Origin of the sequence: Maricaulis sp., from assembly GCF_039978735.1 — a bacterium.
In the GTDB taxonomy this organism is placed as follows: domain Bacteria; phylum Pseudomonadota; class Alphaproteobacteria; order Caulobacterales; family Maricaulaceae; genus Maricaulis.
Genome location: NZ_JBDWAS010000005.1, coordinates 56,559 through 111,219, shown reverse-complemented (window position 1 = coordinate 111,219; position 54,661 = coordinate 56,559). Strand labels below are relative to the sequence as shown.

The following is a 54,661-nucleotide window of genomic DNA, read 5'->3' as shown; positions in this document are numbered from 1 at the left end:
ACAGCCGGTCTGCGGCCGCACTTTGCGCCTTGATCGCGGTCTTGGCGGCGACGGCACTCTGGATGAGCATCTTGTAGTCGGGCATCTTCCCCATCCCTGTTCGGTAGTCATATCGAAAGCCCGGCGGGACACTTCGCCCCGCCGGGCAGGCGCGCTAGCCGTAGCCGGAGCCGTCGCCGTAGCCGTCGCCGTAGCCGTAGCCGGAGCCGTCGCCGTAGCCGTAGCCGTAGCCGTCGCCGTAGCCGTAGCCGTAGCCGTAGCCGGAGCCGTAGCCGTAGCCGGAGCCGTCGCCGTAGCCGTAGCCGTAGCCGTAGCCGTAGCCGGAGCCGTCGCCGGAGCCGTCGCCGTAGCCGTAGCCGGAGCCGTCGCCGTAGCCGTCGCCGTAGCCGTAGCCGGAGCCGTAGCCGTAGCCGTAGCCGGAGCCGGAGCCGGAGCCGGAGCCGTCGCCGTAGCCGGAGCCGGAGCCGTCGCCGTAGCCGTCCAGCTTTGCAGCGGCGCGCACGTAGCGGCGTTCGCCTGGATCGACCAGGCGAAGCACCGCTGATGCGGGCATGGCCGCGGCCAGCTGGCCGGCATAGCGCTGCACGGCCTCGGCGACACCGCTGGCGCAAGCGCCCCCGCGGACGACATCGTCAGCCGTGATGATGGTGTCGCGTGCCGAAATCACGCGGCTTGCCACTTCTTCCAGGCGTCGTCGGAGATCCCGAAGACCGCCGTGATGTCATGCAGCATGGGAATGTCGGCCGGAGAAGAGATCTTCGACTTGGAGGTCGGCCCCTCTTCGCACAGCTGCATCAGGCCCTTCGTTGTGCCCCAGTAGATCGCCATCTTGGCGCCCTTCAGGGGCATCGCCTTGGCGGTCAGATCCTGATCGTCCGGGATCAGACCGGCAAACACCCCGCGATGTTGGGTGGTGACCAGGACAGGTTTCATGGTGGTGTCGCTCATTTGGGTTCTCCCTGTGCTAGAGCGTGGTGGAAATCTGGCGAGCCTCCCGGCCCGCCGCCGCGTGCGCCTTGTCAAACACCTCTCGGGGTTCAAAGGATAAGCTGGGGCGACCACACGCGGCAGGCGGGCCTTCGGCTGACGGAAAATCGGACCAGGAAACGGGACGGCCGGCGAGCACGGTCAAAAAGCGCTCGATCGCGATCATGCGCGCGGCCGGGGCGGCGGCGGGATCGTATCCCGGCACGGTGACACAGGCGCCCTCGACGCGCGCGGCCGCGAAGATCTGCCGCGGCAGATCCTTCTGCGCGCCGACCGCGACCAGGACCGCACCCGGCCGCGGCGCGGCCGAGCGATGAAAGACAATGGCGCCGGTGTCGAGGAGGATGTAGGCGGCGAGGGTCATGATGCGCGCGCCTCCAGCTCCACATCGTCAAAGCTGACTTCGACGCTGCGGATGCGCCCTTCGCCGTTGCGGGTGTATTCGCCCAGCCAGCCACGAACGCGGAAGCGGCGTGCCTTGGGGAAGATCTTGACGATCTCCATGTCTTCGAACGAGCCATGCGTCAGCCTGGCGGTAACAGTGTCGCCCACATCGAATGTTTCGGGCGGATAGTCTTCCGCGAAAACCTCACGATCCTGGGCGGTGGGCTTGATAGGCGGAGTGTCGGGTTCGAAGGGTTCGTATCTCATGCCCGTCCTTCCTTCTTTGCTGCCGCTTCGAAGGCAGCGGCTTCGGTCCAGCCGGGCAGGGTTTCCAGCCGCAGGAGGGCGGTGCCGATAAACTGGCTGTCGCCATGGACGGCGGCGGAAATCGTGGTGTCGCGGCCGTCGCCGGCGCGCGCACCGCACACGACCAGGCCGAACAGGCCATAGCGCTTGAGCACGGCAATGCAGCCGTCCTGCGCCTTCTTCAGCGCCTCGGCGGCCTTGGTGTCGTCGGTGTAGACGGCGCAGCTGGCGCCCTCGTCGGCACCGGCGACACACACCGTGCCGCCGGGCGTCTCGATCATGGCAGGGCGCGGCGTCATTGGACGGTGCTCCCGTCCGCGTTCGGGGCGTTCGTCACCGCCGCCCCGAGTTCGGCGAGCTTTCGGCGGTTTGCGTTGCGCGCGGCCTGGCGGATGCTGTCTTTCGACATCATCAGATCGTCGATCATCTCGCCGACCATCTGGGCCGTGCAATCCATCCCTCTTTCCATCTGGATGCCGGCGGGCGTGCGGGAGAATGCGCCAATCACCCAGGAGATTTTCGGGTAGCGAGCCGCCAGCTGAAGAAAATCGTCCTTGAAGGCCTGGAGGTAGAGCTGGGCCTCCTCAAGGCTTTCGAACACCTGGCGATTGGCGTGCACCTCGCCACAATCGGGACAGGCATCCCCGGCGTGCGCGGCCGGCCGGGTGGCTTGCGGCTCGGGGGTGTTCTCCGCCTGGTCGAAATCTTCGGCGGGCGGATTGGTCCAGGCGGACCGGCGGGCATCGTTCATGGTGGGCTCCCTGTGATTGCGCATTTTCCGGAGAAGTTGACGCATTAATATGCGCAAAATACCCGATTTGCGCATTTCGTCAATTCACGCGTTTGCGCGTTGATTTGCGAGCCACAACGTGAATAATTTTCGGGGACCACTAAAAATTGTGGAAAAGTGCAATGCTCAGGTTGCTTAGGACAATATTGCGCGCGCTCTTCCCTCGCCCCTGCCCCAATTGCAAGGACGGGGAGGTCTGCAGCGAATGCGTGGAAGATTGGTGGATGCACAAGTGAGCGGCGCGCCTGGGCGCGCCGCTTGGTGTGCTAGCTGCGACCAACCACGGCGTGCAGCGCCCTGATGTCCTGCAGCGAGTACCGGCATTCCTGATCCGGATTGAGCTGCCGGCAGAACACGAAGCCGTCGCGCATGGCGACATAGGTCTTCAGATAGGCGTCGCCGGACTTGAGCTCGACGATAACGTCTCGCCCCGGCCCGGGCTGCCGGTTTCGCACGCAGTAAACCCGCTCGGCCGCGTAATAACGCGGCTCCATGCTGTCGCCGAACACTTCCAGCGCAAACACATCATCCCGCGTGCCCTGGGCGGGGATCCGCTCGATCATGTCGACGACACTGTCGTGGTCGAGATGAACGCCCCCGTTGGGGCCTGCGGCCGCCAGGCCGTAAAGCGGGATCCGGCGCGCTGCCGGCATAATTGGAAAATCGAGCACTCGTCCCTCGTTGTCCCCCCGGCCACTGGTTTCCACCCCAGCCCGACGTTCAACGATTTCCAACCATTGTTCGAACGCCAGACGCTCTTCCAGCGTCACGCGTTTACGTTCGCCGTTGACGAACCGACTAACCTTAGTTTGTGACCAGTCAAGGGCTTGCTGGGCGTCGGTCTGGTTCACACCGGCGCGCGCCATCCGCTCTTTATAGGAGCGGTCCTGCGGATCGAGCGTATCTGCATTCATGGGCACATGAATGTCGAATTTGCCGAAACTTGGATATTGACGATTGGCGCAAATCATATGCGCCTATGTATGCGAAAGTCGCATATCTGTCGAATTCAATTTTCGAGACTGTCCATGAGCACTGCGAATTCCGCCCTTCCCGTGCCGCCCGAACGGCGGGGCTACTACCCCATCCCGGACCGCCTGGAGGATGCGCGCACGCCGATCGAGCGCTGCTGCGCGCTGGTTGGCGGCGTGGAGAACTTCGCCCATTTGCTGAACCGGGACACGAAAACCCTCTATGCCTGGCGCAGCCGGTATAACGGGTATTTCCCGAACTATATGCGCGAGCCGATCCTGCGCGCCCTGGAGGAGGCCGGATACGTCCTGCCGCCGGACTTTCTCGATGTGTCCGAAGCCCGGTTCCGGCCGTCCGACGATGGCCGCGTAACCCCGCTCCCGGTGTCCCAATGACCCCCCGCCCGGCCGACTCCCCGCGTGCTGTTGCCGCGATGGCGGTGCTGACCTGGCGCCTTCTGCCCGCGCTCGCCGTGGTGAGCGGAATGCTGCTGTTCACTCAAGGAGGATCGTGATGAGCGATGACAAGATCCCGGCACTGACCGGCGCGCGCATCATCCACAAATGGAAGGGCCATGACGGCGGCGTGCACGAGCTGGTGCGCCTGGAAACCGGCGCGCTGGCCTGCCTGCTGCGCGACAATGCCGGGGCCGTGAAGGACGCCGACAGTCTGCGCCCGGGCGGCGACATGGTGGCCATGGCGCAGCGTATCCTGGCCGAGCCCGCCCCCGATCCAACCATTGCCGAGATCAAAGCCCTCGCGATGACCGTGATTGCGGCGGAATGCGAGAGGGAGGGCTGAGGCGATGGCGCGCATTTATCTCGCGTCGAGTTGGCGCAATCCCTTTCAGCCTGCAATGGTCAAGGTGCTGCGCAACTGGGGCCACGAGGTCTACGATTTTCGAAATCCCCCGAGCGGGGTGCCCGGCTTCGCCTGGGACGAAATCGACCCGGACTGGCGATACTGGACGGCGGATGAATACCGCCACCACATCACGACCAGCCCGATTGCCGCGCGGGGATACATCACCGATTTGCGCGGAATGGAATGGGCGGACACTTGTGTGCTGCTGCTGCCGTGCGGTCGTAGCGCTCACTTGGAGGCCGGCTGGTTCTGCGGTCGCGGCAAGCGCTGCATCATCATGACGAGAGATGGCGAAGAGCCCGAGCTGATGGCGCTCTTGGCCACCGATATCTGCACATCGGCATATGGGGTTTTGGAGGCGTTGGGAACACCTGCCAGCCCTGGGGCAATCGAGCAACGCCTGAGTGTGCTGCGCGAAAAATGGGAGGGCTGACCATGACCGCCCGCACCCCCATTGCCTGCCTTGTCGCCGCCGCCGATCGCGTTGTCCTGTCGGACCGGCCGACGCCGGAGCAAATCGCCCATCTGCGCGATCGGACCGACGATGCGGTCCACTGTCTATACGACGAGGCGGAGCGGCGCGCCCTGCCCGGCTGGGCCCACTATCAGGCCATGGCCCTGATCCACGCGGCGCAGGCCGTTGTGGAGGCGCCCCAATCGGCCCGCGATCGCGAGGCCCTGTCCTATATCGCGCGGGCGGCGCACCGGGTGGACGACATTCTGGCGAAGGAGCCGGCATGACCAGCCCGTGGCGCGAGATCCTGCCGGTGCCCAAACCCGCCCCCGGGCGCGGCGACATGATGGTGCAGGTGGCATACGGCGATTACGGCGCCGAGATCCCGCGGCACGTGGCCGCGCGCATCTGTGACCTGCGCTTCGAGGATGACGGCACGGTGCGGGGCCTGCGCTGCCGGGATGATGAATGGGTGGAGCTGACCGCGCACGGCGCAAAAATGCTGCCGCCCGCGCAAATGATGCCTTTGGACGGGTGAGAGGATGAGCGCGCACCTGCTGCCGTTTACTGCCGGGATCGTGGCCCCCGCCATGGGCGCCACGCCGCACAGTGTTTTCGACATATCGCCGCGCAGCCGGCGCACCCGGGCCGAGGCCGTGGCGCGCACCGGCACGATCTATCTGGCGCACACGGTGGCGGGCCTGTCGCTGCGCCAGCTGGAAGGCCTGATGTGGATCGAGCGGCGCGAGCTGCGCCGGTCGGTGCGGCTGATCGAGGAGGCGCGCGAGGACGCGGCCTTCGACGCGGTGATGGCGCGGCTGGAAGACGCCGTTCGTGAAGGGGCCTTCGGATGAGCAAGATGGATATTTTCAATCTGCCGGTTCACCCGGTGGCGGATCTGTTTCCCTGGCTGCCCGACAAGGACGCCGAGGCCCTGGCGGCGGACATTGCAGAAAACGGCCTGATGGATCCGCTGGTGATCTTCGAGGGCGAGTTGCTGGACGGGCGGAACCGCCGCGAAGCGTGCCGCAAGCTGGGCATCACGCCGCACTGGGTGGCGTTTACCGGCAAGGATCCGATTGCCTTTATCCTGTCGAAGAATTTGCACCGCCGGCACCTGTCGCCGGCGCAATGCGCCATGCTGGCCGCGGAAGTGGGGCGCCTGCCTTCGCACCGGCCCGCACGGCCCGAGCCGGATGCAGAAGCGCGGCTGCCCCTGGGCGATGAGGACCGGGCGGAAGAAAAGGCGGACCGCGGGCCGGGTTCCGCAGAAAAGGCGGCACGCGTGCCGCCTTTAAGATCAAACGCCCAGCTGGCCAAGGATTTCGACGTATCCGAACGGTCTATCAGGCGCGCCCGGGCAGTGCAGGAGCATGGCAGCCCCGCCCTTGTGGAGGCCGTGAAGGCCGGCACGGTGCCGGTGAAGGCAGCCGAAAGGGTGGCCCGCAACCTGACCCGCGAAGAGCAGGACGCCGCCCTGGCCGAAGGCGTGGAGGCGCTGGAAGCGCGGGCGCGCAAGCTGGCCAGTGCGGCGACGCGGATTGCCGGAGCGGTGGAGGCAGAGAACGCCGCGAAGGCGGCAGCGCCAGACCGGTTCTTCGACCCGCTGGAGATCCTGGTGGGGCTGGTCGCTCATGCCGGCGGACGCCTGGATGTGCCTGTCGCCGAGTGCCGGGCGTTTCGACCGTCAGACCTGGGCATCACGTTGCGGGCCGACAAGGGCGAATTCTACGTGCTGACATTGCCCACGGCGGACGCGAAGGCCCCGAGCAAAGCCGATCTGTGGCGGCGGTTGGTCAGTCTGGAAGCCATGGTCCTCGGCGAGGATGTTGACCGACTGTCCAGTGTATCGGTGCGAGGTGTGAGCGCGCGTGACAGCGTGAAGAAGATCAAAAGCATGATCGCCAACATTGAGGGCGAGATGCGCGACAAGGGGGATTTTCTCCTTGACTGACGCCCCGCCCCCGACCGTGACCTTTGCCGAGATCAAGAGCCTGATGCAGGGCGATATCGTCGCCCTGGTGAACGAATGGGCGCCGCACGGCCGGCGGGACGGCATCTATTGGGTGGGCCCGAACCCGGCGCGCGGAGAGACGAAGGGCACCAGTTTCAAGATCTGGATGACGGGGTCCGGCGCGGGCGCGTTCAAGGAGTTCGACGCCGGCGAGACGGAGAAGGGCGATATCATCGACCTGCCCGTCTATCTGGGCGTTCTGAAGGACCGGGCGGCCGTGCGCGAATGGGCGATGCGGCGCTATGGCCTGACCGGCGGGGATCCGAAAAAGCTGGAGAAGGTGCGGCGCGATGCGCGCGAGAAGATCGCGCGGGACGAGGCCGCCGAGGCGCGCGATCGGGCGCGCAAGATCCGCACCGCACAAGGCATCTGGCAGTCGGCAGGGCCGCTGGTGCCCGGCACCACGGCCTGGCGGTATCTCACTGAGGTGCGCTGCATCCGACTGGACCGGCTTCCGGCCGCGATCACCGAGCTGCGCGCCAGCGAGGCGCTGGACTGGATCGGCCCTGACCGACAGCGTGCGCGCATCCCGGCCATGATTGCCGCAATGCGGCGCGCTGATGGCACCATTACGGCGGTGCATCGCACCTATCTGGACGCGCAAACCGGCGGGAAGGTGAAAGAGGGCCCGGCAAAGAAAATGCTGGGCGTGACGCGCGGCACGGCGATCCGTGTCTGGCCAGGCACCGATCCGCGCGTGCCGCTGGGCCTGGTAAGCTCCGAGGGCATCGAGGACGCCGCGACCATTGCCGTGGCCGATCCCTCGCGCGCCAGCTGGGCACTGGGCAGTCTGAACGGGCTGGCCACGTTCGAGCTGCCGACAGGGCCAGCCTCGCCCGCGATCACACATCACACCGTCTTTGCCGACAATGACTGGGCCGGCGGGCCTGCCGCGAAGGGTTTCGCCCAGGCGATCCGCCGGGTGGCCACGCTGGGCGTGCCGGTGAGCGTGGCGCGGGCGCACCGCGGCAAGGACGCCAATGAGCTTTTGATGGGAGAGAAGAAATGAGCCGAAGGCTTAATGAAGAAACAAGCGACCGGGCAGCTGTGGCGTTCGTCGCCGTGATGGCTTACGAGGCCGTGAGTCACGATGCTATGGCTTGGGTTGACCGCGATCCGGATTTGCCCTGGTCATCCGAGAATATGGAAGCGGCGCGGCGGCTGCTGGATTTCGGGCGGCGACACAGTTTTCCGCCGGCTGAGACCTTTGCGCGGCAGGCGCCCGATCTGGGCGGCCCGGCCTTTTCAGCTGAACGCTGGCGATGTGATGTTTTGTACCGCGCCAGTTGGGAGGCATTCCGTGGCGTGCTGGTCGCGCTGTCTCCCCTGAAGCTGGGTTTTGACCCAGTACCGGAGCCGCCGACGCGGCCGCGCCTGCCGCGGGACCCCGATGATGACGGGTTCGAGCAGGACGCCGCCGGTGCGTTTGAGCGGGAAACATTCCGCGGGCCGAGGGCGAAGTGCTCCATCCCGACGAACATCAAGCCCCAAAGGAAAGGCGCCGGAACCCCGCTTAGCCAGGTGAAGGGGATCGGCGACGCGATCGAGAAACGGCTGATGGCGGCGGGCGTAGGCAACGCCGAGCAGCTGGCGATGATGAATGACGTGGACCTGGACGCCCTGGCCGACCGGGATCCGGGATTGCCCGACCTGTTGCGCAAGCGCCCGTTCGGCGGGCTGCGGGCGTCTCCGATCGAGGCGGCGCGCCAGCTGGTGAATGACGCCTCACCCGGCTGAGCAGCGCCCTCGTAGCCGGCGGGCGGTCTTCCCCAGGGCCACCCGCCGGCGAACCCTTTGAGTTGTTCCGAATACTGAGAGCTTGTTGCCGATGGACGATCCAGCGGAAAGTGAAGTGCGCGCTGCGTTGGCGGATGCGGAAGATTTTTCCGGCGCTGGTCTGGCCGTGGATGTGGCCAAGGGCCAGCCGCGCACCCTGGGCGGGCAGACCGTGCCGCCGGGCATGGCACGAGCCTTCGGGGTGCTGGATCAATACGGCCTGCCGGTCGACTGCCCGGTTATTCCGCTGGGCATGGATGCGGGCCGGTTTTTCTTCCTGAACACGCTGGGTCAGGTGGTCTCGCTTACCGAGCTGAAGGCCGAAAAGATCAAGGGCATGTTCGCCGGCCGGATCGATTATCTGTACTGGTGGGCGCCGCGGCGAAAGGCGCCGCCAAAGGAGGTCGCCGAACAGGGCGAGGAGGCAATCAAGGCCTTCTTTGCGGATCCCGACAATGTGAACGGCTGGGACGCGAACGTGGTGGGCGATGCCCTGTACAACGCCTGCGCCATGAAGGGCGTCTGGCGCGATTTCGAGCTGGTGCGCGGGCGGGGTGCCTGGCGCGAGTATGACGGCTCGCTGACGGTGCATTGCGGCAACGCGCTGTATTCCCTCGACCGCAAGAGCAAGATGATCGTGCGGCCGCCCGGCGATTACGGCGATGCCGTGTATCCGGCCGGGCCGCGGCGCCCGGCGCCCTGGGCCGAGCCCGTGAGTGTGAAGCCCGGGCGGGATCTGAATGCGCTCCTGCGCACCTGGAATTGGCGGCGCGACATCGATGCCGACTTGCTGCAGGGCTGGATCGGCGCCGGGATGCTGGGCGGTGCGCTGCACTGGCGCCCCTCTTTCTTCCTGACCGGCCCGCGCGGCACCGGCAAATCATCGGTGACGCGGCGCGTGCTGCGCGAGCTGTTCGGCGAAGGGGCGATCTATGCCACCAACGCCACGGCCGCGGGCCTGTATCAGCACATCATGCATGACGCCTGTCCCGTGATCCTCGACCAGTTCGAGGCCGACGCGAACAGTGCCAAGAGCAAGGCCGTTATCGAGCTGGCGCGGGACAGTTGTTCCGATGGCGTGGTGATGCGCGGCGGTGCCGAGCACAAGGGCGTGGAGTTCAAGGCGCGCAACTGTTTCGGCTTCGCGGCGATCCGCCGCCCGGCCATGCGGCCGGAAGACCGCTCGCGCATGGTGTTCCTGCAGCTGGATCCATTCGAGCCGGGCGCGATCGCCCCGGCCCTGGACCGCCAGGAGCTGCAGATCCTCGGCCGCAAGCTGTTGCGGCGCCTGATGGACCGGTGGGCCGATTATGACGCCGTGCTGACCAGCTATCACCGGGCACTGATGGCCGTGGGGCATGACAGCCGGGGTGCCGACCAGTTCGGCGTGCTCCTGGCGTGCGCCGACATGCTGACGCAGGACGAGATGCCGGACGCCGACAGCGTGGCCGAGAAGGCCGCAATGCTGGCGCCGGAAGGCATGGCCGAGTTCATCGGCCAGGTGGAGGAATGGGAACGCTGCCTGATCCAGATGATGAGCGCCCCGGTCCCGGCGTGGAAGTCGGGTTCCCAGCCCTCGGTGGGCGCCGTGCTAGCGGCCTTCATGAGCGAGGACCAGCAGGTGCGCATCGAGGCGTTCGGGGATCTGACGCGGGCGGGCGAGCTGAAGAAGGCGAACACGCTTCTGGCGTCGGCCGGACTGAAGATCGAGACCGGCAAGCGGGAATACCCCGGCGTGGCGTTCTGGCTTTCCGTGCCCTCGGCTGACGACAAGCTGCGATCCCTGTTCGAGGACAGCGATTTCGGCGGCGAGAGCGGTGTGGAGGGCGCCTGGGCGGGCGCCCTGCAGCAGGCGGCGCGCTATGACCCCGAGACCCGTCAGGGGATGTGGGTGTCCGAGCGCTCGACCCTCGACGGGCGGCGGCGATGGTGCACCTGGCTGCGCATGGACGAGATCGTCGGCACGGATGACGGGGATGAGGACGCGGATCCCGGCGGCACGGATCCGCCATTCTGACCACTTAGCCCCCCGTCGCCCCCGGCCCCGTCAGGGTCGATGCATGTCCGCGAGCTGGTGACGCGAATTTTCGGGATGCCACATCAGCCTCGCATCCGCGCCGCATCCCGAACTCAACCCGTTGATTGAACAGGAGAAAACATGCGTCCGGGATGTCGGGATGCCGGGATAGAGGTTTTTCACGCGCGCGCGCGCACACGTGGGAATACATCACATCCTCACATCCCGACATCCCAGAGGGGTATTTTCTCTAAGTATATCAGCGGTTTAGCTTCGGGATGCGGCCGGGATGCCTCTCGTCCCCGCATCCCGAACCGCGATTTTCCTATTAAATATCGGGTGTTTAATGCCTGACGAGCGAAAAGAGGGCATCGCAGCCGCGATCGACGCGACCGGCCCGGGCGAACTGCCCGTTCTGGGCGAGCTGGTCGGTGAGCTGTTCGATCTGGACCCGGTGATGCGGTCGCCCAGGCGCAAGGCGGATGCGGCCAGCGGTGATAAGCGCGGCCCCGGCCGGCCGAAAGGGTCCAAGAACAAGCGATCACAGGACTGGGTCGCCTATCTCGGCGCCCAGTACACGCTCCCGCTGGAAGGCCTGGTCGCGCTCGGCGATATGGCACCAGAGGAGCTGCTGCGAGATCTCGCTGACCAGGCCGAACGGCTGACCGGCCGCAAGGTCGACTTCACCAAGATGAAGGATGACGAGATCCTCGGCCGGCTGGAGCGCTGCCTGGCGATCATCAACGATGCCAGGAAGTCCGCCTCGCCCTACATGCACGAGCGCCGCGGGATGGTTGTGGCGGATGACCAGGGCAATGATGTGCCTGTCCTCGGGATCTTCGCGGCCGGCGGCACGCCAGCGATCGGCCAGGCGCGCGAGGTCCTGGGCTTCGATACCCGGCCTCGGGACGTGCGCGAGGAAAATCAAGCACTTATCGAGGGCAATGCGGGAAAGTCGTCAGACGGAAAGTCGTCACCTGACGCTAAGTCATTGAATAACAATGACGAAACACCCGAATAGCCGCTAATCGAATATCAGCGGGCAATCGCCCGACCCCTCCCCCTGGTCGCCTTAGCCCCCGCCCCCGGCCGGCGCTTTGAAAATCCGGCTCGACCTCCAATCGACCCGACCACCTCTAGCCTGACCGGATTTTCAACCATGACGCGAACCGACGCCGCCCCCGCGGGGGATTTGCAGCATTACGGGGACGGGGGACGCGTCAATCAGAAATACCCTGGTCAACAGGAGCGCGAAGACTGGGGCGGTTTGTCGCCGGAGGATTACGACCGGGTCCTGAAAGCGGCGGGCGGGGACGGGGGCTGGCAAATGCCCGGCCCGGTCTCGGCGCGCTTCCTGGCCAGCGATGCGCGCGCGCGCGGCATCATGGGGCCCTACGGCTCCGGCAAGACCGTTACGTGCTTCATGGACGGGCTGTTCAAGCTGCGCCAGCAACCCCGGGCGAAAGACGGGGTGCGGTACATGGACAGCGTTGTCGTGGCCGACACCTATGGCTCGATGTACCGCAACACGGTGCGCACCTGGCATGACTGGTTCCCCAAGGATTGGGGCAGCTGGAAAGGTGCGAACGAACGCCCCGCCCTGCACCAGCTGCGCCTGCGGGACGAATACGGCGAGATGCGCTGGAACGTCGACTTTGTAGCGGTGGGCGATCACGCGGCCGAAGACGTGATGGACGGGTTCGAGCCCGGCCATGGCTTCATCAACGGGGCCGCGCGACTGAATGAGGACGTGCTGACCTTCCTGCTCGGCCGGATCAAGCGCGGCGGCAAGAAATCGCTGCTGGGCGAACGGGCTTTCCAGCTGAAGTGGAACGGGCTGACGGCGGACTGGAACCCGCCCGACATGGACCACTGGCTGTACAAATATTTCGTACTGGATCTGCCGAAGGGCTGGGACTTCTTCGAACAACCCGGCGGCATGGATCCGGACGCCGAAAACCGCACCAATCTCGCTCCGGACTATTACGAAGCGATGATCGAGGACATGAAGCACAAGCCGAACGACATCCAGCGGCTGGTGCATAACAAGTGGGGTTTCGCGGAAGACGGCGAGGCCGTTTATCCCACATACGGCCAGCGGCATCGCTTCGGCGCGGCGATCCCGTTCAATCCCCGCCGGCGCCTGTATATCGGCCTCGATGGCGGGCAGACGCTGAACCCGGCCGCCGTCTTCGCCCAGCGCGACGATGAAGGGCAATGGCGGATCCTGATGGAGCTGTGCCCGGGCCGGTGCGGCGCATCGGCGTTTGCGGATCTGCTGGTACGGTGCCTGCAGGACAATTTCCCGAATGCGCGGATCGAGGTCTATGGCGACCCGGCCATGGATGCCGGCGCGGACAAGGAAAACGGCCAGCTGTCGTGGTTGGACACGGTGGAGCTGGCCCTGGGCCTGCCCATCACGATCGCGCCGACCAATGAATTCGGTCCGCGGCGCGACGCGGTGATGAAGGCGTTGGCGAATTCCACGCCGGACGGCCGGCCGGGCCTGATCGTGTCGAGCGAATGCCCGTCCCTGCTGGCCGGGTTCGGGGGCAAGTACCACTTCCCGAAGTACAAGGAAGGCGGGAAGGAGAAGACCCGCGACCGGCCAAACAAAGACCACCCGTATTCTGATGTTCACGACGCCCTGCAGTACATCATCCTGAGCGTGGAAGGGCTGGGATGGGTGCAGTCCGGGCACGGCCGCCAGCGCGACCGCACCTATCAGGAGCGCGAAGCCGAGGCTGCCATGGAGCGCCAGATGACCGGCCGCGGCGACGCGGTGAGCTGGGGCTGGCAACCGTAGTGCTTTAGCCCCCCGCGCCTGCGCGCGCCGGGAGGATCGGGCCACCGCTCGCGGGGAGCCTGTACGCGTCGCCATTGGGCATGGTTTCCGGCGCGTCCCCGTGAGCGGACCAGATCACGAGGCTGTATGACCCACGACATCGACATCCGCCCTGCCCTGCCCTCATCCCTCGCCCAAGCGCTGGATGATGACGGCTCTGCGATGCGCTGGACCCGCAAGCGCTGGGCCAGTGTGACGGCGCAGCTGGCGATGGGCGAAGCCTTTGAAGTGCGCGTCGGCGGCGAGCTGGCCGCAATCGGCGGCTTCATTCCGGACCACGACATCGATGGCGCGCCTGTCACGCAGGTGTGGATGCTGGCCGGCCCGGCGCTGCGCGATCGCGCGCGCCTTCGCGCGGGCCTGGACGGCATGAATGCTGTGCTCGATGTGGCCGGCGAACGTCACGGCCGGCTGATCTGCCTTGTCCGCGCGGATCTGCCCAAAGCCTGCAAGCTCGTACGGCTGTGCGGATTTCGTCTGCCCATGCGCGGCATCATTGCGCGGGGCTGGCTGATCGGGCGGCGGGATCCGGACGGCGTTCGTCTGCAAGAGGAGTTGGCAGCATGACTGGGGTTTTCCGTGAGATCGGGAAGGTTTTCGGTTTTGGTTCGCCCAAGGTGAATGAGGGCCTGATGGCGGCCGAACGCCGCGCCAAGATCAATGAGCAGGGCAAGCAAACCGAGCTGGAAGGCGAGGCCGATGCCCAGCGCATCCGGGCCAGCTCGTCCGGCCGGCGCGCCGCGCTGGCCAGTCAGATCCGCGACACGCTGGGATAGGCGATGAAGATCAAGGCACCGAGCGACCCGGGCGCACTGTGGAAGGATTGCGATCGCGCATTCAACGACCGCCGCGGCTGGGACTGCCTCATCAAGGAAGTTTACGACCAGATCCTGGTCTATCGGGATCCGGACGCCGCCAAGGGCGCAGACCGGCTGAACCACCTGTTCGACAGTACGGCCGTCTCGTCCTCGATGCGCTTTGCCGGGCGTCTGAAAAACGATATCGCGCCCTCGCTCCAGACTTTCTTCGAGCTGGAGCTGGGCCCTGCCGCCAAGCGCGCCGTACCGGATGAAGCCGGGCGCCAGGAGCTGCAGAGAGAGCTTTCCGAGATCTCCGATGCGGCCGGGGCGGCGATGAATTCGCCCATGTTCGACGGCGCGCTGGCCGAAATGTGCATCGATCTGACCGCCGGCCAGGGCGCAATGCTGATTTCCGACGGTGACGAGGACGATCCGGTAATTTTCGAGGCGGTGCCAGCCGTTGACATCGCACTGGTCGAGGGGCGCGGTGGCCGCGTCGAGCGGATCTACTATCCCAAGAAATGGCCGATCCGCGAGATCGCGTCCCGCTGGCCCGATGCGGCGAAGGGAAAGGGGCAGCACAGGCTGCCCAAGTCGATGATGGAGGCCCTGGAGAAGGGCGGCGATGATGCCGAGGTCGAGCGCGAGGTGCGGCAGGCCACGGTGTGGGACGGTGAAAACCGCCGCTGGGTGACGTCAGTCCTGGTGCAGGATGATGACGGCGACGAAAGCGGCGTTGTCCTGATCTTCCGCGAGCAAAGCCGCAAATGCCCCTGGTTGACGCCGCGCTTCTACAAGATCCCCGGCGAGGTGATGGGCCGCGGCCCAGCCATGATGGCACTGCCGGACGTGCGCGTTGCGAACAAGACCGTCGAGCTGACCCTGCGCGCGGCGGCGCTGGCGATCCTGGGCCTGTGGACGCGGACCCAGACCATGAATGCCGGCGGCACGCTGAACCTGTCGCGCCTGGCGCCGGGCTCGATGATACCGGTTCAGTCGAACGGCGGTCCCCGCGGACCGGAATTGCAGGCCCTGGACGTGCCAAAAAATTTCGATCTGTCGTCGATCCTGCTGAACGAATATCGCGAGCGTATCCGCGAGCTGCTGTTTGACCGGCCTATCCCCGCTTCGAAGGGCCAGACCCCGCTGTCGGCAAGCCAGGTGATCGAGCATATCCGCGTCTATGCCGAGGATCTGGCTGTCGTCTATGGCCGGTTCGTCAAGGAGATCATCGTGCCGGCCGTCGATCGGGTGATCGAGATCCTGTTCAACCGGCAGCTGCTCAAAACCTCTGTCAGCATCGACCAGCTTTACACCGCCCTGAAAGTCGTTTCGCCGCTCGCCGACGCCCAGAACATGAAAGAGGTTCAGCGCGTGGTGCAGTGGCTGGAGATCACGGGGCAGCTGATCGGCCAGGAGCTGACGGCCATGGCCGCGAAGGTCGAAGATCTGCCGCGCTGGCTGGCAAGCAAGCTGGGCGTGCCGATCGATCTGGTGCGCAACGTCACCGAGAAAGAGCAGATCGAGGCCGTCGTGGCCGAGCTGGTCAAGGCCCAGATCGCCAAACTGCAGCAACAGGAGCCCGCCGCAAAGGCGGCCTAGGAAACCATGCCCGAACACACAATGGCCGGCCCGGCCGATATCGTCGCCCAGCTGATCGATGGCGGGGGCGGCTGGGACAAGATCTTCGACATCAAGGACAAGCTGGGTGCCCGTATCGATCGCGGCGATTACGACCGCGTCGCCGAGTGCGCCCGCGAGGTGTTTGCCTCGCCGGCCGGCGAAAAGCTGCTGCACTGGCTGATCCAGGAATTCCTGCTGAGCGCCACCTGGCCGGGCGACGTTTTCGGCCGCGACCAGATGCTGACCTACGGCCCCTTCCGGGAGGGTCAGAATTCCATGGTTGTCCTGCTGCACAAGATGCTGAGCCGGGCGCACGAAATCGATCTTGAAGAGGAGCCTGCCCATGAGTGAAGAAAATGAAGAAACGCCGGGTGACACGCCGGCAGACGAGACGCCGCCGGCGGGCGGTGATGGCGCCGCTGGCGAGGGCGGCGAAGGTGAAGGCGGCGAGGGCGACGGCCAGCCGCAAGGCTACCGGCCGGAAGGACTGGCCGACGAGCTGGCCGGGGCCAATGACCAGGAGACGATCGACAAGCTGCTGGAAGGCCTGACCAAGGCGAACGAGCGCGCCGAGGGCCTGCGCGAGAAGCTGGCGCAGAAGCCGGGTGCCCCCAAGACGGCGGACGAATATCCCGATCTGAAATTCTCGGACGATTTCATTGCCAAGCACGGCAATCCGGCGCCGAAGGACGATCCGATGCTGGGCATCATCCGCGACAGGGCCCTGGCCGCCGGCATCACACCGGATGCCTATAACGGCTTCGTCACCGGCGTCCTGGAGGCCGCGGCCGAGCAAGGCATTCTGGAAGCGCCATTCGACCAGGACGCCGAGTTCGAGAAGGCCGGCGGGAAGGACGCTTACGAGCGGCGGATGCGATCGCTGGACCAACGGTTCGAAGGGCTCGTTTCGCAGGGCAAGCTGACGGCCGAACAACGCGAGCTTGCAAAGGCCTTCCAGGCGACGGCTGACGGGATGGGGCTGTTCGAAGCCGTGTTCGGCCTGGCCGGTGAGAAGGGCGTGCAGCTGGATGGCGACGCAGCCTCGGCCGCTAGCAAGATGACAGTGGAAGCGGTGCGCCGCGACATGCGGGACGATCGCTATCAGCGCGGCAGTGCCAAGTTCGACCCGGCATTTGCCAAAGAGGTCGATGAACGCGCCGCAAAAGTCTTCAAGGACCAGTAGGGCTTTAGCCCCCCCGCTTTTGCGCCAGCCATAGCCTCGCTGCGTTTCGTCCCGTCAGGAGCGACCCGCAGCGAGGCGGCCTTCCCGGATATCCGGCCCGCCTGCAGCCCGCGGCCCTCTCGCGATCGAGGGACTTCCTTCAATCGATCGCAGGAGCCCCGAGATGTCCCATCAGGCACCCGTACTGTTCACCGAGAAATACGAAGCGCGCGTGGAACACACGTTCCAGCGCAAAAAGTCCAAGGTTTTCGCGACCGTGCGCAATCGCACGGAAGGCGTCATCGGCGCCGAAAGCCTTACCATGTATGTCGCCGGGAAGGGCCGCACGACCAAGCGTCCGTCCCGCCACGCCGACATCCCGCCCATGAATGCCGGCCGGTCCAAGATCAAGCTGACCACCGAAGACGATTTCGCGTCGGACTACATCGATGATGAGGATCTCGACAAGATGCTGGCCGACGACCGTGATGTGGTTGCCGACCAGGGCGCTTTTGCCATTGCGCGGGCGCTGGACGACTACGTGGTCGAGGAGATTAACGGCACGGACCAGTATGTCGGCGACTGGTCGGAAGGCATGTCGGTCGATCTGGCCCTGCAGGCCACGACCAACGCTGCTCTTTACGAGTGGCCGGACGATGAGGGCGGCTGGTACGGCCTGCTGGGTCCGAATGCGTGGAACCAGATGCTGACCTACAAGCAGTTCGCCAGCGGCGAGTATGTCGGCGATGCGCTGCCGTATCTCAACAAGGCGTATGTGCGCAGCTGGAACGGTGTCACCTGGATGCGCCACACCGGCCTCGTCTCGCCGGACACCGACCAGGAAAACGGTCTGCTCTACTATGGCCCCGCAATCGCCGCGGTCGGCCAGCGTTCGGGCAAGCCGGACATCTGGTGGGATGGCAAGAAGCAGGCCTGGCTTGTCACCCAGCGCCTTCGGGCCGGCGCCAAACGCCATGTGGAGCCCTGTGCGATCCAGCTTCGCTACAACCCGAACGCCCCGTTCTACGGGGTGAACAACACGCCGGCCACCTGACCGGACTGATCGGGCGGGCCTGCGGGCCCGCCCCTTCGATTGTTTTGCCAAGAGAAGGATTGAAATCATGGCACTGGACAAGGACGGCCTGAACGTCATCCGCGAGCTGGGCGCGATCGGTACCGGCAAGGGATCGGTGAAGCACCAGTGGGGCTACGTCACGAATGACACCCGCGCCCAGGTGGAGACGGACGGCTATTTCGACGCCCTCGCCGACCGCATGGCCACGGGCGATGTCATCACCGTCTCGTATGACTGTGACGGCACACCGGGTGTTCGCATCTATGTCGTCGTCGTGACGACCGGCGATATCGCCCTGACGCCGCTTTACGAGACCCCCTAATCCGGAGTGGGCGCGATGGATGCCGCCACGGTTCTGACAGATATCCAGCTGGCCTCGCAAGCGCTATGGCGCGCCGGCGTGGCGGGCGGCATCGAAAAGTTCGACGGCGGCGATCTTCAGGAGAAGGTCGCCGCTGCCTACTGGCCGCTGACCGATGCGGCCCTGACGCTGACGACATGGCGCTTCAACACGGTGACGCGCAAGCTGTCGCAGCTGGCCAGTCCGCCGCCTTCGCGCTGGGCGTACCGCTATACGCTGCCCGGCGACCGGCTGGGCGAGCCCTATGCGATCTTTTTCGACCAGGACAAGACCGCGGGCACGCAGAATTTCGAGATCTTCGAGGATGAGCTGTGGTGCGACGAGCCGATCGCCTTCGCGCTCTATCAGCGGCGCCCGACCTCGCCGGGGAAATGGTCGCCGATCTTCCGGGACTTTGTGATGACGGATCTGGCCGCCGTGCTGGCCCTGGACATCAACCAGGATCGCTCGCGGTATCAGACGCTGAAGATCGAGGCCTATGGCTCGCTCGACGCCAACGCGTTCGGCGGCAAGCTGGCGCTGGCCGTCCAGCGCGAGGCGATGACCCTTCCCCCGGTGCAGGCCCTGCCGGATGGAGGCCCGCTGGTTCGCGCGCGACTGGGCGGGGACTGATCCATGGTGTCATTCGGCAAATCGTGGCCGAACCTGTCGGCCGGCGAGCTGGATGCCGGTCTGGCGGCCCGTGAGGATCTGAGCTTTTACGACAAGGGGCTGAAGTCGGCGCGCAATGTGCTGTGCCTGCCGACCGGCGGTTTCCGCGATCGCGGCGGGCTTGTGCATGTCGACTATGTGCGCGGCCAGCTGGAGGCGATCGATATCCCGCCGGGATCCGTCACGACGCCCTCCGGGTCTGTCGAGATCATCGAAGATCCGAACGGCGAACCCATCATTATCGTCACGGATCCCGTTGTGCCCAACGGCGGCGGCTATATCGTGCGCGTGGATTTCGGGGCGCCGGTCGAGGTGCATCTGGTGGATGCGATCGATTTCGAGGTGGAAGGCGCGGCTGCGGCCGATGCCTGGCGGGTGGAATATTCGCACGACGCCAGCACATGGACGGCCTTCGGCAATACGTTCGACGCGGATGGCAAACAATCGCGCCGGGCCGGTCTGGGCCCGCGCCAGTCGATCACGGCGCGCTATTGGCGCGTGTTCGGAACGGTCGCGATCGAGGGCCGCGAATTCGCCGCGGCCGAGCTGCGTTTCTGGCGCGAGACGGACGAGCTGTCGAACGTGAAGGCGTTCGGTTTCGCCTACGACACCACGGCGACGTATCTGATGGTTCACACGGACCGGAATATCGAGGTGTATGACGCGCGCGAACGCCGTGCCTCGATCCCCGCGCCGCACCGTCACGCGGACATTGCGATCGTCAACCGGGCCCAGTCTCTGGACACGCTGTTGCAGTTCCATTCCGACTATGCGCCCTGGCGGGTTTTTCGCTATTCCGACGCGGGAAACTGGGATGCGCGCGAACAGGCGTTCGAGAACGTCCCGCGCGAACAGTTCGACGGCACGTCCTACACGAACGGCAAGAACGAAAAACAGGAGGTTCTGACCCTGAACATGACGGACGGGTCGGACCGGTTCACGCTGTCCTATGCCGGCAAGGTGTCGCCCGGCATCACCTATGCCGGCAATGATGCCGACACGGCCAACAATATCGCGACGGCCCTTGCAGCGATCGAGGATATCGGCGCGGGCAATGTGACGGTCACGAAGACCGACAACAACACGTTCACGGTCGAGTTCGTCGGCGATCTGGCGCAACAGGAGCACCCCGTACTGGGATATCAATTCCTGGGCCCGGGCGACGGTGACGAGATCCTGCAGGTATCGCGCGTGCAGGAAGGCGAGAAGGGCGGCGAGGACATCTTTTCCGCGGCGCGCGGATATCCCTCCTGCGGGACCTTTTATCAAAGCCGGTTGCTTATGGGCGGGATGCGGTCACGGCCGGCCACGGTTCTGTTTTCAGTGCTGGGCGATTATTTCAACTTCGACATCGAGCTGACCGGGGACGGTGCGCTGTCGCTGGCGATCGATGACGACCAGATCAAGCGTATCCGCCATATCTATCCCGGACGCTCGCTCGGCATCTTCACAGACGACGCCGAATTCTGGGTCACGGACCGCGTGATCGTGAAGGGTGAACCCATCAGCTTTGCCAAGGGCACCCGCCGCGGCGTGAAAATCGGCCTCGATGTTCTGGAGGCCGATGACCAGACGCTGTTCGTGCAGGCCGATGGTGGGGCCGTGCGGGCCTTCTCCTATGCCGAGGGTCTGCAGAGCTTTGTTGCGCCCAGCCTGTCGCGACTGGCGCCGCACCTTGTGAAGGATCCCGGGGACTGGACCGTGCGGCGCGGCGCCTCGGCCCGGGGCGCCGAGCTGGTGTTTCTGGCGAATTCGGACGGATCGGCCGGGGTGTGCGCCCTGATGGCCGATGAGGAGTTTCTGGCCTGGCACAACTGGGACACGGACGGGAAATTCATGTCCTTCGGAACCGAAGGTGCAGACGAGGTTTACGCCGTGATCGAACGCACGGCCGGCGGCGTGACCACGCGGCGCCTGGAAGCCTATGACGAAACGAGCCTGTATGACGCGGCCGTGATCCGCGCTCTGGATCCCGCCGCGACATCGATGGCGGGGCTGGATCACCTGGAGGGCAAGACGGTCGAGTTGTGGCTGGATGGCCGTCCGTGGGGATCCGCAACGGTCGAGGACGGCGCGGTGAGCTTTCCCGAGCCCGCCGGCGCTGCCTCGACTGTTCAGGCCGGCCTGCCCTTCGAGGTTTCCGTGGAGCTGCTGCCGCCACGCGACCAGCGCTATGGCTGGATCGTGGGGCAGTTGTCGACCGTCTATTCGGTCTGGCTGTCACTGATCGATACCGGGTCCATCACGGTTACGGCCAATGGCCGGCCGGCGCGGCGCGCCGATCTGCGCACCATGGGCACCGGTGCGTTCGAGAGCGTCACCAACACCCTGTTTACCGGCGAGGTCGAGGTGGACGGACTTCTGGGCACTCGGCGCGGCAACACGATTTCCATCGGGCAGGCATTCCGGGCCCCGCTGCGCGTGCGCAGCATCAAAGCGGAGGTGAGGCTTCCCCATGTTGGCTAACCTGTTTCAGGACATATACCAGTCGCAGTTCGGGCGGGACCCTGCCGAAGAGGAAATGCCGTCTGCCTCCACGTCCAGGCTGTACGAGATGCAGCGCTTTGCCTCCACGTCCTCGGCAATCTTCTCGATCGCCGGGGCTGGTGTGCGGGCCGGAGATCTGGAGCGGCAGGCTGGCGACCAGCTCATCATGGCCGAAGCGGAAGAGACGGCCGCGCTGCAGCGCTCGAATGCGATCCTGCAGCGCCAGATGGAAGTGTCCGGCCGGCTGCGCGCCGCCTTCGCCGCATCCGGTGTGGATCTGGGATCCGCGACGGTCGACCAGATGGACCGCGAGAACCGCCGGATGGCGCAGGACGCGCTGACGAAAACCCGCAATTCCGGCGCCCGCCGTGCCGCGCAGCGCCGCTATGCGTCGGCCGCCCTGGCGCGGCGCGCGGCGGAGACGTTCGGCGCGGGCCTGATCGATGGTGTTCTGTCGGCCGCGGAAAGCGGAATGAAAGGCTGATCGATGACTGCAAACCGCAGACCCGGCGGTGTGCCGCTGGCGCGTTTCGAGCCGGTATCCGTGGACATGTCACCCGCGATCGGCACGCCGGTCGGGAACACGGCCGGCGACATGGAGCGGATCGGCTATCGCCTGCGATCGCTGTCCGCAACAATCGGCCGGGTGGCCGACGAACGCGCGACGCGTGAGGGCCAGGAGGCCGGCGCCGTCGCCGGCATGGATCCGGAGTTTCGCCAGATCGAGCGCAACACGGCCTATGCCCGCGCGTTCAACCAGACCGGTAATCATATCGCGCTGTCGCAGCTGGAAACACATGCGCGGCGCGAGATGGAAGGCGTCTATGCCGAGCACGGTCACGACCCCGACGCGCTGGGCCGCGGGCTCGATAACCTGCGAAGCCAGCTTGACCTGTCAGCGCCGCTGCAGGGTTCGCCCGTACTGCGGGCCCGGTTCGGCGAAATGTTCGACCGCAACCGGCTGGTCTATGAGCGCCAGACGGCGCGCGCCACGGTGGCGGCCGCCGAAGCCAGCGCGCGGGCTGACATCGAGACGGCCAACACGCAGCGCCTGAACGATCTGGACCGCATGGCCCGCCAGGCCGGGCTCGACGAGACGGCCGATGCGGCCCTGTCCGGCGAGCTGGCCGCCATGGAGGAGGCCCTGCTGGCCTATGGGCCGCGCGAAGCCTTTTCCCTGGGCGAGCGGGAATTTGAGCCGGACGCCGAGCGCGCCGGTGCCCTGTCGCCGGAGGAGATCGCCCGGCAGATGGGCAGCGCGCGGCGGATCCTCGCATCGGGCCGGGTGCTGGGCGCGTTTTCCCGCACCGACGGTGTGGCGGCGCAAAGCGAGTTCCGCGACGCCTTTCTGGCCGATGCCGAAGCGACAGACGGGCCTTACGCCGATTTGTCGCGACAGGACATCAACGCGATCGACGCCGCCATGTCGCGCACGATCGCGCGCGGCCAGGCCGAGCTTGACCGGCAGATTGCGGCGCGTGAACGCGTGCTGGATCGTGCCCTGCGCGATGCTGTGGAAGTCACCGGCGAGGGTCTGCCGCTGGGTGCTGACGTGTTCGAGCGCATCGCCCGCGAGGCCGAAGCGATCGGTGCGGCAGATCTGGCCGCCGAAGCACGCGAGGGGTCCGGCCTGGCGCAGCTGGCCGACTGGGCCTGGACGCGGCCGCTCGCCGAGCTGGAAGCGCTGGAGAACGAACAACGCGCGCGTCTGCAGGACGCCGGCAGCGCCACACCCTATCAGGCGCGCCAGCTGGCCACGCTGGGCCGGGTGCGCACGCAGCTGCAATCCGGCCTGGCGAACGATCCTCTGTCGACGGCCGTGCGGGCCGGCGTGGCCGAGGTGCCGCCGCTGAACATGCTGGACGAAGCCGGTATGCCGAGCATGGAGATCCTGACGCAAAGCCTGGCCGAACGCGCGGCAACCGCGCGCGTGGTGGCCGCAAACTACGGCCTCGCCTCGCCGCGGTACTTCACGGGCGCAGAACGCCGGCAGCTGACCGAAGCCGTGGGCGCGGGTGACGTGGAGCGCTTTGCCATGGCGCGCTCCATTGTCGATGCGCTGGGCCCGGATGCGCCGCAGGCGCTGGGCGAGATCGCGCCGGACGAGCCGTCCCTGGCGCATCTGGGCGGATTGCTGACGGCCGGTGCGACAGCTGCAGCCGAGGACATGGCGCGCGGCCTGCAGCTGCGTGAGGTGGACGGATGGGAAAGCCGGTTGCCCCGGACGAATGACGCCGCGGCGGGCGGAAATACCCTTGCCGAGATCCAGCTGGCCTTTTTCGGCGATATGGGCGAGAGCCTGCCCGAGACGGCGGCGGCCGTGACGCTGGCGGCGGGGAATATCTATGACGCACGCGCCACACGGCAGGGGCTGACCCGGGACGATTTCAACCGCGACCTGTACGAACGGGCGCTGAATGAAGCCCTGGGCGCCGTCTTCCTGTCGGACGGACGCCGCCAGGTGCAGTTCGGCGGGATGGGCGAAATGGACGGGCGGGGCTTGTTTGGCCGCGATTATCCACTGATCGCGCCAAACTGGCTTCGCGCCGACCGGCTGGGCGATGTGCTGGGCGGGCTGGGCGATGATGACCTGGCCGCCCTGCCTGCACGGCCGCGTGATGGAGTCGGCGAGCCTCTGACCGCACAGGCTCTGCGCGGGGCCTATTTCCTGCCCGCCGGCGAAGGCCGGTACTTCATCGGCTTTGGCCGGCGCAACGCCGTCAACCCGACCGTAGCCCTGGACGAGGCCGGTGCGCCCTATGAGCTGGACCTGGCCGCCCTGCGCGGCCGGATCTCCACGCAACACCCGGACTGGGTGCGCTGATGATCCCGATTTATGAAAGCCCCGACCGGTCCGGCCTTCAGCCCATGGGACGCGCGCCCCGCGGCTGGACCGAGCAAATCGGCGCCGCCTGGGAGGCCCAGCGCTGGGTGGAGAATGTCAACCAGGAACGCCGGTCCGATCTGGATCTGTACTCGCGCCGCATCGATGAGGTGCGCGAGGCCACGGGCGTGCGGCTGGACCACCCGCTGCTGATCCACGACCCGCGCGAACGGCGGCTGGAGGGCAGCCGGATCGAGCGGTTCGAGGCCCGTATTGCCGAGCTGCGCACCGGAAACCCGGAATACGCCACTGCAATCCGCTCCCGCGAGGACTGGGAAGCCGAGCGCCGGGCCCGGATACAGGAGATCGCCGCGGACGCCGAAGGCCTGGAATTCGTGCCGGCGCTGGTGGGCGGGGTGCTGGGCAGTTTCGAGGATCCGCTGAACCTCGCGACGCTGCCGATCGGCGGCGGCAAGAACATCGTGACCGTGGCGGCGCGCGAGGCCGGCGTTAACGCGCTGGTCGAGGGTGCGTCCCTGCCGGCCGCGCAACGCTGGCGCCAGGAGATGGGTCTGGCCGAGCTGACAGGCGACGAAATGGCCTTTCGCGTCGGCGTCGGTGCCGTGTTCGGGGCAGTCGCCGGCGGCGGCGGCCGGGCTCTGGAAATCGGCTGGAACCGTCTGCCACTGAACCGGCAGGCCGAAGCCCTGCGCGAGCTGGCGCCGGAGAGCGCCGAAGCGCGAGGGCTGGCCGATCTGCTGGAGCGTGAGGCGGAGATCGAGGCCAGCAATCCGCTTGCGCCTGGCGTCGAAAACGCGGCGCTTGAGCGGGCGCTGGACATCGCCGTTCCGAGAGAAGAGGTTTCTTCTCGGCGATCGCGCCTTCTTTCGTCCGGCGCGGACGGTTCTCCTGCGCCAGTGTCGTTGCCAGCCGGTCGCGAGTTCGACAGTGCGTATTCGTCCACTATCGTCGACCAGATCAGTCGAGAGGAGTTCGTGATAGAACAAATCCAGCGACGGCTGGCGCGCGACGCGGACCCGGCAGCGCTAGAGCGCGCAGTCATCGAACGGCTGGACCCGTATTCAGGGGCCCGGCTTCGCGATATTGATACCGAGCTTGGCGGGGCCATTTCCGGAAAGCGCCGCCATGCGCTGACTGCCGAGCGCGAAGGCATTGCCGAGGGGTTTTCTGAAGAGGTCTCGCAAGCTGCAGTCCGCCGCCAACAAGACGCAGCCGATTTACAAGACAGGCTTGCCGCCGCTCGGGTCCGGCTACGTGATCTGAACCAAGAGTTGAGACGGGTTGCACGAAAGGTCTCTGAACCAGAGGCGCAAGCGCTTCACCGCGATATGTTCGACTGGGCAGCCGAGGCCTCGCGGCGCGGCGACATGTCTCCCGACAATCCCTATCGCACCATCGAGACGCCGCCCGCGCGCGCCGCGGCCGATGGGGACCTGTTCGACGATGTGAGCGGCGCCGGGCCGCGCGACCAGCTGGCGCAGCTGGAAGCTGAACAGCGCGCCTATGCCGCCGCGGCGGACGAGGACATGATCCCGACCGGCCGGATCATTGACGACCAGCCGGAAATGACCAGTCGCGCGGAGATCGAGGCGGACCTGGATCGCCAACAATCGCTGCTGTCGGCGCTGCGCACATGTTCACTGGGTGGAGGTGGGTCATGAGCCTGCGGAATTGTATCGAGCGGGCAGTGCGTGAGGGCGAGCTGGACCGCCGCCAGGCGGACGAAATGCTGGGCGTGCTGGAACAGGAGCGCGCCGCCGGGGCGTCGGAATTCGAAGCCGATAGCCGCGCCATGGCGCGGCTTGAGGCCGAAGCGGCCGAAGCAGCCCGGCGAACCCGCCTGCAGGTGGCAGCCTCGCGCCGGATCCGCGAACAGGTTCTTGCCCGGCAGGATACCCAGGGGCGGCGCGCGCCCGGCGACGCCCTGCCCGAGCTGATCGAGCATTTCGGATCCTCTCCGCATTCCAGCGTGCGCAGCCGCTACAACGCGTTGCGCGGCCGCGCGCACGGCCTGATGACAGATGCGGTGTTCGAGTTCGAGCGCGACGCCCTGTCGAACACCCGCAACCGGGCCCGGCTGGAAAATCTGGTCCGTGAAGCCCTGGGCGAGGATAGCGGCGATGCAGCCGCCCGGGATCTCGCGCAGGGCTGGCTGAGAGCGGCCGACTTCCTGCGCCAGCGCTACAACGCCGCGGGCGGCGCGATTGCCCGTCTGGACGGGTGGGGCCTGCCGCAGGTGCATGACAGCGTGCGCATCGCCCGCGAAGGCTTTGAGGCTTGGCGGGCCTATATCCGGCCACGGCTGGATGAGGCCCGGATGATCGATCACGCGACCGGCGAGCCGCTGGCGCCCGGGCGGATTGATGAGCTCCTCGAGGACACATACCGGGCGATCACGACGCATGGCTGGTCGCGCCGTGAACCGTCTTCCGGCGGCGGCGCCCGATCGCTGGCCAGGCGGCGCGGCGAGCATCGTTTTCTGGTGTTCCGGGATGCCGACAGCTGGATGGAATACCAGACGCGTTTCGGCGAGGCGGATCCGTTTTCCGCCATGATGAACCATATCGACACGCTGGCGCGGGATACCGCCTCGATGGAGATCCTGGGCCCGAACCCGAACGCCACCCTGCGTTTTGCCGAACAGGTGGCCCTGAAGGAAGCCGAGGAAGGCCGTGCGGACCATGGCGGCTTTGCCGGGCGCTCGCCGGTGGATGCCGTAAAGCATCAGGCCGCCGTCATGCGCGACATGTGGGATCTGCACACGGGCGCGGCCTATGCGTCGTCAAACACCATGCTCGGCCGTGTCGTGGGCGATGCCGTCAACTTCAAGATCTCGACCCAGCTGGGTTCCGCCGCGATTTCCGCGCTGACCGATGACGGATTTCACCGCCTCGCGCGCGGTATGCAGGGAATGAACGAACACAAGCTGACCGGCCAGCTGTTGCGCATGTTCAACCCGGCCAGCGATACCGACCGGCGGATGGCCGTCCGCGCCGGGCTGATCGCGGACGGTGCCGCCCAGGTGATGGGCGGACAGGGCCGCTTCATCAACGAGTTTTCCAGCCATGAAGTGACGCGGCGGCTGCCCGATATCGTGCTGCGCTGGTCCGGCCTGTCACCGATGACGGAAGGCCGGCGCTGGGCCTTCGGCATGGAAATGATGGGCTGGCTGGGCGACCAGGCCGAGCGCGGCTTTGACGATCTGCCGAAGGCATTGCGGGAGAGTTTCCAGCGGCACGGGATCTCGCCGGCAGACTGGGATGTGATCCGGTCGGTGGATCTCTATGAGCCGCAGTCCGGTGCGCGCTTCCTGCGGCCGGAAGATGTAGGGCGGTCGGACCGGCTGGATCCGGCCGATGCCGACCGGCTGGCAACCCGCCTGCTGGAAATGGTGCAGATCGAGACGGAATACGCCGTGCCGACCGCCTCACTTCGCGCGCGCGCCTTCTTGGGCGCAGCGTCGAGCACATCCAGCCCGTTGGTGAATATCTTCCGGCGGTCCTTTGCGATGTACAAATCCTTCCCGGTCTCGGTGCTGATGCTCTATTCCGGCCGCACCTGGCAGGTGGCGGCACAGGCGGGCGTACTGATGGGGGCGCGGCTGGCCGCAAAGATGCTGATCTACACGACCGTCCTGGGCGCGCTGTCGCTGCAGGTGAAGGAGATCGTCAAGGGGCGGGATCCCCGGCCGATGAACACGCCGGAATTCTGGATGTCGGCCGGTCTGCAGGGTGGCGGCATGGGTATTTTCGGCGATTTCCTGTTTTCGGACGTGAACCGGTTCGGCGGTGGCCTGGCGATGACGGCGGCCGGCCCGCTGGTGCAGACGGCGGACGAGGTTCGCAACCTGACGATCGGCAACGTCGCCCAAGCGCTGCAGGGCGAGGATACCGATATCGGAGCGGAAGCGACCCGCTTCCTGCGCGGCAATACGCCGGGCGGCTCGATCTGGTATCTGCGTCTTGCCTATGAGCGCATGTTGCTGGACAGCCTGCAGGAGGAAATCGATCCGCAGGCCGGCGAGCGTTTCCGCCGGCTGGAGCGGCGATACCGGCGCGACTATGGCCAAGGATACTGGTGGGCGCCCGGCGAACAAGCCCCCGATCGCGCACCCGATCTTGCGAATGCCGGCGGCTAGGCTTTAGCCCCCCGCGCGCGCGCAAGCCCCGACCATCGGCCCGCAATCCGAACGGTTGGGAGTTTTCGCGTGAGCCAGGATGTCAATGATCGCCGGTCCGGTCCCTGGGTGCTTTCCGCAGGCGATGCGGGGCCGCACGACTTCGACTTCGTCATCCGCGGCGCGCAGGAATTGCGGGTCACGCGGATCCGCGGCGAGGTCGAAACCGTCCTGACCTATCCGGCTGATTACGCCGTCACCGTGGCATCCTATCCCGGTACGGGCACGGTGACGCTGACCACGCCCCCGCTCGCCGGCGACCTGCTGGTTGTCGAGGGCCTGCGGCCGCTGGCAAGCCCGACCTCTGACGAGGTGAGCACGCGTCTGGATCCGGAAAAGCTGAACGAGAAGGAAGATACCGCGATCCGGGACCGGCAGGAGATGCGCCGGGACATCGAGCGCAGTGTGCGCGTGCCGCGCACGGAAAGCGGTGTCGGGATCCCGTTGCTCGCAGCGCGGCGGGGCCGTGTTGCCGGGTATGACGACGACGGCAATCCGAGTGTCGGGCCTCTGATGGAGGACCTTGTTCGAATTATCGAAGAAGGCGTTGGCGTCGTCAGCATTGACGGCATGATCGCGGCCGCAACGGTTTCGCTCCTGCAGCTGGTCGATGTTTCGGAAATGCCGCCGGGCGCGCCTGCAATGACGCTTTCGCGCGCCGAGCTGGGCGATAGCGGCGGGCGCTTCTGGGCCTGGCGGACAGGCGATTTTTCCGCGCTGGTCGCGGCCGATGAGGTGACGGCCGGGCAAGGCAATGGCGGCGGCTATGTCGCGCCGTCCTCGGATCGCACCGGCGCATCCGGCGCATGGGTGGCGCTAGATCGATCGAATGTCGAGGCTTCTGCTCACTACGGCAATACCGACGCCGGCGTGCAGGCGCCCGCCGATGGCGGGGCTGCATACCTCGATCTGGGCGGGGCTGTGGTTCACACCACGCGCGAGGTGCGTCAGCTGACGCTGAAGCCGCGCAACGGCACGCTGACGGCAAACAACCGCTTCGGCTATCCGTCCGTGGTCAAGCCCGGCGAGCCCATCCGCGACGTGGCGCTGCAGCGCCTGCGCACCAAGTCGCCCGTGCTGGAATGGGAGGGGCGGACCATCCTGTGGCTGGGGACTTCGATCCCGCACCAAGGCGCGGGCCTGGATGGCTATCCGGAGCAGTTCGCCGATCGCCTGCTGGCCACGGTCATCAACAATGCCTGGTCGGGCTCGAAGGCGGGTTGGGACCCCGCCGCCGATCCGAGCTACATCAACAATATCAAATGCCTCTCGATGACGGAGAATGACCGTTTGTGGGGTGTTGCTGAATACGGCTCGTCTTCGATCTATAGTGATGATTTCGACCTGATTACCAAGGCTTCGCAGATGACCGCCGATGCGCGCATCATGGAAGCCTACGCAGACGCAGACATTTCTGTCGTCGCTCTGGATCACAACCACAACGACCGGCATCTACCGCTGGGCGCGCTGAGACCGCCGGAAACGGCGATCACGGCGATCAGCCTGGGCGCGACCACAACGGTGCAGCTGGCCAGCGGTGCGGGCTGGGCGGCCGGTGACGGGATCGTGCTGCGCGTTGAGGGCATCCCGAAGGCCGACCATCTGGCCGCCCGCGTCGAGGCGGTGAACGGCAATGATATCACGATCAATATCAACACGTCCGGTTATACCGGCTCGCTAACGGCCGGCACGGCCATCCGGCTGGACCGCAACACGATCGCGGGCGCCTGGCTGTTCGTGATGCATTATTGCTGCTGGGCGGCCAACGTTCATGACCGGGCCCAGCCCTATTTCCTGCTCGCAGGTGCGCCGAGCGAATATACGACCGGCGCGGCCGATGACGCGATCTTCGGCAATGCCGAGAATGTCCGCCAGATCGCCGAGTTGTGGGGGCCGACCGCGGGCTTCTTCGACATCGCGCACGAGTTGCAGTTGTCGCTGCGCGATCACCAGACCTATCTAGGTGACAATGTTCACCCCGTCACCAGTGCGCAGCGCCGCGTGATAGCGGACCATTGGGTGCGCTGGGCCCTGGGCGGGGCGCTGCCGGTGCGCAATCCGCGAGACTATCTGCCGCGCGTGGCGGGCACGGAATTTATGGATCAGCGCGAGCCGGTCTATTCGGAGTTCTTCGGCGGCTTCCTGACGCCGGACTTCCTCTTTGGCGGATCGACGCCTGTCATCACCGAGGACTTTGCGGATCTGGGCGGCTGGACAACGGCCGGCAATGCGCCGGCGGTTGCGGCGGCGCCCTGGGGGATCGGCAACGCCCTGAAGATCGAGCGCCGCGCGGCCGTCTCTTCCGGCGTGGCATATATCCACCGTGATATCGGGGATATCGCGGACGGGTTCGATCTGGAGTTCGATATCCTGGCACCGGTCACGGCCGGGCTGACCTCGAACCCGACGAAGGTGATCAATCTGCTCAAGCTGAAGAACAACGGCGGCGGGCCGTATTATTCGCTAGAGCTGATTATCAATGCCAGCAACATCCGGTTACGTATGTCGGTCTGGGATGTGCCGTCGTCGTCACGCGAGTTGTTCGGGCTGCAGGCCGGGCCGCTGGCGCCTGGCGCACGGCACACGATCCGTATCCGCGCTGTGCGAACCACGGGCTCGCACGGCTCCGGCCTGATGGTGTTTTTCGACGGTGAGCCGGCGATGTCGGCGGCGGCACCGGACGATGGCGATCAAACGCCTTGGTCGAGCATCGAGATCGGCGCGATTGACGGCAATTTCGACAGCGATGTGGATTTCTGGATTGGCAATCTCTCGCTCAATTCCTTGATCGTACACCCGTACGGCACGCAGCACACCGGTGTAATCGACGTGGGCGATGTCGCGCTGAACGTCGTCAACGGCCGTATCATCGCCGTGATCGCAGGCGGCGGCTCTGATGTCGTACCTGCGGCGCTGGACTGGACCACATCCACCAATGACAACGGTGTTGCGACCAGCAGCACCGAGGCAATCACCGGCATCGATGCGCCGATTGTGCTGCGCCTGACAGAGGGCGCCAATTCTGGCCTGATTACGTCAAGCTACCGCAAGAACGGCGCCTCCTGGGTCGCGTGGTCCGGATCTGTAGAGATCTCCGTGTCGCCAGACGACACGCTGGCTTTCCGCTGCAGTCATGGCCAGTCCGGCACCGTGGCGACGAGCATCACTGTCAAGAATGTCAGCAATGGCGATGCCACGCTGGATACCTGGTCTGTCACGGTGAACGCCGAGGCCGACGAGACGCCGAATGCGATCTCGTTCGAGCCCGGGGATTTGAACACCGGCAACTCGAATTTCACTCAGCTGCGGACGAGCACGGAGACAATCACCGGCATCAACGCGCCGATCCAGCTGCGGTTTGAAAAGACCGGCGACTGCGACGAGTACCGGGTGTTCAAGAACGGCGTGGATCAAGGCCGCTTCGACGAGTTCACGCGCTTTGTCACGTTCGAGAATGGCGACACCGTCATGATGCAATTCTGGAACCGCAACGCCGCGGCGGCCGAGGATGCGGCCTGGAAGATCGTCAACACCTCGGACGGCAACACCGTGTTCAATACTGGCTCGATGAGCGTGCTGGCGAACGTCTCCGGCGAGACAACGCTGGACCCGATCACGCTGACGGCGGGCGTCCTCTTCCAGGGCTCCGACGACTTCGCGCAGCAGCGCACCAATGAAGTCACGCTGAGCGGGATCTCGGTGCCGGTGACGCTTCGCTTCGAGAAGACCGGCGCCGGCGATGAGCACTTCGCATTCATCAACGGGGTGTCGAACGGCCAGTTCACCGGCGGCGCGCTCGATATCGAGGTCGAAGCCGGCGATACGCTGTTGCTGCAGTTCTGGAACCGGACCACGAGCCCGGTCACGGTCGGCTGGAAGATCACCAACCTGACCGCATCCGAGGTCATTTCGACCGGCACGCTTTCCGTGCCGGGCAAGGACTAGGGAGCTGGCATGGCGGACGGTGGACCGGAAATCCCTCACGGCCTGACACTCTTCGGGGCGGCGGGCCTGACGCTCGGTATCGCCGGCGCCTGGCTGCGCGACAAGATCTCGACCAACGCACGGATTGACAAGGCGACGAACGAAGCGCGGCAGGCCGCCAAGGAGGCCCGCGACGCCAAGGAGGCGACCGACGCGAACGCCGGCCGGCTGGACAGTATTCACGGCGATGTCTCGCACATGCGCGGCCAGCTGGATCTTCTGCTCAGTCTCCAGCCGGGCCAGCAGGGGAGGAAGTCATGACCGTGGCGGCGGCGATTGCGGTGGCGGGCGGGAACATGGCGGCCGCGGGGGGCGCGTCGGGCGGCTTCACGATCGCGGATCTTTTGCCTGCTGTCTGGCTGGATCTGCGGGAAGCCGGGACGATGTGGCAGGAGTCGTACGATAACCCCGTCGTGACGCAGACCGCCAACGGTCAGCCTGTTGGCCTGCTATTCGACATTGCGCCGGGTGCGGGGGCAACCCCGCTCGGTGCGGAGATGGTGCTGACCGGCGACATGTCGACCTCAACAGGCTGGACGGTTCCGACCGGATGGGAAATCACGGCCGGGCAGGCCGTCCACGCTGCAGGCTCGACGAACGGCTATCTTGTTTACCCGCTTAGTCTGACCGCCGGGGCGCTCTATCGCCAGCAGATCGACCTGACCAAGTCCGAGGGCACTGCGCTCTTCAACACCTTCGGCACCGACCGCGGCTATGATCAAGTTTTCGCTACATCTGCGAACGGGTCGTTTTCTGTCTCCGCTTTTGTCCGCTCTGAACTCGATTTTGGTTCGATCTACGGCCTACGTGTTTTCGCCTACGCGGACACCGGCGCCACGGCCGACAATGCGTCGGTCAAGCCGGTGCTGGGACATCCGGCCTGGGCAGCGGCCGACGATGAGCGGCCGACCTTCGATGTCACCGTTCCACGCGTCGTGCATGACGGCGTGATTGACCAGCTGACCATCGCGGTGGGTGACCTCGGCACCGACGCCACGGTTGCAACCCTGGTCGCGGGAGCCTGGTCCTATCTGGAAGGCCAGACCATCGGCGCGGGCGATTACGATCTGCCCACCACAAACTGGACGGCCGTTATCATCCTCGACCGTGCGCTGACGTCCCAGGAAAAGGCATCGCTGGAGGCGAGCACATGACCGCATATGACCGCTCTGTCGTCATCATCGTGCCGGCCGCTATCCGAGAACAGGTGATTGCGCTTGCCGCGGCGCTGGGTTTCTCCACGCGTCTGGGCGCGCCTCTGTCGCCGACCGGGACCGGGACGCCAACGCACTACGGCACGCACACACGCGCGCTGCAGGTATTCGTCGACCTTCTGACCGGCGAAGTGCCGGCCGCGGAAGGGTTCGACCCGGCCGATGTCGCAGCCTTGCGCGCGCAGATGATCGTGTCGGTTCGGCCGGTCTCCGAGATGACCGACAGCGCGCACTTCCAGAACGAATTGGCGGCCAACGGCCTGATGCGCATTGGGGGTCAATCATGATGCTGTCACCCACCGGCCGGCGACTGATCCAGCATCACGAGGCTTTGCGCCTCGAGGCCTATCTGTGCCCGGCCGGCGTCTGGACGATTGGCTGGGGCCACACCGGCAGCGACGTCCATGAAGGCCTGGTCATCACACGCGATCGGGCCGAAGAGCTGTTCACGCGGGACGTGTCGGCCTTCGAGGCTGGTGTGAACCGGCTCGTCCACGTGCCGGTCAGTCAGGCGCAATTCGACGCGCTCGTGTCGTTCGCCTTCAATGTCGGCCTCGATGAGGACGTGGACGATATCCCCGAAGGGCTGGGCGATAGCACGCTGTTGCGGCTGCTGAACGCCGGTGACTATGAGGGCGCTGCGCAGGAGTTCCCGAAATGGCGCCGCGGCGGCGGCCGGGTTCTGCCCGGGCTGGTGCGTCGACGCGCAGAAGAGCAGGCGCTCTTTCTCTCCCAGATGCCCGCCGCCCGGCCGGTACCGATGCCGGTGGCGCCGCCGGCGTCGGCCGAGCCCGTGCGATCGCCGCGCGGGATCTCGGCCGTGCCGGACGTGGTCGAGCACGACAACGTCCATCAGTCGGGATCTGTGCAGGCCTCGCGCATTGCGGCCGGCGCGGCCACCGCGGGCGCGGCCGCGATCGAGGCCACGCCGGAACCGGCCAGCCTGGCCGACGCAGCCAGCACCGCAACCCACGCACTGCGCTGGGTCGATCTCGTCCACCAGTACGGGCCCTGGCTCTTGGTCGCCGTGATCGCCGGCGCCTGGGCCTACATCGAATTCCGCCGGCGCCGGCAGATCGCCGCCGCGAAACCTTGAGGAGCCAACAATGGCCACGAAACGACGCAACACATCCGGCGATGCCGTGCAGTCTATTCAAGACGTGACGCCGCACGACACGAACGCGATCACGGGCGATGGCGGCGCACATCCGACCGCGCTCTTCATCGGCGAGGCCGGCTTGGCAATCACGATCAAGGACATGGATGGGAACACCATCACTTTCGCGGCCGACACGCTCGCCGTGGGCGTCTGGCACCGCATGGCATTCACGCATGTGATGAATACCGACACCGGCGCCTTCACGGCCGGCAACATCAAGGCCGGGTGGTGCGGCTGGGTTTCCAGCCCGGCGGTGGAGTAATCCCCCGCGGCCGGGGCTAGGCCGCAATTCAAGAGGAGTGTCTAAGATGGACTCGCTCGAAGTGACCGACGCGCAAAGCGCGGCGGTTCAGAAGACGCCGAACCGCGTCACCCTGGAAAGCATCAAGGGGAAGATTGTCTCGGAAGAGTATCTGCACCCGGCTTGCCTTCCGTCGATGACCATCGCGGTTCTGGAGCTGGCAAACGGCTATGTCGTGACGGGGCAAGCTGCACCTGCCGACCCCGCAAACTTCAATGAAGATCTGGGGCGCAAATTTGCATACGAGGATGCCGTTCGCCGGATCTGGCCGCTGGAAGGCTACGCGCTCCGCGAACGCCTGACCGAGGCCGTCTGATGCTCGCCCTGCCGGCCCTCCTGCGCCTCCTGGCCGGGCCTGCCGGCGGGGCGATCGTCATGCTGGCCGTAATGTGGGTGTTCGCCGTCGCGCCGCTCGGCCGGGAGCTGGCCGCCGCCGAGGAAAAACTGGCGACCGCAGAGCGCGATCTGGCGCGGACGGCCCGCGAGCATCTGGACACCCTCGGAACGCTCTCAGCGGAGCGTGAGGCGCGCGCAACGGCCAATGCGCGCGCCGCCGAGCTGGCAAACGAGAACGCCGTGCTGACCCGCGATCTCGATCTTGCCCTGGTGGCCGCGCAGCGAGCGCGGCGCGAAGCGGTCAGCACCGCACAAAGGAGCATCCATGAAACGGACCCTGATTGGAGTGGCCGCCGCATTCCTGGCGCTGTCGCTTACCAGTTGTGCATCGGCCTCGCCGCCATCGCCGGAGACGATCACCGAAACGGAGTACATCACGCAAATTGTGGAAGTCCGCCCGCAGATGACGGCCGCCCAGGCGGCTGATGCCGAGGTGTGCCCGGCACACCTGCCGGCCGACAATGGATCGTTCACGGCCGGTTATCTCGGCTGCGCCGCGATCGCCGCGATCAATGCCTGCCGCATCGCCGCCCTGCAGGCCGTCATCGAGGGCGAGCCGGTGCCGCCGGATATCTGTCCGGATTGATCTGCGCCGAACAAGAAACCCCGCCGGGATGCCGGCGGGGTTTTTCATTTATGCATCCACCAGTCCTCGACGCACTGACTGCAGACGGAACCGTCATCGGTGTGAGGGCAAGCGGGGCTGCGGAGATAGCGCCAGAGGGCGCGGGCCGCCGCGGAAAGTCGTCGCATCAGAGGTACAAAGACTTGCGCAGTATTTGTACCTCGACGACTTCTAGAGCTTTGTTTTTGCGACATTCTGCACAAACTCTTAATCAGCGGGTCCTAGGTTCGAATCCTAGTGGGCGCACCATTTTTCTGATCTCACGACAGTTCGCTTCGCGAACGTCTCCGATGGGGCGGCCTGACCGGCCGGCGCGCGGTCGCGCTTGCGAACCCTTTGGGTTCGAAATGGCTCCTTCAAGGCGCAGCATTTTTCCTCGCAGTTCCGGTTGATCGGTCGATCCCGCGCACGCGCCGCCGCGCATGGCGTTGCCACAGCGCGCGCGAATGCCTAGGGATGCAGGCATCGCTTCAATCGCTCCCGAGGAAATGCCGAATGCTCGTCCCTGCATCGCCAGCCCGGCTTCTGGGCGTGCTTCTTGCCGTCCTCACGCTGGCCACCGCCTGTGCGTCCAACCCGGCACGCCTCCCGGTGGTGGACCCGGGCGAGGCCAAGGGCAGCGACGAAACTGTCTTCATCGCCACGACGCGCACGCCGTCAGACGACCCGGCGGTTCGCTTCGGTCCCGGCCGCGGAGACGATCTCTACTTTGCCGAAGCCGGCGTCTGGGTGCCGCACAATCGCGAACCCGGCAGCGTCAATCTGCCCTCCAGCCGCGTCAATCCGGCCCGGGAGTTCGCGCTGACGGGGTTTGAAAACCTCGCGGACGGGTCCGACTTCATCAGCCGGATCGACGAAGCCCTCGCTCCGATCACGCTGGACGAGCGGCGCATCTTCCTGTTTGTGCACGGCTTCAATACGCCGTTCTCCGACGGGCTGTATCTCAATGCCCAGGTGCTCAATGATTTCGGGATCCCCGGCGTCGGCGTGCACTATGCCTGGCCCTCGGCTGGACGTTTGCCGGCCTATCTTTATGACCGCGACAGCGCGCAGTTTGCCCGCGACGGACTGGCCGAAACGCTGACCATGCTGGCCGACACGCAGACCATGGGCATTACCATCCTGGCGCACTCCATGGGGGCTCTGGTGACGATGGAGGCCCTGCGCGAACTCAGCCTGCGCGGCCGCAACGATGTGCTGGAAAAGATAGACCCGGTCATGCTCGCTTCGCCGGACATCGACTTCGACGTCTTCCGCATGCAGCTGGCCTCGCTCGATCCGCCACCCCAGCACCTGGCCGTGTTTTCCTCCAGCCGGGACCGGGCGCTCTTCCTGTCGCAGCAGCTTCGCGGCGGCGGCCATCCGCGCATCGGATCCGGCGCCTATCGCGACGAGCTCAACGCGCTGGGTGTGGCCGTGATCGACCTGTCGCCCATCGCCGATGGCCGCGGCTTCATCAACCACACCACTTTCGCCAGTTCACCGACCCTGATGCGCCTGTCCTCAAGCGGCGTTCTCAACGACGCGCTGATGGGCGAGTCGACCCATGTGCGCTCGACCGGTATCGGCGTGCTGACCGATCTGGCCGCCCAGATCATCTACCTGCCTGCCCGCGCCCTCGGCGAGCGCTGAGCCAGAAAACAAGAAGGCCCGGAACCGGGAGGGGAGCCGGTGCCGGGCCTTCAACGTTGCAAGGCGACTTCAGGAGGGGGGAGATCAGCCGGCCTTGCGAACCTCCGTCAGGAAGCTTTCGACGGTCTTGTTGAGGCGTTCGGCGCGCTCGGACACGGTCTGCACGGCCTGCAGCACGTCCTGCGATGCCTCGCCGGTCTGACGGGCCGAGCGCGACACCGCCTCGACATTTTCCGACACCGAGCGGGCGCTGGTGGCGGCCTGTGACACGGACGACGAGATTTCCCGCGTCGAGGCGCTCTGCTCTTCCGCAGCGGCCGCGATGGCCGCCGAAGTCTGGCTGATTTCGCCGACCGCGCGGGTCACGTCCTCGATCGAGGCCGACGAGGTTGCCGCCGCATCCTGGATCGCCTGGATCCGCTCGCGGATATCGTCCGTGGCCTGGGCGGTCTGGGCCGCCAGCGACTTCACTTCCGATGCCACGACGGCGAAGCCCTTGCCGGCCTCGCCCGCACGGGCGGCCTCGATGGTCGCGTTCAAGGCGAGAAGATTGGTCTGCTCGGAGATGTCGTTGATCAACTGGACGACCTGGCCGATCTCCTGCGCCGCGGCGCCGAGATTGCCGACCACGGTGCGCACGCTCTTGGCGCGCTCATCGGCCTGCGACGCCATGGTCGAGGAGCCCTGGATCTGCTGGGTGACTTCCGCGATCGAGGCTGACAATTCTTCTGCCGCAGCCGCCACGGATTCCACGTTGGACGAGGCTTCCGAGGCGTAGGACGCCATCTGGTCGCTCTGCTGCGAGCCCTCCGATGCCGCCTGCGACAATTGCTGGGCGATGGCCGCCATGCCGCTGCAGGCTTCGCTGACTTCACGCAGCATCGCCCGGACATCGGCATCGAAACTGTGCGCCAGCTCGTTCAGACGGGCAGCGCGGCGCTCATTGGCTTCCGCCTGCGCGCGCGTATCCGCTTCCAGCTGCTCGGCTTTCAGACCGTTGTCGCGGAAGCGCTTGAGACTTTCCACCACGGCCCCCAGCTCGTCCGAGCGTTGCAGTGCATTGATGTCGAGCGAGTAGTCGCCGGTCGCCAGGACTTCCGTGGCATCGGCGATCGTCCGAACGGATTTTGCGGTCCGGCGGCCGAAGAGAACGGAAACCGCAATCAGGCCCGCACCGGCAATCACGACCAGCGAAAGGAAGATCGCAATCGAGGTGTTCGATGTGCGCTGAGCCGCCGCGACGTCCTGTTCGGAGAGTTCGGCTGCGTGTTCAGCCAGTGCCGTGAGATCGGCATTGATACCGTCGAACACTTCATCGAAGGGCTGCAGGAAGGCCACCGAACTGGCAAAGTCGAGTTCCAGCATCTGGCCGACGAAGTCCAGCGCATCCTTGTAGAGCGCGAGCTGTTCGACCAGTTCGTTGATCGTGTCGCCGCGGCCGGCCTCTTCGGCAAACGGACGCAGGGTCTCGATACTGTCGGACAGACCGTCCACCCGTCCGGCCACGGCCTCGAAGCCGGCCAGAACGTCAACGCTGTCGCCGGCGGCCTGGCGTGTGACGATGCTCAGCACGTCGGCATTGATGGCTTCCAGCCGGGCCTGGAATTCGGTGAGCCGCAGGCCGGCATTCATGTCGCCGATGACGGCGTCCTGGGTGTGCGACGCATTGAGCAGCGCCCAGGTCCCCAGACCCGCAACGCCGGTCAGCGCCAGGATGGCCGCGATCGGTGCAACCGCAAAGGATTGCGCGATCGAAAGACTGAAACGTGATGCCTTGCCCATATTCCCTCTCCTCTTCCGGTGCCCACCGGATGGCCGCCCCGCCGCACGATGTGCGGCGGGGCGCAGTCACCGCTAGAAGCCTGCGCGGAGTGACAACCAGAACCGCGATTCAGTTAACGTATTGGCATTGGTCTGTTCACCATCGCCAAAATTCGCGTTCTGGGCGTTCAGCGCGACCGACAGGTGATCGTTGATGACGTATTCGCCGCGGAAGGAGGCGGAGATCACATCGTCAACAGACACGCGCGACACGGAACCGAAGGCCGGCTGCATCGGCACATCCGTGCTGGAGACATAATTGACCAGCACATCGGCGCGGAAGCGCTCACCGGTCCAGCCGACACGGGCATTCGCCAGATGGCTCGGCGTGGCGCCTTCATAGTCACGGACGGTGTTGACGCCGAAGGGCGACAGATCGTCCTCGACGGACTGGAGGGTGTAGTTCACCGACCAGTTCCACGGACCTTCCGGATTGCCGTTGAGCGTGACCTCGGCACCCGTCGTCGCCGTATCGCCACGGTTTCCGAACAGGAAGGCCGGAGCGTTGACGGCCGGCGGGAAGAGATCCGGCACGGGACCGAAAGCACCGCGGTCCTTCTCGGTCTCGTGGTAGAAGAGCGCTGCGCGCAGATCGACAGTCGGCGACAGGGACCGGTCATAGGCGATCTCGTAATTGGTCACGATGGCCGGCTCGATATTCGGGTCGCCGGAGATGACCAGCGTATTGCCGCCCACCGTTACCGGCAGGCCGAAACCGATGTCGAACATCGTCGGCGCCAGCACGCCGCGGCCCGTCGAGAAGCGCATCGTGCCGCCGAATTCCGGACGCCAGACGAGCGCGGCATTGTAGCTGAACTCCTCGATTGTGACGTCATAGTCTTCCCGCGAGAACGGGTAGAGCGCCGGATCGGGATCGCCGTCACGGCTCCAGTCCACATGGTCGTAGCGGCCGGCCAGGGTCAGCTCGACGGTGTCGGAGAACTTGCGGTTCCACATTGCCGATGCAGCAAGGGTCTCATAGCCGAAATCGCCATTGCCCGGAGCCGGGAAGGAGTTGGACTCGCCGTCGCGATACTCGGCCGACAGACGGACGGTGTTGCGCGTACCGACCTTGAACAGGTCTTCGATCGCAAAGGCCGTCAGCGAAGTCTCGTTCAGCCCGAAGCTGTAGAGCACCTCGACCTCGTTGCGGAAGCCGGAGATCGTCAGGAAGCCCAGATCGGTGTCGGCTTCGACACCGGCACGATAGGAGGTGATCTCGTATTCGCTCTCCGCCGCCAGCGCGATGCTGGTGCTTTCCACCTGGTTCACTTCGGAATGCGTGAACTCGGTGATCAGGTTCACCTTGTTCGTCAGGGCGAAACGGCCTTCCAGCGCCAGCGTGTCGCGGGAAAACTCGACATCGCCAAAGCCGGCCGCACCGGTATTGCCCGGATTGCCGGCGAACTCGTCGGCACGGGTCGAGCCAAGGCTGAAGCGGACCGAGGCCCGCTCGCCCAAGCCGTAGGCGGCGACCAGCGACAGGTCGGTATAGCTGTCCGTGCCGCCATCGACGTGCGCGGTGGCATAATTGCCCAGTTCCGGATTGCGCGTGATGATATTGACCACGCCGGACACGGCGTTGAAGCCGTAGAGCGCCGACTGGGCGCCTTTCACGACTTCGATCTGCTGGATCTCGTCCAGCTGGACCGGCAGGGTCGCCCAGGCGGTGTAGCCATAGCTGTCCAGATAGACTTCACGGCCGTTCACCAGCACCAGGAGGCGCGGCGTATAGCCCGTCGCGGCACCGCGGATATTGACCTGGCCGTCGCCGAAGCCGTAGCGGGTCACGTCCATGCCGGCATAGTGACGCAGGATGCCCGGGATATCGCGTTCCGGGAAACGGCGGATGTCTTCGCCGGTGATGATCACCATCGTGGCGGGAACGTCGGACGCGCGCTGCGGGGCGCCCGTGGCACCGGCCGTGACCGGTTCGCCGAACAGTTCGCTCATCGCCGTGTAGTCGAGGGTTTGAGCCGAAGCGCCGGCCTGCCAGGCAAGACCGGCCACCAGTGCAGAAATGGAAGTGGTGAGAATTTGCTTTTTCATGGTCGTAACTCTTCTGGATCCTGTCCGGTCTAGATTTCTTCGATCATCATCGCGAAGGCGGCCGCGAAGGAGACCGACGAGGCATCGGCAGCACCGCGATTGACGACGATGCGGACCGACGGGGCGCTCTGGACACCCATCACGCACTGGCCGCTTTCAACGCAGCCCATATCGGTGGAAACGGTCATCACGCCGGCCGAGCTGGCGGCGGAGAAGACGCCGGCATCGCCGGACGCCGAGCCCAGCAGGACCGCGGCGTGGGCGCCGGACAGGCTGCCTGCATCGGCCATCGGAACGAGGCGCGCATTCAGCGTGACCCGGCCAGCCGACAGGCCGCCGGACATGGCGCCGGCCAGAGCCTGCGCTTCGGCTTCGCTGCCGGCGTCGTAAACGATGGCAACAGTCCGGTCCGAACCGCTGACGCCTTCCATGAAGCCCAGCGCACGGCCGATCACTTCAAGGTCACGCTGCGAGGTTTCTGCGAAAGCCGGAGTTGAAATAAGAGCGCCGGCGATCACCGGCAGAATGAGAAAACGCATATGTAAGGCCCCTGCCCTTTGTCTTTGGGGAACGCCACGTGGCGTCGTCAGGGCTAGTCCTAGAATCGAGGCCTTAACGGAAAGATTTCAAAAGCTCATAGATTATTACAGCTTTCGATAACCATGCTTCCTATTCTCAAACTGATCACAAATTGGCAAGTATAGATTACGAGTATCAACCTCTGGGCGAGCTGCGCGCTGTCACATGCCGGAAAGCGCGCTGGACCGTTGTCTCAGCCGGTCCAGCAAGCCGGCGAGCGTCTCGATTTCCGCGTCCGAGAACTCGCTCAGCAAGGCCGCTTCCTGCGCCAGCGCGACCGGTGCAATCTCGTCGTAGACGCGCCGCCCGTCGGCCGTCAGATGCAACATGCGTGACCGCCGGTCTGCGGCGTGGTTCTCGCGCTCCACCAGTCCGCGCTCTTCCAGGCTGCGCACTGCGCGCGAGACCGACACCTTGTCCATCGCCGCACTGTCGCTGATCGCCTGGGCCGTCATCGGCACGCCCTCACCCAGGATCGCGATCACGCGCCATTCCCAGATCGTCACACCGAACTGGTCCTGGTAGGCCCGCGCCACCAGCCGGCTGACAAGGTTGGACGCCACGGCGAGGCGATAGGGCAGATAGTCCTGCAGGCGCAGGTGCGACGGGGTATCGGGCACGGTCGGGCGGGTCATGCCGCAGTGGTGCAACACAGGCCCACGGGCCGCAAGCAATTGTTGTCTCGACGACCGGGCACGGCTCGCGCTATCTCAAGCGCCATGACCGACTTCGTGACGCCGCCTGCCCGGCCCCGCCTTGCCATCGACGGCGACAGCCGTTCCTTCCCGGTTGCCCGTGTCTTCTGCATCGGACGCAATTATGCCGATCACGCAAAGGAGATGGGAGCAAAGGCGGAAGCGATCTTCTTCATGAAGCCCGCCGACGCCGTCACGCCTGACGCCACGATCGCCTACCCCGCAGAGACCGCGGATCTGCATCATGAAGTCGAGCTGGTGCTGGCCCTCGGTGAGGGCGGCGCCATCGTCGCCAGCGGTGTCGGGGTCGATCTGACCAAGCGCGACCTGCAGGCCCGGCTGAAGGAAAAGTCCGCGCCGTGGGAGATTGCCAAGGCGTTCCGCGACAGCGCGCCGGTCGGTACGCTGCGCGCCGGACCGCCGCCGGCGTCCGGCGCGATCAGCCTGTCGGTCAATGGCGAGCCCCGGCAGTCGGGCGATCTGGACCAGATGATCCTGGCGCCGGAGGCGCTTCTCGCCGAACTGGGCCGCTTCTTCACGCTCGGCGCCGGAGACCTGGTCTTCACCGGCACGCCGGCCGGCGTCGGCCCGCTCAAGGCAGGCGACACGGTCAAGGCGGAAGTTGCCGGCCTGCCGGTGCTGGAATTCTCCATCCCGGAGGCCCGCTCATGACCACGACGCTTTACGGCTATTGGCGCTCAAGCGCCGCCTACCGCCTGCGCATCGCCCTCAATCTCAAGGGCGTTGCCTATGAGCAGGTCTCGATCAATCTGAAGGATGGCGAACAGAACAGCGAAGACTGGCGGCGCATCCAGCCGCAGGGCCTGGTGCCTGTGCTCGAGCATGACGGCCAGCGCCTGCTGCAATCGCCGGCGATCCTGGAATGGATCGAGGAGACCTGGCCGCAACCGGCGCTGCTGCCCTCATCCGCGCAAGCGCGCTGCCTCGTGCGCGGCTGGGCCTCGGTGATCGCCTGCGATATCCATCCCGTGCAGAACCTGCGCATCCTGAAGGCCATCGCCGGCGATCTGGGCCAAGGCCCGGAAGGCATGAAGGCCTGGGCCCAGCGCTGGATCGGTTCGGGGCTGCAGTCACTGGAAACAATGGTGGCCACTCACCCTCGCACCACGCCCTTCCTGCACGGCGATGCGCCCGGTCTCGCCGAGGTTTATCTGGTGCCGCAAATATACAATGCCCGGCGGTGGGGCGCCGATATCTCGAACTGCCCCACACTGCTGGCGGCGGACGAAGCGGCACGGGCGCTTCCCGCCTTCCGCGATGCCGAACCGGAAAACCAGCCGGACGCAGAAGCTTAAGATAAGCGGCGCAGCGGGCCGAACTGCCGGCGGGACAGCCCGTCCAGCAGCCATTCCACGGGGCCGGTCCGGAAAGACCGGCTCCAGGCCCAGACGGCGAGCGCCTGCACAACGCACAGAAGGAAACCGGTCAGCGCCAGCCCGGCCGGGCCCAGCCGTCCGTAGAGCGACAGGCCGGGCAGCAAGGAAAACAGGGCGAGCCCGATCAGGAGCTGGGCGGTATAGAGGCTGAGCCAGATCTTGCCGGCCTGTTCGAGAAGTCGGGTCACCGGTGCGAGACGGGCCTGATTGCCCGCCAGGACGATCAGCGCTGCGAACCCGGCCGCGCACAGCAAGGCGCCAACCGCATGCGCACCATTGCTCTGCCAAAGGCCGGACGGGGCGAAGTCCCGCGCCAGAGCCGCCGCAGCCGCCCATCCGGTCAGCGGCAGGCCGAGGCCCAGGCAGACGGCTGCAACCAGGACATAATGCATCGCCGGCCACCGCCCGCCGGCAAATCCGGTTTCCAGCGCGAGCATGCCGATCATTGCCAGCCCCAGAACACCGCCGCCGAGAAAAACGACCTCCATGAGATGCCATTGCAGCGCCGTTGCCATATTGCGGGGCAATTGCGCGAAATAGCCGGCCCGGTGTGCCGCTTCGGCTTCGGTGACCTGTTCGGCGCCGAAACCCAGCAACTGGCCGGGCTCCATCGTGTCGGGCAGAAGCGCGGTCACGGCCGATCCCGCCACCACGATCAGCAGCGTCCCGCCGACCAGGACCAGCGCGGTAACGAGGCGCGAGGCCGGCTGCATGGCGCGCAGCGGCAAGGCAATCATGCTTGCGATCGCCAGGATCGAGATCAGCTCTCCGAACCAGACGAAATAGGCCACAACCAGGCCCAGCAGGAGCATCCAGCCCAGCGGCACCCGCAAGCCCCGGTCCTGTTGCCAGGCCAGCCAGCCCCCGAATGCGGCGATCAGCAGGATATTGAATGTCCATGAGACGAGGGTCTGACCTGTCCACCAGGCCACGGCGCCGGCGGCGCCCAGCGTCCGGCCGCCGATCTCCGGCAGGTCGGCGGAGGGCCACACGCCCGCCATGCCCGGCAGGTTGGCCAGCAGAAGGCCGAAGGCACAAAGCCCGAGAAACCGGAGCAGTCCTGCCCCGTCGCGGTCATCCATGATCGTGCTGCCTCTGCCGCATTTCCGCCACCTTGCTTACAAACAATTCACAAAATTCCCATCTTCCATGAACGCGCTTTGGATATAACACGTCATACCCTCGTGAGGGGTTGAATCGGATCGTAGGGTGCACGTTTGGGATGATCCAGTTTCTCGCTTCGCTGATCGAATGGCTCGCGCTGGCGGCCTTGTCGTCCGTCGGTGTCGAGGTCGAGGCGGTCGATTGTGCCGCTGTCGGCCCGGCCGAGTACCGGACCATCTCGGCCGTCTATGTGACCGGTCAGGACTATGCCTTCCAGGGCGTGGGTTACAACGCGGCATCCCTGAGCGATTGCGCGGATGCGGCGGGCAGCCTGTTCCGGATAGAGCAGACGCCGCGCCTGGTGTCCGAACCGCCGCAGTCCTACCGCAGCTGATCCCCGCTATCGACCGCAGGTTTTCCCGGCAAATACCGGTTCCGCATAGATTATCTGTGTGTGCGGCGCGCATTTGCGCCTATTCTCTGCCATAATGAACAATCCGGCGCGCACAGGGCTTGATCCGGCGCCGGACCAAGGCAGCCAATCGGGCCCGGAATGACCAGACACACCCAGGACCAGACAATCGAACTGGCGGAGATGAATATGGCGGATGACGCTCAGGATTCACCGGTCGCCACAGCGCAATCGCATGCGCTGTCCACCCAGGCTTCACAGAACCCGCAATGGGACGATGCCGGCGGCAAGTCCAGCGGCAACTGGATGGTCTGGCTGGGCAATACGTTCGCACTGTTGTGGATCGGCGCCGCAGGCGCCTTCATCTGGGGCTATCTGGGCATCCAGTCACTGGACGCGTTGACGCGCTATGGTTTCGGCCAGCTGACCGGTCTGTCCGTGTTCGCTATCGCCCCGGCCCTGCTCTTCATCATGAGCGGTCTGATGGCGCGTGAAGTCGTCCGCAGCGGCCGCAATACACGGCGCGTCGAGATCGCCCTGCGCAAGCTCGTCGAACCCGCCCGCTATGCCGAACATGAAGTCCAGAGCCTGTCCGATGCCGTGTCCGACGAGGTCGAGCGGATCAATGCGGCGCTGGAAAGCGCCCTGGCGCGCCTCGCCGCCATGGAAGAGGTGATCGCGCACCATGCCGACACGCTGGAACAGTCGGCGACCGATGCGCGCGACCGCGCCGAAGGCCTGTTGAAAGACCTGCGCAGCGAACGCCTGCGCCTCGGCGAGGTGTCCGAATCCCTCGACGACAAGGCGGCCCTGATCGCCGCCGCAATTTCCGATCAGTCGAAAATGGTCGCCGCAGCGGCCGAGCTCGCCGCCTCCCAGGCCAGCGACAGCGAGAAGCGTATCCGCGCCAGCCTGAGCGACCTGGATGCTGCCGGCACGGCAATCGTCGAACGCAGCGACCAGGCTGCAATTGTCATCACCGAACGCGCGGACCATCTGCGCGATCTGTCCAACGGTCTCAAGGAACGTTCGGAAAATCTCGACGCGGCCTATGTGAAACACCGCCAGCGCCTGAGCGAGGCCAGCGAGGCCCTGCGCCAGGAACAGGAAAAGATCGCTGCTGCGCTGGACTTCCACAAGGCCGAGCTGGAAGTCATGGCCAAGACCGCCCAGGAAGGCGCCGGTGCTCTGAAATCGGCGGCGTCCTCCGGTGCCGAGGCCTTCCGCGAGGCGGTCGACGCCGCCCTGGCGCGGGCCGACGACATGGCCGGCCGGGTCCGTTCGGAAACCGAACACGCCGCCAGCGAGCACGAGGCCGCACTGGCCCGCCTGATCGCGTCGGCACAGGAGGCCAAGGAGGTCTCCGAGGCCGCGATCGAGGCGATCGAGAAACAGGCCGATATCGTCTCCTCCAAGGTCGAGAAGACCAATGAGACGGCCTATGAAGCCGCCCGCCGCTCGGACGAGGCCTTCGAGGCCCGCCTGGCCGAGGCCGAGAAACTCACCCAGCGCGCATCGCGGGCCGCCGACGAGGCCGCCGACTCCGTCCGCCGCCGTCTCGAGGCCGTTCTTGAAACCGCGCGCACCGAGAGCCAGTCGGTCGAGCGTCAGATCGAGACCATGACGCAGCGTCTGGCGGAAATGCCCGTCATGGCGCGCGATCGGGCCCAGGAAGCCGCCGACGCCCTGCGCCGCGGTCTGGACGGGCTGAATGCTGCCGCCATGGCTGCCGCCGAGGAAGCCCAGGAAATCGATGCCGCCTTCCAGTCGCGCATCCGCCAGAATTACGAATTGCTCAGCGACTTCATGCTGCGCATGGGAAGTGTGGCCGGCGGCCGGCGCGTGCCCGACCTCGGCGCCAATGAACTGCCGGATCCGCTGCAGCGGCGGCGTTCATCGCCCGCACCGGATGCAGATGCCGCCGATCCGGACGCGAAGCACGCCTCCGCCCAGGATGGCGAAACGCCGGCAGCACCGGCCGAGGAGCGTCCGCGCAGCGACAACAGTGTCGGCTTCCCCGAGCGCGGCGGACGCCGGGGTCAGGGCGATCCGGGCTGGCGCTGGAAGGACCTGCTGTCCAACATGCCACAGGACGAGGACGGCGCGCCGTCGCCGTCTGACCGCAAGAAACGCTCCGACGACTAGACCAGCACGCGGCCGGGCGGCGATTATTCGCTGCCGGCTTCGCTGTCCTGCATCTCCGTTGCCATGGCGGTCCAGGCGGCGATGTCGCGGCTGATCGAGATCGCGGCTGCATCGAAGGCATCGACGATGGCGCCGGTCCGGTTGTCCGTCGCCCGGCGTTCCGCCGAAAACACTCGCGCCCCGACAAAGCGGCGGCCGTGTTCGGCCACCAGCCGCGCCGCGATACGCACATGAACGGTCGGCGCGGCGCTGTCGCCGTGATCATAGTCCGCCTCGAACTGGCGCAGATCGAGATGCAGCTCGTAATCGGCCCGCACCCCGTCTTCCGGCCGGGCCGGCGCCAGGCGCGCCTGATCGGCGTTGAACGTGTCGATCACCAGGCTCTGCAGCAGGCCCGGCGCCGGTGCGATCCAGCGCGCGCCATGGACATAGGCCAGGCTCTGCCCGTCCCGGACCAGCGCGATCTGGTCGCCGGACAGGCCGCGTGGCGCCTGCGGCATCTCGATCTCGATGATGGTCCAGTTTTCGCTATTGCCACTCCATTCTCGCGGTTCCGGCGAGGACAGGCGGTAGACCGAGACCGGATCGCTCTCGGGCAAAAGCGAGACACAGGCTGCCACCGGCAGCAGGCTCAGCGCGATCAGCGCCGGCTTGAGGAAACGTGTTCCGCTCATTGCGGGACCTCCACGGTTTCACGGGGCGAGCCGGCAACGAAGGCACCGGGATTGCTCTCGATTTCCAGGGCGATGCGTTCGAGCGTCGCGATCAGGCGGCGCAGGTCGGACGAGGCCCGGTTGAGATCCTGCAGCCCGCTATCGGCAAAGTCTTCCAGCGGCGGCGTGATGGTGCGGATCATGGTGTCGGTGTTCACGGCCGCCACATTCACCGCCTGGGCGGCCAGCGTCGTCTCGTTCACCGCCGGGGTCAGATCATTGACCAGGAAGCGCTCGGCCGTCGCACCGAACTGTTCCAGCGAATTGGCCGCGGCCGAAATATCGCCGGCCGCCGTATCGATCCGGCCGATCGCCTGGCGCATGTCGGCGATCAGGGCATCCTCGGCACTCAGTCGCTCGGTCAGGGCGCGCAGGTTGGACAGGGTCTCCGAAACCTCGTCGACATTCTGCTCGCTGAGCAGGGCCGACAGGCGGAACAGCGCCGTCTGGGCTGCATCCAGCACGTCTTCGGAGCCTTCGAACAGCCCCTCCAGCTGGGCACGCCGGGCAAAGATTTTCGGGGGCTGGCGGCCCGGCGGGCTGAGCAGTCGCTGGGCATTCGGCGAGCCGCCGGAGATCAGGATGTAGGAGAGGCCCGTCAGGCCCTGCGGTTCGAGCTGGGCGAAACTGTCCACCCTGACCGGTGTCTGGGCGAGCACGCGGACCCGAGCGATCACCCGGCTCTGCTCGTCCAGTTCCAGCTCGATCACCTCGCCGACCTGGATGCCGTTGAAGCGCACCTCGCCACTTTCGCGCAGCCCGCGGACCGGCCCGTCGAACACGATGTCGTAGAGGGCATAATCCTCGTCGAAGGAGACCTTGCCCAGCCAGAGGGCGAAGAAGCCGAGGGCAGCGGCAAGCAGGACGGTGAACAGGCCGACCAGCGCGTGATGGGCTTTGGTTTCCATGCCTAAATCTCCTTTCCGGCCAGCGCGGCGCGGCCGCGCGGTCCGTGGAAGTATTCCTGGATCCACGGATGCGGATGGTCCAGCAGTTCGCGGAGCGGAGCGACAACCTCCACCCGCTTGTCGGCGAGTACGGCCACCCGGTCGCAGATTGCGTAGAGACTGTCGAGATCGTGGGTGATCATCATGATGGTCAGGCCCAGCGCCCGCGACAATTCCAGCACCAGGCTGTCGAAGGCCGCCGCACCGATCGGGTCGAGCCCGGCGGTGGGCTCGTCGAGAAACAGGATTTCCGGGTCCAGCGCCAGGGCCCGCGCCAGGGCGACGCGCTTGCGCATGCCGCCGGAGAGCTCTGCGGGAAAGCGTGTCGCGGCTTCGGGCTGCAGGCCGGCCAGGCCGATCTTCATGCCGGCGATCTCCTCCATCAGGGAGATCGGCATATCGACATGCTCGCGCAGCGGCGCCATGACGTTTTCCAGCACGTTGAGCGAGGTGAACAGGGCCCCGTTCTGGAACAGCACGCCCCAGCGGCTGTCGACGCGCCGCCGCTCGGCGGTGCTCATCTCGCTGAACAGGCGTCCGTTGAGCCGGATCTCGCCCGCTGCCGGCGTCATGAGGCCGAGAATGGCGTTCATCATCACCGTCTTGCCGGTGCCCGAACCGCCGACCACGCCCAGGATCTCGCCCCGGCGGATATCCAGATCGAGATCGTCGTGCACCACGTGATCGCCGAACTGGGTACGCAGGCCACGCACGGAGATGAGAACGTCCTCTCCGCTCATATGCCCAGCTCCAGATACATCATGGCGAACAGGGCCTCGAGCACGATGACGGCAAAGATCGACTGCACCACCGACGCTGTCACCCGGCGCCCGAGCGATTCCACATCGCCGCGCACTTCCATGCCCTGGCGGCAGCCGATGATCGCAACGACAAGCCCGAAGACCGGCGCCTTGGACATGCCGACCCAGAAATGGCTCCAGTCGAGTTCAGAATGGAAGCGGGTGATGAACAGTGTGGGCGAGATGTCCTGGGCGGACCAGGCGACCAGCATGCCGCCGAAGATTCCCGAAATCATCGCCCCGAAGGTCAGGAGCGGCGCCATCAGCACGCAAGCGACCACGCGCGGCATCACCAGTGCCTCGTAGGGGTCGAGGCCGAGCACACGCATGGCATCGATTTCCTGCTGCATCTTCATCGCCCCGATCGAAGCGGTGAAGGCGCTGTCTGAGCGGCCGGCCAGCATGATCGCAGTGATCAGCACGCCGAATTCCCGCAGCACGGCAATGCCGACGAGTTCCACGGTAAAGACCGAGAAGCCGACACTGCGCAGCAGGTTGGCGCCCATATAGGCCACGACCGCGCCGATGAAGAAGGACAGGACGGCGATGATGGGCAGGGCATTCACCCCCACCTCTTCCATCGCCCAGACCGTCGGTGTCAGCCGGAAGCGCCAGGGCTGGGCCGCCATGCGAAGCCCCGTTGTCACGGTACGGCCGAAGAAGGCCATCGTGCTGACCGCTTCCAGCCAGGCTGCCTCGAGACCCGCCCCGATCCGCGCCATCGCGCCCATGAAGCCGAAGACGGGTTCGCGTTCGGGCTGGCAGATCGTGGTGCGCGAGCGCACCTCCTCGATCAGCCGCCGGGCGGTGGGATGATCGCCGCGATAATGAATGTCGCCATCGGGCTCGCTGCACCGCCGCGTTGCCCGGCCAAGGAGGTAGGCGCCGGCCGTGTCGATCCGGCCCAGCCCGTCCAGGTCGATGACGATATCGCCCGGCTCGCTGTTCTCCTCGACGGCGCGAATGGCTGCATCCTGCACACCGACGGTATCGACCAGCCAGTCGCCGCTCGGCTCCAGCACGGTGCGTCGTCCGTCCTCCCGGACGGTCAGGCCCGCCGGGTCAGCAGTGATGACAGTTTCTCCCCTCATGCCCCTGACCCTAGTCGAATTTCTCCGTCCGCGGGAGTGCCTGGAAGCGGTGCAGCAAAACTGCGGCAGCCAGGCCACACACGGCCGGAATCACCATCAATGCAAACCCGCCCGCGCCGATCCGGGCATAGAAATATCCCGAAACCGCCGAAGCCGCGGCCATCACAACTCCGCCGGACAGGGCCGAGTTGAGTGCCTGAGCCAGCGCAGCATGCTCATCTGGAACATGGTCGGACGCGAACCGCAGGAACCCGACATAGGTGGCGGCGAAGGTGAGCGCATGCAAGGATTGCAGTGCGAACAGCGCCCAGAGCGGCGGAGAAAACGCGGTCAGCCCCCAGCGCAGAATGGATGCAACGGCCCCGGCCCCGATCAGCATGGCCGGGCTTGCACGCCCCAGAAGGCCGCGCCCGGACAGCCAGAGAAAACCGATCTCGACGGCAACGCCGGTCGCCCAGAGCGCGCCGATCGCGGTTCCCGACAGGCCCTGCTCGCTCCAGGCCTTGGCGGAAAATGCGTAGTAGAAGCCATGCCCGGCCTGCACCATGGCCGAAGCCAGAAGCGCAATCCCCAGCGGGCCGCCCAGCATCACCAGGATATGCCCCAGCCGGGCATGATCGGCGCTGTGCGTGTCCGGCCGGCGCCCCTCGGGTAGCCAGGACGCGGCCAGCGCCAGCAGGCCCGCCCCCAGGATCAGCCAGGCCAGAATACTCTCCGTGCCGAAACGGTCGATCAGGGCGCCGGCCGAGAAATTCGCGACGATGAACATCGCCGAGCCGAAAGCGCGCACGGGGCCGAAGGCAAAGCGGTCGTCGCGGGCTGCGCGCATGGCGAAGGCATCGATCACCGGGATCTGTCCGAACAGCAGCGCGCCGGACAGGAAGGACAGGACCAGCAGCACCCAGGGCAGGGATGACGGGCCGTGCAGGCCGAACACCACGACACAGCCAATGGCAAAGACCAGGATCGGATCGCGGCGGCGGACGGCCCGGTCCGACCAGCGGGCGCCCACCGGCGAGACCAGCGTGCGCCCGGCCATGCCGGCCGCCACGATCCAGCCGATCCATTCCGGCGACAGTCCGCGCCCGTCCAGCCATTGCGGGAAATAGGGCAGGAAGCATCCCAGCGTCAGGTAGAAGGCGCCGTAATAGGCGGCAAAGCGGAATGCGGGCGTGCGGATCATCTTGCCTTCCTGGCGTCGCTGCGGTTCCTGCCATGCAGCAGGCTGGTATGGCACGCTTGGCGAACAATGTTCACTTCTATAGGTTCGCGGTTCGAACACCACCGCCGGAATCACGCGTCATGGGCCGAGATACCCTTGTTTCCACACAGCTGGAAGACACACCGGACGCGGACCCCGTCCGGCCCTTGCGCGTGCTCGTCACCGGCTATCGCTCGCACCCGCATGTCGGCGGCCAGGGCGTCTATATCCGCGAGCTGACGCGCGGGCTGGCCGCGCTGGGCCACAAGGTCACCGTTGCCTCCGGCCCGCCCTATCCCGAACTCGATCCGGGCATCGATCTGGTGCGCCTGCCCTCGCTCGACCTGTTTGCCGAAGACAATGCCTTCATGGCGCTGCGTGCGAAGCATCTGGCCTCCTGGGCCGATCTGTCGGAGTGGCTGGCGCACAATTCCGGCGCTTTCGGCGAGCTCTATGCCTTCGGCCGCCGCCTCGACCGCTATCTCGCCGACAATGCCGGCGAATACGATGTCGTGCACGACAACCAGACGCTCTCGACGCCCTTCCTGCGGATCGAGCGCCGCCTGCCGGTGATCACCACCCTGCACCACCCCATCGCCATCGATCACGACTATGCCCTGGCCGCCAGCGACGCCTGGTGGAAGGCGCTGCTGACACGGCGCTGGTACCGGTTTGTCGGGATGCAGGCCCGCACCGCACGCCGCCTGCAGCGCCATCTCGCCGTCTCCGAAGCCGCGCGCGACACCCATGCCGAACGCTATGGCGTCGCCCCGGACCGCGTGCGTGTCGCCTATAACGGCATCGACCACGACGTCTTCCGGCCGGATCCGTCCATTCCGCGCGAAACCGGGCTGATCGTGACAACGGCCAGCGCCGACGTGCCGATCAAGGGTCTCGACGTGCTGATCGATGCGCTGGCGCGCGTTGCGGCGGCCCGGCCCAAGGCGCGGCTGCACATTGTCGGCCAGCTGCGCGACGGACCGGCCAAGCGCCGGCTGGCCGCGCACGGCCTGTCCCAGCGCGTCTCCACCTCCAGCGACCTCACCCGCGAGGAGGTCGCCGATCTTTATCGCCGTGCCCACATCGTTGCCTGTCCGGCGCGCTTCGAAGGCTTCGGCTTTCCCGCCGCGGAAGCCATGGCCTGCGGCGCGGCCGTTGTGTCCAGCGATGGCGGTGCGCTGCCCGAAGTGGTGGGCGATGCCGGTCTCGTTTCGCCCGCCGGCGATGCGGAAGCGATGGCCGCCAATCTCGCCCGCCTGCTCGATGCGCCCACCGAAGCGGCACAGCTGGGCGAGCGGGCCAGCACCCGCGCCCGCGCCGAGTTCAACTGGTCGTCCCACGCCCTCGCCGCCTCGCGGCTCTATGCCGAAGCGCTCGCCGAACGGGGGAAAGCCCGCGCATGCTGACTGTCCGCCTCAAAGCGCTCGACCTGGATGCAGGCCAGCGCGTGCTCGACCTTGGCTGCGGCCAGGGGCGCCACCTGCACGGCCTCTACTGGGACGAGACGCCGGTCACCGCCGTGGGCGTCGACCTGTGCTATGACGATGTCGTCATCGCGCTCGACAAATTCTTCGAACTGCCGCCGCCCGAACCGGCCTCGCCGCTGCGCCATGCCGTGCTGGCGACCGCAAACGGGGAGGCCCTGCCCTTCCCCGACAGAAGCTTCGACCGGATCATCTGTTCCGAAGTGCTCGAACACGTGCCCGATCCGGATCTCTTCCTGTCCGAGATTTCGCGCCTTCTGAAACCCGGCGGCATTTTCGTTGCCTCGGTGCCGCGCTACTGGCCCGAAGCGATCTGCTGGTG

At 66.1% G+C, this 54,661-nt stretch carries 59 protein-coding genes (2 of these 59 only partly in view); 41 read left to right on the top strand and 18 right to left on the bottom strand.

What is annotated here, in order from left to right; translation table 11 throughout:
- From ABJO18_RS01425 to ABJO18_RS01390, 8 genes are all read right to left on the bottom strand, one after another.
- A protein-coding gene (locus ABJO18_RS01425) for a hypothetical protein (protein WP_348508109.1) crosses the window boundary here: on the bottom strand, positions 1–85 show its beginning. 215 nt of this gene lie to the left of the window's left edge; 85 of the gene's 300 nt are visible here — the first part of the coding sequence; it begins with the start codon at positions 83–85; its stop codon lies off the left edge, out of view.
- A gap of 69 nt (positions 86–154) precedes the next feature.
- Entirely contained in the window at positions 155–667 is a 513-nt protein-coding gene (locus ABJO18_RS01420; RefSeq protein WP_348515697.1) for a hypothetical protein, read from the bottom strand.
- Positions 664–948 carry a hypothetical protein gene (locus tag ABJO18_RS01415; protein ID WP_348508107.1) on the bottom strand — a complete coding sequence of 95 codons (285 nt, stop codon included), beginning with the start codon at positions 946–948 and terminating at the stop codon, positions 664–666. Before ABJO18_RS01415 ends, ABJO18_RS01420 begins: the two co-directional genes overlap by 4 nt.
- Positions 949–964: 16 nt before the next feature.
- A complete protein-coding gene (locus tag ABJO18_RS01410) occupies positions 965–1,351 on the bottom strand; it encodes a hypothetical protein (RefSeq protein WP_348508106.1) in 387 nt (128 codons plus the stop codon).
- A complete protein-coding gene (locus ABJO18_RS01405; protein WP_348508105.1) occupies positions 1,348–1,638 on the bottom strand; it encodes a hypothetical protein in 291 nt (96 codons plus the stop codon). Before ABJO18_RS01405 ends, ABJO18_RS01410 begins: the two co-directional genes overlap by 4 nt.
- Entirely contained in the window at positions 1,635–1,976 is a 342-nt protein-coding gene (locus ABJO18_RS01400) for a hypothetical protein (protein ID WP_348508104.1), read from the bottom strand. The genes ABJO18_RS01405 and ABJO18_RS01400 overlap by 4 nt, the downstream gene beginning before the upstream one ends.
- Entirely contained in the window at positions 1,973–2,428 is a 456-nt protein-coding gene (locus tag ABJO18_RS01395) for a hypothetical protein (RefSeq protein WP_348508103.1), read from the bottom strand. Before ABJO18_RS01395 ends, ABJO18_RS01400 begins: the two co-directional genes overlap by 4 nt.
- A 305-nt stretch (positions 2,429–2,733) precedes the next feature.
- Entirely contained in the window at positions 2,734–3,438 is a 705-nt protein-coding gene (locus ABJO18_RS01390; RefSeq protein WP_348508102.1) for a S24 family peptidase, read from the bottom strand.
- Between the two features lie 57 nt (positions 3,439–3,495).
- Here ABJO18_RS01390 and ABJO18_RS01385 point away from each other — a divergent pair, with 57 nt between their 5' ends.
- From ABJO18_RS01385 to ABJO18_RS01215, 35 genes are all read left to right on the top strand, one after another.
- Positions 3,496–3,834, top strand: a complete 339-nt coding sequence (locus tag ABJO18_RS01385; protein WP_348508101.1) for a hypothetical protein — start codon at positions 3,496–3,498, stop codon at positions 3,832–3,834.
- Positions 3,835–3,952: 118 nt separating this feature from the next.
- Positions 3,953–4,240: a hypothetical protein gene (locus ABJO18_RS01380; protein WP_348508100.1), complete on the top strand. Its 288-nt coding sequence runs from the start codon at positions 3,953–3,955 to the stop codon at positions 4,238–4,240.
- 4 nt (positions 4,241–4,244) lie between these two features.
- Positions 4,245–4,736 (top strand): hypothetical protein, encoded by a 492-nt coding sequence (locus ABJO18_RS01375; RefSeq protein ID WP_348508099.1) that lies wholly within the window; start codon positions 4,245–4,247, stop codon positions 4,734–4,736.
- Positions 4,737–4,738: 2 nt separating this feature from the next.
- Positions 4,739–5,044, top strand: coding sequence for a hypothetical protein (locus ABJO18_RS01370; protein ID WP_348508098.1), 306 nt, complete (start codon positions 4,739–4,741; stop codon positions 5,042–5,044).
- A complete protein-coding gene (locus tag ABJO18_RS01365; RefSeq protein ID WP_348508097.1) occupies positions 5,041–5,295 on the top strand; it encodes a hypothetical protein in 255 nt (84 codons plus the stop codon). The genes ABJO18_RS01370 and ABJO18_RS01365 overlap by 4 nt, the downstream gene beginning before the upstream one ends.
- A 4-nt stretch (positions 5,296–5,299) precedes the next feature.
- Positions 5,300–5,611 (top strand): hypothetical protein, encoded by a 312-nt coding sequence (locus ABJO18_RS01360; protein WP_348508096.1) that lies wholly within the window; start codon positions 5,300–5,302, stop codon positions 5,609–5,611.
- The gene (locus ABJO18_RS01355; RefSeq protein ID WP_348508095.1) at positions 5,608–6,711 is read left to right on the top strand and encodes a hypothetical protein; all 1,104 of its coding nucleotides are present in this window, start codon (positions 5,608–5,610) and stop codon (positions 6,709–6,711) included. The genes ABJO18_RS01360 and ABJO18_RS01355 overlap by 4 nt, the downstream gene beginning before the upstream one ends.
- Positions 6,704–7,780: a toprim domain-containing protein gene (locus ABJO18_RS01350; RefSeq protein ID WP_348508094.1), complete on the top strand. Its 1,077-nt coding sequence runs from the start codon at positions 6,704–6,706 to the stop codon at positions 7,778–7,780. Before ABJO18_RS01355 ends, ABJO18_RS01350 begins: the two co-directional genes overlap by 8 nt.
- Positions 7,777–8,508 carry a hypothetical protein gene (locus ABJO18_RS01345; protein ID WP_348508093.1) on the top strand — a complete coding sequence of 244 codons (732 nt, stop codon included), beginning with the start codon at positions 7,777–7,779 and terminating at the stop codon, positions 8,506–8,508. The genes ABJO18_RS01350 and ABJO18_RS01345 overlap by 4 nt, the downstream gene beginning before the upstream one ends.
- A gap of 91 nt (positions 8,509–8,599) precedes the next feature.
- Entirely contained in the window at positions 8,600–10,564 is a 1,965-nt protein-coding gene (locus tag ABJO18_RS01340; RefSeq protein WP_348508092.1) for a hypothetical protein, read from the top strand.
- A gap of 346 nt (positions 10,565–10,910) precedes the next feature.
- Positions 10,911–11,585 (top strand): hypothetical protein, encoded by a 675-nt coding sequence (locus tag ABJO18_RS01335; RefSeq protein ID WP_348508091.1) that lies wholly within the window; start codon positions 10,911–10,913, stop codon positions 11,583–11,585.
- A gap of 138 nt (positions 11,586–11,723) precedes the next feature.
- Positions 11,724–13,370, top strand: a complete 1,647-nt coding sequence (locus tag ABJO18_RS01330) for a hypothetical protein (protein ID WP_348508090.1) — start codon at positions 11,724–11,726, stop codon at positions 13,368–13,370.
- A 126-nt stretch (positions 13,371–13,496) separates the two neighbouring features.
- Positions 13,497–13,976, top strand: coding sequence for a hypothetical protein (locus ABJO18_RS01325; protein WP_348508089.1), 480 nt, complete (start codon positions 13,497–13,499; stop codon positions 13,974–13,976).
- Positions 13,973–14,185: a hypothetical protein gene (locus ABJO18_RS01320; protein WP_348508088.1), complete on the top strand. Its 213-nt coding sequence runs from the start codon at positions 13,973–13,975 to the stop codon at positions 14,183–14,185. The genes ABJO18_RS01325 and ABJO18_RS01320 overlap by 4 nt, the downstream gene beginning before the upstream one ends.
- Before the next feature lie 3 nt (positions 14,186–14,188).
- Positions 14,189–15,811, top strand: a complete 1,623-nt coding sequence (locus ABJO18_RS01315) for a portal protein (protein ID WP_348508087.1) — start codon at positions 14,189–14,191, stop codon at positions 15,809–15,811.
- A 6-nt stretch (positions 15,812–15,817) separates the two neighbouring features.
- Positions 15,818–16,183, top strand: a complete 366-nt coding sequence (locus ABJO18_RS01310) for a hypothetical protein (protein WP_348508086.1) — start codon at positions 15,818–15,820, stop codon at positions 16,181–16,183.
- Entirely contained in the window at positions 16,176–17,015 is an 840-nt protein-coding gene (locus tag ABJO18_RS01305) for a hypothetical protein (protein WP_348508085.1), read from the top strand. Before ABJO18_RS01310 ends, ABJO18_RS01305 begins: the two co-directional genes overlap by 8 nt.
- 163 nt (positions 17,016–17,178) lie before the next feature.
- The gene (locus tag ABJO18_RS01300; protein WP_348508084.1) at positions 17,179–18,048 is read left to right on the top strand and encodes a phage capsid protein; all 870 of its coding nucleotides are present in this window, start codon (positions 17,179–17,181) and stop codon (positions 18,046–18,048) included.
- Positions 18,049–18,115: 67 nt separating this feature from the next.
- Positions 18,116–18,391 (top strand): hypothetical protein, encoded by a 276-nt coding sequence (locus tag ABJO18_RS01295; protein WP_348508083.1) that lies wholly within the window; start codon positions 18,116–18,118, stop codon positions 18,389–18,391.
- A gap of 15 nt (positions 18,392–18,406) precedes the next feature.
- The gene (locus tag ABJO18_RS01290) at positions 18,407–19,042 is read left to right on the top strand and encodes a hypothetical protein (protein WP_348508082.1); all 636 of its coding nucleotides are present in this window, start codon (positions 18,407–18,409) and stop codon (positions 19,040–19,042) included.
- Positions 19,043–19,045: 3 nt separating this feature from the next.
- Complete coding sequence (locus ABJO18_RS01285; RefSeq protein ID WP_348515696.1) at positions 19,046–21,547, top strand: hypothetical protein; 2,502 nt, start codon at positions 19,046–19,048, stop codon at positions 21,545–21,547.
- 55 nt (positions 21,548–21,602) lie between these two features.
- On the top strand, positions 21,603–22,052 hold the full coding sequence (locus tag ABJO18_RS01280) for a hypothetical protein (RefSeq protein WP_348515695.1): 450 nt from the start codon (positions 21,603–21,605) through the stop codon (positions 22,050–22,052).
- Positions 22,053–22,055: 3 nt separating this feature from the next.
- Positions 22,056–24,392, top strand: a complete 2,337-nt coding sequence (locus ABJO18_RS01275; protein WP_348515694.1) for a hypothetical protein — start codon at positions 22,056–22,058, stop codon at positions 24,390–24,392.
- 44 nt (positions 24,393–24,436) lie between these two features.
- A complete protein-coding gene (locus ABJO18_RS01270) occupies positions 24,437–26,074 on the top strand; it encodes a hypothetical protein (RefSeq protein WP_348508992.1) in 1,638 nt (545 codons plus the stop codon).
- Complete coding sequence (locus tag ABJO18_RS01265; protein WP_348508991.1) at positions 26,071–28,551, top strand: hypothetical protein; 2,481 nt, start codon at positions 26,071–26,073, stop codon at positions 28,549–28,551. Before ABJO18_RS01270 ends, ABJO18_RS01265 begins: the two co-directional genes overlap by 4 nt.
- 69 nt (positions 28,552–28,620) lie before the next feature.
- Entirely contained in the window at positions 28,621–32,535 is a 3,915-nt protein-coding gene (locus ABJO18_RS01260; RefSeq protein WP_348515693.1) for a hypothetical protein, read from the top strand.
- Between the two features lie 9 nt (positions 32,536–32,544).
- Positions 32,545–32,835 carry a hypothetical protein gene (locus ABJO18_RS01255; RefSeq protein WP_348506854.1) on the top strand — a complete coding sequence of 97 codons (291 nt, stop codon included), beginning with the start codon at positions 32,545–32,547 and terminating at the stop codon, positions 32,833–32,835.
- Complete coding sequence (locus ABJO18_RS01250; protein ID WP_348506855.1) at positions 32,832–33,728, top strand: hypothetical protein; 897 nt, start codon at positions 32,832–32,834, stop codon at positions 33,726–33,728. Before ABJO18_RS01255 ends, ABJO18_RS01250 begins: the two co-directional genes overlap by 4 nt.
- Positions 33,725–34,075 (top strand): hypothetical protein, encoded by a 351-nt coding sequence (locus ABJO18_RS01245; RefSeq protein ID WP_348506856.1) that lies wholly within the window; start codon positions 33,725–33,727, stop codon positions 34,073–34,075. The genes ABJO18_RS01250 and ABJO18_RS01245 overlap by 4 nt, the downstream gene beginning before the upstream one ends.
- The gene (locus ABJO18_RS01240) at positions 34,072–34,884 is read left to right on the top strand and encodes a lysozyme (protein ID WP_348506857.1); all 813 of its coding nucleotides are present in this window, start codon (positions 34,072–34,074) and stop codon (positions 34,882–34,884) included. Before ABJO18_RS01245 ends, ABJO18_RS01240 begins: the two co-directional genes overlap by 4 nt.
- A 10-nt stretch (positions 34,885–34,894) precedes the next feature.
- Entirely contained in the window at positions 34,895–35,209 is a 315-nt protein-coding gene (locus ABJO18_RS01235; protein WP_348506858.1) for a hypothetical protein, read from the top strand.
- Positions 35,210–35,255: 46 nt separating this feature from the next.
- Positions 35,256–35,564, top strand: a complete 309-nt coding sequence (locus ABJO18_RS01230; RefSeq protein WP_348506859.1) for a Gp49 family protein — start codon at positions 35,256–35,258, stop codon at positions 35,562–35,564.
- On the top strand, positions 35,564–36,070 hold the full coding sequence (locus tag ABJO18_RS01225; RefSeq protein ID WP_348506860.1) for a hypothetical protein: 507 nt from the start codon (positions 35,564–35,566) through the stop codon (positions 36,068–36,070). Before ABJO18_RS01230 ends, ABJO18_RS01225 begins: the two co-directional genes overlap by 1 nt.
- Entirely contained in the window at positions 36,048–36,230 is a 183-nt protein-coding gene (locus ABJO18_RS01220) for a hypothetical protein (RefSeq protein WP_348506861.1), read from the top strand. The genes ABJO18_RS01225 and ABJO18_RS01220 overlap by 23 nt, the downstream gene beginning before the upstream one ends.
- Before the next feature lie 534 nt (positions 36,231–36,764).
- Positions 36,765–37,901, top strand: coding sequence for an alpha/beta fold hydrolase (locus ABJO18_RS01215; RefSeq protein WP_348515692.1), 1,137 nt, complete (start codon positions 36,765–36,767; stop codon positions 37,899–37,901).
- A gap of 84 nt (positions 37,902–37,985) precedes the next feature.
- On the opposite strand, the gene ABJO18_RS01210 is transcribed toward ABJO18_RS01215, so the two are convergent.
- From ABJO18_RS01210 to ABJO18_RS01195, 4 genes are all read right to left on the bottom strand, one after another.
- Complete coding sequence (locus tag ABJO18_RS01210; protein ID WP_348506863.1) at positions 37,986–39,683, bottom strand: methyl-accepting chemotaxis protein; 1,698 nt, start codon at positions 39,681–39,683, stop codon at positions 37,986–37,988.
- A 72-nt stretch (positions 39,684–39,755) separates the two neighbouring features.
- Entirely contained in the window at positions 39,756–41,771 is a 2,016-nt protein-coding gene (locus tag ABJO18_RS01205) for a TonB-dependent receptor (RefSeq protein WP_348515691.1), read from the bottom strand.
- Between the two features lie 29 nt (positions 41,772–41,800).
- Complete coding sequence (locus ABJO18_RS01200) at positions 41,801–42,310, bottom strand: hypothetical protein (RefSeq protein ID WP_348507824.1); 510 nt, start codon at positions 42,308–42,310, stop codon at positions 41,801–41,803.
- A 201-nt stretch (positions 42,311–42,511) separates the two neighbouring features.
- A complete protein-coding gene (locus ABJO18_RS01195) occupies positions 42,512–42,985 on the bottom strand; it encodes a MarR family winged helix-turn-helix transcriptional regulator (RefSeq protein WP_348507823.1) in 474 nt (157 codons plus the stop codon).
- 84 nt (positions 42,986–43,069) lie between these two features.
- Between ABJO18_RS01195 and ABJO18_RS01190 the strand changes: the two genes are divergently transcribed.
- Both ABJO18_RS01190 and maiA read left to right on the top strand, forming a co-directional pair.
- Positions 43,070–43,717: a fumarylacetoacetate hydrolase family protein gene (locus ABJO18_RS01190; RefSeq protein ID WP_348507822.1), complete on the top strand. Its 648-nt coding sequence runs from the start codon at positions 43,070–43,072 to the stop codon at positions 43,715–43,717.
- Positions 43,714–44,361, top strand: coding sequence for a maleylacetoacetate isomerase (gene maiA, locus ABJO18_RS01185; RefSeq protein ID WP_348515690.1), 648 nt, complete (start codon positions 43,714–43,716; stop codon positions 44,359–44,361). Before ABJO18_RS01190 ends, maiA begins: the two co-directional genes overlap by 4 nt.
- On the opposite strand, the gene ABJO18_RS01180 is transcribed toward maiA, so the two are convergent.
- Positions 44,358–45,524, bottom strand: a complete 1,167-nt coding sequence (locus tag ABJO18_RS01180; protein WP_348507820.1) for a DUF418 domain-containing protein — start codon at positions 45,522–45,524, stop codon at positions 44,358–44,360. The genes maiA and ABJO18_RS01180 overlap by 4 nt on opposite strands.
- A gap of 140 nt (positions 45,525–45,664) precedes the next feature.
- On the opposite strand from ABJO18_RS01180, the gene ABJO18_RS01175 reads away from it, so the two are divergent.
- Both ABJO18_RS01175 and ABJO18_RS01170 read left to right on the top strand, forming a co-directional pair.
- On the top strand, positions 45,665–45,940 hold the full coding sequence (locus tag ABJO18_RS01175) for a hypothetical protein (protein ID WP_348507819.1): 276 nt from the start codon (positions 45,665–45,667) through the stop codon (positions 45,938–45,940).
- A 159-nt stretch (positions 45,941–46,099) separates the two neighbouring features.
- Positions 46,100–48,103: a hypothetical protein gene (locus tag ABJO18_RS01170; RefSeq protein ID WP_348507818.1), complete on the top strand. Its 2,004-nt coding sequence runs from the start codon at positions 46,100–46,102 to the stop codon at positions 48,101–48,103.
- A 23-nt stretch (positions 48,104–48,126) separates the two neighbouring features.
- Here the strand turns inward: ABJO18_RS01170 and ABJO18_RS01165 are convergent, their stop codons facing one another.
- The 5 genes from ABJO18_RS01165 to ABJO18_RS01145 are packed head-to-tail and all read right to left on the bottom strand — an operon-like array spanning position 48,127 to position 52,837.
- Positions 48,127–48,777, bottom strand: a complete 651-nt coding sequence (locus ABJO18_RS01165) for an ABC-type transport auxiliary lipoprotein family protein (RefSeq protein WP_348507817.1) — start codon at positions 48,775–48,777, stop codon at positions 48,127–48,129.
- On the bottom strand, positions 48,774–49,724 hold the full coding sequence (locus tag ABJO18_RS01160) for an MlaD family protein (protein ID WP_348507816.1): 951 nt from the start codon (positions 49,722–49,724) through the stop codon (positions 48,774–48,776). Before ABJO18_RS01160 ends, ABJO18_RS01165 begins: the two co-directional genes overlap by 4 nt.
- A 2-nt stretch (positions 49,725–49,726) precedes the next feature.
- The gene (locus ABJO18_RS01155; protein ID WP_348507815.1) at positions 49,727–50,503 is read right to left on the bottom strand and encodes an ABC transporter ATP-binding protein; all 777 of its coding nucleotides are present in this window, start codon (positions 50,501–50,503) and stop codon (positions 49,727–49,729) included.
- Positions 50,500–51,654: an MlaE family lipid ABC transporter permease subunit gene (locus ABJO18_RS01150; RefSeq protein WP_348507814.1), complete on the bottom strand. Its 1,155-nt coding sequence runs from the start codon at positions 51,652–51,654 to the stop codon at positions 50,500–50,502. Before ABJO18_RS01150 ends, ABJO18_RS01155 begins: the two co-directional genes overlap by 4 nt.
- A gap of 10 nt (positions 51,655–51,664) precedes the next feature.
- On the bottom strand, positions 51,665–52,837 hold the full coding sequence (locus ABJO18_RS01145) for an MFS transporter (protein WP_348507813.1): 1,173 nt from the start codon (positions 52,835–52,837) through the stop codon (positions 51,665–51,667).
- 119 nt (positions 52,838–52,956) lie between these two features.
- On the opposite strand from ABJO18_RS01145, the gene ABJO18_RS01140 reads away from it, so the two are divergent.
- A complete protein-coding gene (locus tag ABJO18_RS01140; protein WP_348507812.1) occupies positions 52,957–54,261 on the top strand; it encodes a glycosyltransferase family 4 protein in 1,305 nt (434 codons plus the stop codon).
- A protein-coding gene (locus ABJO18_RS01135) for a class I SAM-dependent methyltransferase (protein ID WP_348507811.1) crosses the window boundary here: on the top strand, positions 54,255–54,661 show its 5' portion. The gene runs 313 nt beyond the window's last position; the window shows 407 of its 720 coding nt (coding positions 1–407); it begins with the start codon at positions 54,255–54,257; its stop codon lies off the right edge, out of view. The genes ABJO18_RS01140 and ABJO18_RS01135 overlap by 7 nt, the downstream gene beginning before the upstream one ends.

Excerpts from the sequence above, each read along its gene's own strand:
- ABJO18_RS01305 (WP_348508085.1), top strand. The coding sequence starts at position 16,176 with ATGAGTGAAGAAAATGAAGAAACGCCGGGTGACACGCCGGCAGACGAG.
- ABJO18_RS01155 (WP_348507815.1), bottom strand. The coding sequence starts at position 50,503 with ATGAGCGGAGAGGACGTTCTCATCTCCGTGCGTGGCCTGCGTACCCAG.
- ABJO18_RS01235 (WP_348506858.1), top strand. The coding sequence starts at position 34,895 with ATGGCCACGAAACGACGCAACACATCCGGCGATGCCGTGCAGTCTATT.
- ABJO18_RS01295 (WP_348508083.1), top strand. The coding sequence starts at position 18,116 with ATGGCACTGGACAAGGACGGCCTGAACGTCATCCGCGAGCTGGGCGCG.
- ABJO18_RS01320 (WP_348508088.1), top strand. The coding sequence starts at position 13,973 with ATGACTGGGGTTTTCCGTGAGATCGGGAAGGTTTTCGGTTTTGGTTCG.
- ABJO18_RS01325 (WP_348508089.1), top strand. The coding sequence starts at position 13,497 with ATGACCCACGACATCGACATCCGCCCTGCCCTGCCCTCATCCCTCGCC.
- ABJO18_RS01205 (WP_348515691.1), bottom strand. The coding sequence starts at position 41,771 with ATGAAAAAGCAAATTCTCACCACTTCCATTTCTGCACTGGTGGCCGGT.
- ABJO18_RS01195 (WP_348507823.1), bottom strand. The coding sequence starts at position 42,985 with ATGACCCGCCCGACCGTGCCCGATACCCCGTCGCACCTGCGCCTGCAG.
- ABJO18_RS01245 (WP_348506856.1), top strand. The coding sequence starts at position 33,725 with ATGACCGCATATGACCGCTCTGTCGTCATCATCGTGCCGGCCGCTATC.
- ABJO18_RS01240 (WP_348506857.1), top strand. The coding sequence starts at position 34,072 with ATGATGCTGTCACCCACCGGCCGGCGACTGATCCAGCATCACGAGGCT.
- ABJO18_RS01180 (WP_348507820.1), bottom strand. The coding sequence starts at position 45,524 with ATGGATGACCGCGACGGGGCAGGACTGCTCCGGTTTCTCGGGCTTTGT.
- ABJO18_RS01400 (WP_348508104.1), bottom strand. The coding sequence starts at position 1,976 with ATGACGCCGCGCCCTGCCATGATCGAGACGCCCGGCGGCACGGTGTGT.
- ABJO18_RS01160 (WP_348507816.1), bottom strand. The coding sequence starts at position 49,724 with ATGGAAACCAAAGCCCATCACGCGCTGGTCGGCCTGTTCACCGTCCTG.
- ABJO18_RS01210 (WP_348506863.1), bottom strand. The coding sequence starts at position 39,683 with ATGGGCAAGGCATCACGTTTCAGTCTTTCGATCGCGCAATCCTTTGCG.
- ABJO18_RS01165 (WP_348507817.1), bottom strand. The coding sequence starts at position 48,777 with ATGAGCGGAACACGTTTCCTCAAGCCGGCGCTGATCGCGCTGAGCCTG.
- ABJO18_RS01415 (WP_348508107.1), bottom strand. The coding sequence starts at position 948 with ATGAGCGACACCACCATGAAACCTGTCCTGGTCACCACCCAACATCGC.
- ABJO18_RS01270 (WP_348508992.1), top strand. The coding sequence starts at position 24,437 with ATGGGACGCGCGCCCCGCGGCTGGACCGAGCAAATCGGCGCCGCCTGG.
- ABJO18_RS01250 (WP_348506855.1), top strand. The coding sequence starts at position 32,832 with ATGACCGTGGCGGCGGCGATTGCGGTGGCGGGCGGGAACATGGCGGCC.
- ABJO18_RS01175 (WP_348507819.1), top strand. The coding sequence starts at position 45,665 with ATGATCCAGTTTCTCGCTTCGCTGATCGAATGGCTCGCGCTGGCGGCC.
- ABJO18_RS01315 (WP_348508087.1), top strand. The coding sequence starts at position 14,189 with ATGAAGATCAAGGCACCGAGCGACCCGGGCGCACTGTGGAAGGATTGC.
- ABJO18_RS01230 (WP_348506859.1), top strand. The coding sequence starts at position 35,256 with ATGGACTCGCTCGAAGTGACCGACGCGCAAAGCGCGGCGGTTCAGAAG.
- ABJO18_RS01280 (WP_348515695.1), top strand. The coding sequence starts at position 21,603 with ATGCCGTCTGCCTCCACGTCCAGGCTGTACGAGATGCAGCGCTTTGCC.
- ABJO18_RS01140 (WP_348507812.1), top strand. The coding sequence starts at position 52,957 with ATGGGCCGAGATACCCTTGTTTCCACACAGCTGGAAGACACACCGGAC.
- ABJO18_RS01355 (WP_348508095.1), top strand. The coding sequence starts at position 5,608 with ATGAGCAAGATGGATATTTTCAATCTGCCGGTTCACCCGGTGGCGGAT.
- maiA (WP_348515690.1), top strand. The coding sequence starts at position 43,714 with ATGACCACGACGCTTTACGGCTATTGGCGCTCAAGCGCCGCCTACCGC.
- ABJO18_RS01375 (WP_348508099.1), top strand. The coding sequence starts at position 4,245 with ATGGCGCGCATTTATCTCGCGTCGAGTTGGCGCAATCCCTTTCAGCCT.
- ABJO18_RS01200 (WP_348507824.1), bottom strand. The coding sequence starts at position 42,310 with ATGCGTTTTCTCATTCTGCCGGTGATCGCCGGCGCTCTTATTTCAACT.
- ABJO18_RS01145 (WP_348507813.1), bottom strand. The coding sequence starts at position 52,837 with ATGATCCGCACGCCCGCATTCCGCTTTGCCGCCTATTACGGCGCCTTC.
- ABJO18_RS01310 (WP_348508086.1), top strand. The coding sequence starts at position 15,818 with ATGCCCGAACACACAATGGCCGGCCCGGCCGATATCGTCGCCCAGCTG.
- ABJO18_RS01395 (WP_348508103.1), bottom strand. The coding sequence starts at position 2,428 with ATGAACGATGCCCGCCGGTCCGCCTGGACCAATCCGCCCGCCGAAGAT.
- ABJO18_RS01360 (WP_348508096.1), top strand. The coding sequence starts at position 5,300 with ATGAGCGCGCACCTGCTGCCGTTTACTGCCGGGATCGTGGCCCCCGCC.
- ABJO18_RS01190 (WP_348507822.1), top strand. The coding sequence starts at position 43,070 with ATGACCGACTTCGTGACGCCGCCTGCCCGGCCCCGCCTTGCCATCGAC.
- ABJO18_RS01365 (WP_348508097.1), top strand. The coding sequence starts at position 5,041 with ATGACCAGCCCGTGGCGCGAGATCCTGCCGGTGCCCAAACCCGCCCCC.
- ABJO18_RS01300 (WP_348508084.1), top strand. The coding sequence starts at position 17,179 with ATGTCCCATCAGGCACCCGTACTGTTCACCGAGAAATACGAAGCGCGC.
- ABJO18_RS01385 (WP_348508101.1), top strand. The coding sequence starts at position 3,496 with ATGAGCACTGCGAATTCCGCCCTTCCCGTGCCGCCCGAACGGCGGGGC.
- ABJO18_RS01380 (WP_348508100.1), top strand. The coding sequence starts at position 3,953 with ATGAGCGATGACAAGATCCCGGCACTGACCGGCGCGCGCATCATCCAC.
- ABJO18_RS01225 (WP_348506860.1), top strand. The coding sequence starts at position 35,564 with ATGCTCGCCCTGCCGGCCCTCCTGCGCCTCCTGGCCGGGCCTGCCGGC.
- ABJO18_RS01410 (WP_348508106.1), bottom strand. The coding sequence starts at position 1,351 with ATGACCCTCGCCGCCTACATCCTCCTCGACACCGGCGCCATTGTCTTT.
- ABJO18_RS01405 (WP_348508105.1), bottom strand. The coding sequence starts at position 1,638 with ATGAGATACGAACCCTTCGAACCCGACACTCCGCCTATCAAGCCCACC.
- ABJO18_RS01215 (WP_348515692.1), top strand. The coding sequence starts at position 36,765 with ATGCTCGTCCCTGCATCGCCAGCCCGGCTTCTGGGCGTGCTTCTTGCC.
- ABJO18_RS01340 (WP_348508092.1), top strand. The coding sequence starts at position 8,600 with ATGGACGATCCAGCGGAAAGTGAAGTGCGCGCTGCGTTGGCGGATGCG.
- ABJO18_RS01255 (WP_348506854.1), top strand. The coding sequence starts at position 32,545 with ATGGCGGACGGTGGACCGGAAATCCCTCACGGCCTGACACTCTTCGGG.
- ABJO18_RS01275 (WP_348515694.1), top strand. The coding sequence starts at position 22,056 with ATGACTGCAAACCGCAGACCCGGCGGTGTGCCGCTGGCGCGTTTCGAG.
- ABJO18_RS01290 (WP_348508082.1), top strand. The coding sequence starts at position 18,407 with ATGGATGCCGCCACGGTTCTGACAGATATCCAGCTGGCCTCGCAAGCG.
- ABJO18_RS01170 (WP_348507818.1), top strand. The coding sequence starts at position 46,100 with ATGACCAGACACACCCAGGACCAGACAATCGAACTGGCGGAGATGAAT.
- ABJO18_RS01330 (WP_348508090.1), top strand. The coding sequence starts at position 11,724 with ATGACGCGAACCGACGCCGCCCCCGCGGGGGATTTGCAGCATTACGGG.
- ABJO18_RS01265 (WP_348508991.1), top strand. The coding sequence starts at position 26,071 with ATGAGCCTGCGGAATTGTATCGAGCGGGCAGTGCGTGAGGGCGAGCTG.
- ABJO18_RS01150 (WP_348507814.1), bottom strand. The coding sequence starts at position 51,654 with ATGAGGGGAGAAACTGTCATCACTGCTGACCCGGCGGGCCTGACCGTC.
- ABJO18_RS01220 (WP_348506861.1), top strand. The coding sequence starts at position 36,048 with ATGACGGCCGCCCAGGCGGCTGATGCCGAGGTGTGCCCGGCACACCTG.
- ABJO18_RS01370 (WP_348508098.1), top strand. The coding sequence starts at position 4,739 with ATGACCGCCCGCACCCCCATTGCCTGCCTTGTCGCCGCCGCCGATCGC.
- ABJO18_RS01285 (WP_348515696.1), top strand. The coding sequence starts at position 19,046 with ATGGTGTCATTCGGCAAATCGTGGCCGAACCTGTCGGCCGGCGAGCTG.
- ABJO18_RS01390 (WP_348508102.1), bottom strand. The coding sequence starts at position 3,438 with ATGATTTGCGCCAATCGTCAATATCCAAGTTTCGGCAAATTCGACATT.
- ABJO18_RS01335 (WP_348508091.1), top strand. The coding sequence starts at position 10,911 with ATGCCTGACGAGCGAAAAGAGGGCATCGCAGCCGCGATCGACGCGACC.
- ABJO18_RS01345 (WP_348508093.1), top strand. The coding sequence starts at position 7,777 with ATGAGCCGAAGGCTTAATGAAGAAACAAGCGACCGGGCAGCTGTGGCG.